The organism is Flexivirga sp. (genome assembly GCF_051955415.1).
Classification (GTDB): Bacteria; Actinomycetota; Actinomycetes; order Actinomycetales; family Dermatophilaceae; genus Flexivirga.
On record NZ_JBQCGS010000014.1, the window covers coordinates 1 to 52476 of the forward strand.

Annotated in this window: 57 protein-coding genes and 1 riboswitch; of the genes, 48 read left to right on the forward strand and 9 right to left on the reverse strand. The window is 70.0% G+C overall.

Going from position 1 to position 52476, the window contains the following annotated elements; genetic code table 11:
- From ACTHL4_RS02270 to aroB, 10 genes are all read left to right on the forward strand, one after another.
- On the forward strand, nt 1–827 hold an 827-nt coding region (locus ACTHL4_RS02270), incomplete at its 5' end, for an ABC transporter ATP-binding protein (RefSeq protein WP_440281111.1).
- Between the two features lie 169 nt (nt 828–996).
- The gene (locus ACTHL4_RS02275; RefSeq protein ID WP_440281167.1) at nt 997–1377 is read left to right on the forward strand and encodes a DUF948 domain-containing protein; all 381 of its coding nucleotides are present in this window, start codon (nt 997–999) and stop codon (nt 1375–1377) included.
- Nucleotides 1374–1586, forward strand: coding sequence for a hypothetical protein (locus ACTHL4_RS02280; RefSeq protein WP_440281112.1), 213 nt, complete (start codon nt 1374–1376; stop codon nt 1584–1586). Before ACTHL4_RS02275 ends, ACTHL4_RS02280 begins: the two co-directional genes overlap by 4 nt.
- 168 nt (nt 1587–1754) lie before the next feature.
- Nucleotides 1755–4472: an alanine--tRNA ligase gene (alaS, locus tag ACTHL4_RS02285; RefSeq protein WP_440281113.1), complete on the forward strand. Its 2718-nt coding sequence runs from the start codon at nt 1755–1757 to the stop codon at nt 4470–4472.
- Nucleotides 4469–4975, forward strand: coding sequence for a Holliday junction resolvase RuvX (gene ruvX, locus ACTHL4_RS02290; protein ID WP_440281114.1), 507 nt, complete (start codon nt 4469–4471; stop codon nt 4973–4975). Before alaS ends, ruvX begins: the two co-directional genes overlap by 4 nt.
- The gene (mltG, locus tag ACTHL4_RS02295; RefSeq protein WP_440281115.1) at nt 4972–6306 is read left to right on the forward strand and encodes an endolytic transglycosylase MltG; all 1335 of its coding nucleotides are present in this window, start codon (nt 4972–4974) and stop codon (nt 6304–6306) included. The genes ruvX and mltG overlap by 4 nt, the downstream gene beginning before the upstream one ends.
- Nucleotides 6276–7163 carry a shikimate dehydrogenase gene (locus ACTHL4_RS02300; RefSeq protein WP_440281116.1) on the forward strand — a complete coding sequence of 296 codons (888 nt, stop codon included), beginning with the start codon at nt 6276–6278 and terminating at the stop codon, nt 7161–7163. Before mltG ends, ACTHL4_RS02300 begins: the two co-directional genes overlap by 31 nt.
- Nucleotides 7164–7224: 61 nt before the next feature.
- Nucleotides 7225–8439: a chorismate synthase gene (gene aroC / locus ACTHL4_RS02305; protein ID WP_440281117.1), complete on the forward strand. Its 1215-nt coding sequence runs from the start codon at nt 7225–7227 to the stop codon at nt 8437–8439.
- The gene (locus ACTHL4_RS02310; RefSeq protein WP_440281118.1) at nt 8436–8951 is read left to right on the forward strand and encodes a shikimate kinase; all 516 of its coding nucleotides are present in this window, start codon (nt 8436–8438) and stop codon (nt 8949–8951) included. The genes aroC and ACTHL4_RS02310 overlap by 4 nt, the downstream gene beginning before the upstream one ends.
- A complete protein-coding gene (gene aroB, locus ACTHL4_RS02315) occupies nt 8944–10041 on the forward strand; it encodes a 3-dehydroquinate synthase (protein WP_440281119.1) in 1098 nt (365 codons plus the stop codon). The genes ACTHL4_RS02310 and aroB overlap by 8 nt, the downstream gene beginning before the upstream one ends.
- 9 nt (nt 10042–10050) lie before the next feature.
- On the opposite strand, the gene ACTHL4_RS02320 is transcribed toward aroB, so the two are convergent.
- Together ACTHL4_RS02320 and ACTHL4_RS02325 are read right to left on the reverse strand one after the other, a co-directional pair.
- A complete protein-coding gene (locus ACTHL4_RS02320) occupies nt 10051–10596 on the reverse strand; it encodes a DUF418 domain-containing protein (protein WP_440281120.1) in 546 nt (181 codons plus the stop codon).
- The gene (locus ACTHL4_RS02325) at nt 10580–10702 is read right to left on the reverse strand and encodes a hypothetical protein (RefSeq protein ID WP_440281121.1); all 123 of its coding nucleotides are present in this window, start codon (nt 10700–10702) and stop codon (nt 10580–10582) included. The genes ACTHL4_RS02320 and ACTHL4_RS02325 overlap by 17 nt, the downstream gene beginning before the upstream one ends.
- Nucleotides 10703–10773: 71 nt before the next feature.
- Here ACTHL4_RS02325 and ACTHL4_RS02330 point away from each other — a divergent pair, with 71 nt between their 5' ends.
- From ACTHL4_RS02330 to pyrF, 9 genes are all read left to right on the forward strand, one after another.
- The gene (locus ACTHL4_RS02330; protein ID WP_440281122.1) at nt 10774–11286 is read left to right on the forward strand and encodes an O-acetyl-ADP-ribose deacetylase; all 513 of its coding nucleotides are present in this window, start codon (nt 10774–10776) and stop codon (nt 11284–11286) included.
- A gap of 147 nt (nt 11287–11433) precedes the next feature.
- The gene (gene efp / locus ACTHL4_RS02335; protein ID WP_440281123.1) at nt 11434–11994 is read left to right on the forward strand and encodes an elongation factor P; all 561 of its coding nucleotides are present in this window, start codon (nt 11434–11436) and stop codon (nt 11992–11994) included.
- A 2-nt stretch (nt 11995–11996) separates the two neighbouring features.
- Nucleotides 11997–12443 (forward strand): transcription antitermination factor NusB, encoded by a 447-nt coding sequence (nusB, locus tag ACTHL4_RS02340; RefSeq protein ID WP_440281124.1) that lies wholly within the window; start codon nt 11997–11999, stop codon nt 12441–12443.
- Between the two features lie 315 nt (nt 12444–12758).
- Nucleotides 12759–13340 carry a bifunctional pyr operon transcriptional regulator/uracil phosphoribosyltransferase PyrR gene (gene pyrR / locus ACTHL4_RS02345; RefSeq protein ID WP_440281125.1) on the forward strand — a complete coding sequence of 194 codons (582 nt, stop codon included), beginning with the start codon at nt 12759–12761 and terminating at the stop codon, nt 13338–13340.
- Nucleotides 13337–14260, forward strand: coding sequence for an aspartate carbamoyltransferase catalytic subunit (locus ACTHL4_RS02350; protein WP_440281126.1), 924 nt, complete (start codon nt 13337–13339; stop codon nt 14258–14260). The genes pyrR and ACTHL4_RS02350 overlap by 4 nt, the downstream gene beginning before the upstream one ends.
- Complete coding sequence (locus ACTHL4_RS02355) at nt 14257–15597, forward strand: dihydroorotase (RefSeq protein ID WP_440281127.1); 1341 nt, start codon at nt 14257–14259, stop codon at nt 15595–15597. The genes ACTHL4_RS02350 and ACTHL4_RS02355 overlap by 4 nt, the downstream gene beginning before the upstream one ends.
- A gap of 2 nt (nt 15598–15599) precedes the next feature.
- Nucleotides 15600–16781, forward strand: coding sequence for a glutamine-hydrolyzing carbamoyl-phosphate synthase small subunit (gene carA, locus ACTHL4_RS02360; protein WP_440281128.1), 1182 nt, complete (start codon nt 15600–15602; stop codon nt 16779–16781).
- Nucleotides 16781–20086, forward strand: a complete 3306-nt coding sequence (gene carB, locus ACTHL4_RS02365; RefSeq protein WP_440281129.1) for a carbamoyl-phosphate synthase large subunit — start codon at nt 16781–16783, stop codon at nt 20084–20086. Before carA ends, carB begins: the two co-directional genes overlap by 1 nt.
- Nucleotides 20087–20094: 8 nt before the next feature.
- Nucleotides 20095–20994 (forward strand): orotidine-5'-phosphate decarboxylase, encoded by a 900-nt coding sequence (pyrF, locus tag ACTHL4_RS02370; RefSeq protein ID WP_440281130.1) that lies wholly within the window; start codon nt 20095–20097, stop codon nt 20992–20994.
- A gap of 49 nt (nt 20995–21043) precedes the next feature.
- Here pyrF and ACTHL4_RS02375 read toward each other — a convergent pair whose 3' ends face one another.
- A complete protein-coding gene (locus ACTHL4_RS02375) occupies nt 21044–22378 on the reverse strand; it encodes an MFS transporter (RefSeq protein ID WP_440281131.1) in 1335 nt (444 codons plus the stop codon).
- Nucleotides 22379–22679: 301 nt separating this feature from the next.
- Between ACTHL4_RS02375 and mihF the strand changes: the two genes are divergently transcribed.
- The 19 genes from mihF to ACTHL4_RS02470 all read left to right on the forward strand — a co-directional run bounded on the left by mihF (nt 22680) and on the right by ACTHL4_RS02470 (nt 39373).
- On the forward strand, nt 22680–23006 hold the full coding sequence (gene mihF, locus ACTHL4_RS02380; protein WP_440281132.1) for an integration host factor, actinobacterial type: 327 nt from the start codon (nt 22680–22682) through the stop codon (nt 23004–23006).
- Nucleotides 23003–23608, forward strand: coding sequence for a guanylate kinase (gene gmk / locus ACTHL4_RS02385; RefSeq protein ID WP_440281133.1), 606 nt, complete (start codon nt 23003–23005; stop codon nt 23606–23608). Before mihF ends, gmk begins: the two co-directional genes overlap by 4 nt.
- A 50-nt stretch (nt 23609–23658) precedes the next feature.
- Nucleotides 23659–23922: a DNA-directed RNA polymerase subunit omega gene (gene rpoZ, locus ACTHL4_RS02390; protein ID WP_440281134.1), complete on the forward strand. Its 264-nt coding sequence runs from the start codon at nt 23659–23661 to the stop codon at nt 23920–23922.
- Between the two features lie 92 nt (nt 23923–24014).
- Nucleotides 24015–25232 (forward strand): bifunctional phosphopantothenoylcysteine decarboxylase/phosphopantothenate--cysteine ligase CoaBC, encoded by a 1218-nt coding sequence (coaBC, locus tag ACTHL4_RS02395; protein ID WP_440281135.1) that lies wholly within the window; start codon nt 24015–24017, stop codon nt 25230–25232.
- A 65-nt stretch (nt 25233–25297) separates the two neighbouring features.
- The gene (gene metK, locus ACTHL4_RS02400) at nt 25298–26512 is read left to right on the forward strand and encodes a methionine adenosyltransferase (protein WP_440281136.1); all 1215 of its coding nucleotides are present in this window, start codon (nt 25298–25300) and stop codon (nt 26510–26512) included.
- A gap of 57 nt (nt 26513–26569) precedes the next feature.
- Nucleotides 26570–28711 carry a primosomal protein N' gene (locus ACTHL4_RS02405; protein WP_440281137.1) on the forward strand — a complete coding sequence of 714 codons (2142 nt, stop codon included), beginning with the start codon at nt 26570–26572 and terminating at the stop codon, nt 28709–28711.
- A 21-nt stretch (nt 28712–28732) separates the two neighbouring features.
- Complete coding sequence (locus ACTHL4_RS02410) at nt 28733–29404, forward strand: HAD family hydrolase (RefSeq protein WP_440281138.1); 672 nt, start codon at nt 28733–28735, stop codon at nt 29402–29404.
- 5 nt (nt 29405–29409) lie between these two features.
- Nucleotides 29410–29955, forward strand: a complete 546-nt coding sequence (def, locus tag ACTHL4_RS02415) for a peptide deformylase (protein WP_440281139.1) — start codon at nt 29410–29412, stop codon at nt 29953–29955.
- 1 nt (nt 29956) lies between these two features.
- Nucleotides 29957–30886, forward strand: coding sequence for a methionyl-tRNA formyltransferase (gene fmt / locus ACTHL4_RS02420; RefSeq protein ID WP_440281140.1), 930 nt, complete (start codon nt 29957–29959; stop codon nt 30884–30886).
- Nucleotides 30883–32403, forward strand: coding sequence for an RsmB/NOP family class I SAM-dependent RNA methyltransferase (locus ACTHL4_RS02425; protein WP_440281141.1), 1521 nt, complete (start codon nt 30883–30885; stop codon nt 32401–32403). Before fmt ends, ACTHL4_RS02425 begins: the two co-directional genes overlap by 4 nt.
- A gap of 39 nt (nt 32404–32442) precedes the next feature.
- Nucleotides 32443–33102, forward strand: coding sequence for a ribulose-phosphate 3-epimerase (rpe, locus tag ACTHL4_RS02430; RefSeq protein WP_440281142.1), 660 nt, complete (start codon nt 32443–32445; stop codon nt 33100–33102).
- Nucleotides 33103–33242: 140 nt separating this feature from the next.
- A riboswitch (FMN riboswitch) is annotated at nt 33243–33370 on the forward strand.
- Between the two features lie 120 nt (nt 33371–33490).
- Nucleotides 33491–34549, forward strand: a complete 1059-nt coding sequence (gene ribD / locus ACTHL4_RS02435; RefSeq protein ID WP_440281143.1) for a bifunctional diaminohydroxyphosphoribosylaminopyrimidine deaminase/5-amino-6-(5-phosphoribosylamino)uracil reductase RibD — start codon at nt 33491–33493, stop codon at nt 34547–34549.
- A 1-nt stretch (nt 34550) separates the two neighbouring features.
- Entirely contained in the window at nt 34551–35165 is a 615-nt protein-coding gene (locus ACTHL4_RS02440) for a riboflavin synthase (protein ID WP_440281144.1), read from the forward strand.
- Nucleotides 35162–35866 carry a nicotinamide mononucleotide transporter family protein gene (locus tag ACTHL4_RS02445; RefSeq protein ID WP_440281145.1) on the forward strand — a complete coding sequence of 235 codons (705 nt, stop codon included), beginning with the start codon at nt 35162–35164 and terminating at the stop codon, nt 35864–35866. Before ACTHL4_RS02440 ends, ACTHL4_RS02445 begins: the two co-directional genes overlap by 4 nt.
- Nucleotides 35863–37098 (forward strand): 3,4-dihydroxy-2-butanone-4-phosphate synthase, encoded by a 1236-nt coding sequence (ribB, locus tag ACTHL4_RS02450; RefSeq protein ID WP_440281146.1) that lies wholly within the window; start codon nt 35863–35865, stop codon nt 37096–37098. The genes ACTHL4_RS02445 and ribB overlap by 4 nt, the downstream gene beginning before the upstream one ends.
- Nucleotides 37099–37249: 151 nt before the next feature.
- Nucleotides 37250–37723, forward strand: a complete 474-nt coding sequence (gene ribH, locus ACTHL4_RS02455; protein ID WP_440281147.1) for a 6,7-dimethyl-8-ribityllumazine synthase — start codon at nt 37250–37252, stop codon at nt 37721–37723.
- A 75-nt stretch (nt 37724–37798) separates the two neighbouring features.
- Nucleotides 37799–38062: a phosphoribosyl-ATP diphosphatase gene (locus tag ACTHL4_RS02460; protein ID WP_440281148.1), complete on the forward strand. Its 264-nt coding sequence runs from the start codon at nt 37799–37801 to the stop codon at nt 38060–38062.
- A complete protein-coding gene (gene hisG, locus ACTHL4_RS02465) occupies nt 38049–38915 on the forward strand; it encodes an ATP phosphoribosyltransferase (protein ID WP_440281149.1) in 867 nt (288 codons plus the stop codon). Before ACTHL4_RS02460 ends, hisG begins: the two co-directional genes overlap by 14 nt.
- Nucleotides 38912–39373, forward strand: coding sequence for a PH domain-containing protein (locus tag ACTHL4_RS02470; protein WP_440281150.1), 462 nt, complete (start codon nt 38912–38914; stop codon nt 39371–39373). Before hisG ends, ACTHL4_RS02470 begins: the two co-directional genes overlap by 4 nt.
- Before the next feature lie 117 nt (nt 39374–39490).
- On the opposite strand, the gene ACTHL4_RS02475 is transcribed toward ACTHL4_RS02470, so the two are convergent.
- From ACTHL4_RS02475 to ectA, 5 genes are all read right to left on the reverse strand, one after another.
- Entirely contained in the window at nt 39491–40057 is a 567-nt protein-coding gene (locus tag ACTHL4_RS02475) for a hypothetical protein (RefSeq protein WP_440281151.1), read from the reverse strand.
- Between the two features lie 20 nt (nt 40058–40077).
- Entirely contained in the window at nt 40078–40968 is an 891-nt protein-coding gene (gene thpD, locus ACTHL4_RS02480; RefSeq protein ID WP_440281152.1) for an ectoine hydroxylase, read from the reverse strand.
- 70 nt (nt 40969–41038) lie between these two features.
- On the reverse strand, nt 41039–41431 hold the full coding sequence (locus tag ACTHL4_RS02485; RefSeq protein ID WP_440281153.1) for an ectoine synthase: 393 nt from the start codon (nt 41429–41431) through the stop codon (nt 41039–41041).
- Between the two features lie 46 nt (nt 41432–41477).
- The gene (gene ectB, locus ACTHL4_RS02490) at nt 41478–42737 is read right to left on the reverse strand and encodes a diaminobutyrate--2-oxoglutarate transaminase (RefSeq protein WP_440281154.1); all 1260 of its coding nucleotides are present in this window, start codon (nt 42735–42737) and stop codon (nt 41478–41480) included.
- A 103-nt stretch (nt 42738–42840) separates the two neighbouring features.
- The gene (gene ectA / locus ACTHL4_RS02495) at nt 42841–43266 is read right to left on the reverse strand and encodes a diaminobutyrate acetyltransferase (RefSeq protein ID WP_440281155.1); all 426 of its coding nucleotides are present in this window, start codon (nt 43264–43266) and stop codon (nt 42841–42843) included.
- A gap of 424 nt (nt 43267–43690) precedes the next feature.
- On the opposite strand from ectA, the gene hisF reads away from it, so the two are divergent.
- On the forward strand, nt 43691–44446 hold the full coding sequence (hisF, locus tag ACTHL4_RS02500; protein ID WP_440281156.1) for an imidazole glycerol phosphate synthase subunit HisF: 756 nt from the start codon (nt 43691–43693) through the stop codon (nt 44444–44446).
- A gap of 64 nt (nt 44447–44510) precedes the next feature.
- The gene (locus ACTHL4_RS02505) at nt 44511–45011 is read left to right on the forward strand and encodes a GNAT family N-acetyltransferase (protein ID WP_440281157.1); all 501 of its coding nucleotides are present in this window, start codon (nt 44511–44513) and stop codon (nt 45009–45011) included.
- A 63-nt stretch (nt 45012–45074) separates the two neighbouring features.
- On the opposite strand, the gene ACTHL4_RS02510 is transcribed toward ACTHL4_RS02505, so the two are convergent.
- Nucleotides 45075–45743 carry a TIGR03085 family metal-binding protein gene (locus ACTHL4_RS02510; RefSeq protein WP_440281158.1) on the reverse strand — a complete coding sequence of 223 codons (669 nt, stop codon included), beginning with the start codon at nt 45741–45743 and terminating at the stop codon, nt 45075–45077.
- Nucleotides 45744–45808: 65 nt separating this feature from the next.
- Here ACTHL4_RS02510 and hisI point away from each other — a divergent pair, with 65 nt between their 5' ends.
- The 8 genes from hisI to lgt form a co-directional block, all read left to right on the forward strand.
- Nucleotides 45809–46171 carry a phosphoribosyl-AMP cyclohydrolase gene (gene hisI, locus ACTHL4_RS02515; RefSeq protein ID WP_440281159.1) on the forward strand — a complete coding sequence of 121 codons (363 nt, stop codon included), beginning with the start codon at nt 45809–45811 and terminating at the stop codon, nt 46169–46171.
- Complete coding sequence (locus ACTHL4_RS02520) at nt 46168–47739, forward strand: anthranilate synthase component I (RefSeq protein WP_440281160.1); 1572 nt, start codon at nt 46168–46170, stop codon at nt 47737–47739. The genes hisI and ACTHL4_RS02520 overlap by 4 nt, the downstream gene beginning before the upstream one ends.
- Nucleotides 47740–47749: 10 nt before the next feature.
- On the forward strand, nt 47750–48334 hold the full coding sequence (locus ACTHL4_RS02525; RefSeq protein WP_440281161.1) for a Trp biosynthesis-associated membrane protein: 585 nt from the start codon (nt 47750–47752) through the stop codon (nt 48332–48334).
- Nucleotides 48335–48337: 3 nt separating this feature from the next.
- A complete protein-coding gene (locus ACTHL4_RS02530) occupies nt 48338–48652 on the forward strand; it encodes an HGxxPAAW family protein (protein WP_440281162.1) in 315 nt (104 codons plus the stop codon).
- A complete protein-coding gene (gene trpC / locus ACTHL4_RS02535) occupies nt 48653–49441 on the forward strand; it encodes an indole-3-glycerol phosphate synthase TrpC (RefSeq protein WP_440281163.1) in 789 nt (262 codons plus the stop codon).
- Nucleotides 49438–50655, forward strand: a complete 1218-nt coding sequence (gene trpB / locus ACTHL4_RS02540; protein WP_440281164.1) for a tryptophan synthase subunit beta — start codon at nt 49438–49440, stop codon at nt 50653–50655. Before trpC ends, trpB begins: the two co-directional genes overlap by 4 nt.
- Nucleotides 50652–51464 (forward strand): tryptophan synthase subunit alpha, encoded by an 813-nt coding sequence (gene trpA / locus ACTHL4_RS02545; protein ID WP_440281165.1) that lies wholly within the window; start codon nt 50652–50654, stop codon nt 51462–51464. The genes trpB and trpA overlap by 4 nt, the downstream gene beginning before the upstream one ends.
- Before the next feature lie 67 nt (nt 51465–51531).
- Nucleotides 51532–52476 (forward strand): prolipoprotein diacylglyceryl transferase (gene lgt, locus ACTHL4_RS02550; RefSeq protein ID WP_440281166.1); only part of this gene is annotated, 945 nt, incomplete at its 3' end.

Genomic DNA, 52476 nt, shown 5'->3' on the forward strand with positions numbered 1-52476 from the left:
TGCTGGAACCCACCTCCGGCTCGATCGAGTTCGAGGGACGTGAGATTGCCGACCTCAAGGAGAAGGCGCTCCGGCCGATGCGCCGGGACATCCAGATGATCTTCCAGGACCCCTACGGGTCGCTGAACCCGCGGTTCACCGTGCTGAAGATCATCGGTGCGCCGCTGGAGATCCATGGCATCGTGCCGAAGAACAAGATCAAGGCCCGGGTGCAGGAGCTGCTGGAGACCGTCGGGCTGAACCCCGAGCACGTCAATCGTTATCCGAACGAGTTCTCCGGCGGACAGCGCCAGCGCATCGGCATCGCCCGCGCACTGGCGGTGGAACCGAAGGTCGTCGTGGCCGACGAGCCGGTGTCCGCGCTCGACGTGTCGATCCAGGCGCAGGTCCTGAACCTCATGAGCCAGCTGCGCCGTGACCTGGGCATCGCCTTCGTCTTCATCGCGCACGACCTCGGCATCGTCCGCCACTTCTGCGACCGCATCGCCGTCATGTATCTCGGCAAGGTCGTCGAACTCGGCGACCGCGAGGACATCTACGAGAAGCCGCAACACCCCTACACCCAGGCGCTGCTGTCGGCGGCTCCTGACCTCAACGTGGTCCGGGGCGCGGTGCCGAACGAACGCATCCGGCTGATCGGCGACGTGCCCAGCCCGATCGACCCGCCGAGCGGCTGCCGGTTCCGGACCCGTTGCTGGAAGGCGCAGGAGATCTGCGCCGCCGAGGAGCCGCTGCTCGAGCCGGAGGAAGGCAAACCCGCGCACACGATCGCCTGCCACTTCCCCGAGGTGAAGCCGGACCTGGTCGTGGAGGCGGACGCTTCCTGACCGGCCGGCCCCACCGTGAGCCGGAAGTGATCGTCTGACGGCCCCGTCCCACCACCGGGTGGGACGGGGCCGTCGTCGTGTGCCGGATGCCGCCGGCCCGGCAGGTATGCCGGAGAGGGCGGTCCGGTTCGGTACGCTGGACAGCAATCATGGAAGAGCACTCATGAACGTGTCCCTGGGGGACCTGGCCGGGATGATCGCCGCACTGGCGTTCGTCGTGCTCGTGCTGCGCATGGGCGCGGTGATCGGCAAGGCCGGCAAGGTGCTGGACGAGACGCGCGCGGGGGTCCGCGAGATCACCGACGAGACCGTGCCGTTGTTGCGCGAAGTGACCGACACCGTTGCCGCGACCGGTCAGCAGGTGGCCCGGCTGGACACGATCTCCTCCAACGTCGCGACCATGACCACCAATGTGAGCGCGTTGACCTCGGTCGCGACGGCGACCGTGGGGCGTCCGCTGATCAAGCTTGCGGCCTTCTCCTACGGGGTGCGGTCCGCGGTCGAGTCGCGGCGGGTGAAGCCGTCGAACACCATGGGTGACCGCAGATGAAGTGGTGGGTCCCCGCCGTTCTGGTGGCCGCCGGCGTGGCGTTCGCCGGTCGCCGCGCGGGTCGTGAAGAGGCGACGCGGTTCCGGGCCGACGTCCGCCGCGGTATGGCGCTGCGCGAGGCGCAACTGCGCGAGGTGCTGGCAGCCGACACCCGGCTGACACTGCCGGGCGAGCGGATCGACGGCGCGCGAGCTATCGAGGGCCGGTAAGGCCCCGCCTTCGACCAGTTTGCCCAGTCCACGCTGATCGAGCAGCGACGACCGAGCGTGTCGAGGTCAAGTCCATCGGACACATGATCTCGACACGGGCTCGCCCTACTCGACCGACGTGACCCAGTCGCTCCTCGACCGACGATGTGAGACGTAAAGGAATTGATGATGGAAACCGCGGAGATCCGCCGACGCTGGCTGGACTACTTCGAACGGAACAAGCACACCGTGGTGCCTTCCGCCCCCTTGATCTACGACGACCCCAACCTGCTGTTCGTCAACGCCGGCATGGTGCCGTTCAAGCCCTACTTCCTGGGCCAGCAGACGCCGCCGTGGGACCGCGCCACCAGCGTGCAGAAGTGCGTCCGCACCGGCGACATCGAAGAGGTCGGCAAGACGTCCCGGCACGGCACGTTCTTCCAGATGAACGGCAACTTCAGCTTCGGCGACTACTTCAAGGAAGGCGCCATCCGACTGGCCTGGGGCCTGATCACCGCCTCCGTCGACGAGGGCGGTTACGGCCTGGACCCGGAGCGGATCTGGCCGACGGTCTACATCGACGACGACGAGGCGTTCGCGATCTGGCACGAGCAGATCGGCATACCCACCGACCGCATCACCCGCCGGGACGCCAACGACAACTACTGGCACATGGGTGTGCCCGGTCCCGGCGGCCCGAGCTCCGAACTGTTCTACGACCGCGGGTCCGAATACGGCCAGGACGGTGGGCCGGCGGTCGACGAGGACCGTTACATGGAGTTCTGGAACCTCGTGTTCATGCAGGAGGAGCTCTCGGCGGTCCGCAGCAAGCCGGACTTCGACGTCGCCGGTCCGTTGCCCAAGCGCAACATCGACACCGGCATGGGCCTGGAACGTATGGCGACCCTGCTGCAGGGCAAGGACAACCTCTACGAGATCGACGAGGTCTACCCGGTGCTGGCCAAGGCCGCCCAGATGACCGGCAAGGTCTACGGCGCGCACTCCGGCCACGCGGCCACCTCCAGTCACCCGGACGACGTGCACCTGCGGGTCGTCGCTGACCACGTGCGGTCCTCGCTGATGCTGATCGGCGACGGCGTCACGCCGGGCAACGAGGGGCGCGGCTACGTGCTGCGGCGCATGCTGCGCCGTGCGGTGCGTGCCATGCGGTTGCTCGGCTACGGCGACAAGGTGCTGCCGCAGTTGCTGCCCGTCAGCCTGGACCGGATGAAGGCCTCCTACCCGGAGCTGGAAACCGATTTCGGCCGGATCAGCCAGATCGCGTACGGCGAGGAGGACGCCTTCCGGCGCACGCTCGACCAGGGCACCACGATCCTGGACACCGCGGTGACCAAGGCGAAGCAGTCCTCGGCGGCGCTGGGCGGCAGCAGCACGCCGACCCTGCCCGGGTCGGAGGCGTTCGCGCTGCACGACACCTACGGCTTCCCGATCGACCTGACCCTCGAGATGGCCGCCGAGCAAGGCGTCGCCGTCGACCGTGAGGGCTTCGTCCGGTTGATGACCGAGCAGCGCGAGCGAGCCAAGGCGGACGCCAAGGCGAAGAAGAGCGGGCACGCGCACACCGAGATCTGGAAGGAACTGCGCGAGCTCGGAGCGACCGATTGGCAGGCCTATCAGGCCCTCTCGACCGAAGGCACGGTCGTCGGCCTCGTCTCGGACGGGCAACGGGTCGACGGGCTCGAGCAGGGCGCGACCGGCCAGGTCGTGCTGGACCGGACCACGTTCTACGCCGAGTCCGGCGGTCAGATCGCCGACGAGGGCTTCATCACCACCCCGACCGGCCGGTTGCGCGTGCTCGATGTCCAGCGGCCGGTCAAGGGCTTGGTCGTGCACACCGTCGAGGTGGCGACCGGTGAGGTCAAGGTCGGTGAACAGGTGGAGGCGCAGGTCGACCCCGACTGGCGCATCTCGGCCTGCCAGGCGCACTCGGGCACCCACGTGGTGCACGCGGCGCTGCGGCAGGTGCTCGGCCCGTCGGCGCTGCAGAGCGGCTCGTACAACAAGCCGGGCTACCTGCGGCTCGACTTCGCCTGGAACAGCGCGCTGTCGGCGGAGACCCGCTCGGAGATCGAGGAGGTCGCCAACCTCGCGGTGCGCCAGGACCTGCCGGTCTCCTCGCAGTACATGACATTGCCCGAAGCCCGCGAGTGGGGCGCGCTGGCACTGTTCGGCGAGACGTATGACGAGCAGGTCCGGGTCATCGAGATCGGCGGACCCTGGTCCCGCGAGCTCTGCGGTGGCACGCACGTCGCACACTCCTCGCAGGTCGGCGCCCTGACCCTCACGGGCGAGTCGTCCGTCGGCTCCGGCGTGTGCCGCGTCGAAGCGTTCGTCGGCATGGAGGCGCTGCGCTACCTGGCCAAGGAACGCGCGATCGTCGCGGAGCTCGGGCGACTGGTCAAGGCACAGCCGGGCGAGTTGCGCGAACGGGTCGAGGAACTCCTCACCCGGGTCAAGACGGCCGAGCGGGAGATCGCGACGCTGCGGCAGCAGCAGTTGCAGGCGCAGGCCGGGGAACTGCTCGCCGGCGCCTCCGACATCGGCGGTGTGCGGGTGCTGACCCACGACGGTGGCGACCTGGGTGCGGACGAGGTCCGGTCCCTGGTCACCGGGCTGCGCAGCCGTCTCGGTGACGAGCACCCCTCCGTCGTCGCGGTGACCGGAGCGGCCAAGGGCCGGCCGCTGATCGTCGTCGCTACCAATGCCGCCGCCCGGGACCGCGGCATCAGGGCCGGCGACCTGGTGCGCACGGCGGCCGGGGTGCTCGGTGGTGGCGGGGGTGGCAAGCCGGACATCGCCCAGGGCGGCGGCACCGACGCGTCGGCCGTCGGCGCGGCGCTCGAAGCGGTCGAGGGACAACTGCACAACCTCACTGGAGTCCGGTGAGGCACGGGGTCCGGATCGGCGTCGACGTGGGCAGTGTCCGCGTCGGCGTCGCCGCGTGCGACCCGGACGGCGTGCTCGCGACGCCGGTCCGGACCCTGCGGCGAGCGGGCGACGAGTCCGACATACAGGAAGTGGCCGAGTTGTCCGCCGACCGTGCCGCGATCGAGGTGGTGGTGGGTCTGCCGTTGTCCCTGGACGGGCGCGAGCACGCTGCTGCCGATGCCGCCCGCGGGTGGGCGAAGGCGTTGCGGCGTCGGGCGCCCGGGCTCGCGGTGCGGCTCGTCGACGAGCGGATGACCACCGTCGACGCGCACCGCGCCATGCAGGCCAGTGGGCTGCGGTCGAGGCAGCGGCGCGAGGTGGTCGACCAGCAGGCCGCCGTGCTGATCCTGCAGGCCGCGCTTGACGCGGAGCGCGTTTCCGGCCAACCTGCCGGAGAACTCGTCGGCGGACGCAAGCCACGGCACTCGCGCTCCCGAACCGACACGGAAAGGTCACGGTGAACACTTCTCCCGACGGGACGTCCGCGGACGATCCCGCTCCGCGCACGCGCCGTGAAGCACGCGACCGGGCCCGGCAGGCCGCCGCGGGCCAAAGCAGCGGTCCGGCGGCGCCGACCCGGTCCGCCCGCCGGCAACCGGACCCCTCCCAGGACGAGACGACCGAGTTCGTCGCGGTGTCCGTGGCGGACGACGGGTGGACCGGCTTCCACGACTGGGCCAGCGAGGACGACCACGGCGGGCCCGACCGGCACACGTCGTACGAGGAACAGCAGCGTCACCGCAGGCGCCGCGCGGGCCGCTCGTGCCTGCTGCTGGTGCTCCTCATGGTGCTGGTGCTGGCCGGCGCGGGTTACGCGGCCAGCAAGGTCGGCCGGATCAGCCTGCCGGGGATGAGCAAGGGCGTTCCGGACTACACCGGCACGGGCAGCGGTTCGGTGACCATCGTGGTCAAGGAAGGGGACACCGGGACGGCGATCGCCCAGACCTTGCTCAAGGCCGGCGTGGTCAAGTCCTCGGCGGCGTTCGTGCAGGCGGCGTCGACCAGCCGCGACTTCGGGCGGATCCAGCCGGGCCGCTACACGCTGCACGAGAAGATGAGCGCGCAGTCCGCGCTGGCCATGATGCTGGACCCCAAGAGCTTCCAAAGCACCGGCATCACGGTCCCCGAGGGCCTGTGGGCGCGTCAGATCTTCCAGTTGCTGTCCAAGCAGACCGGTGTCCCGGTCGCCGACTACCAGAAGGTCACCGCGCAGTCGATCGGCCTGCCGGCCGCCGCCACAGGACACCTCGAGGGTTACCTCTTCCCGTCGACCTACAACTTCGCCAAGGGATCCACCGCGCAGCAACAGCTGCAGACGATGGCCGACGAATGGCGCAAGAAGATCGCACCCCTGCACATCCCGCAGAACCGACTCCACGAGGTGATGGTGGTCGCGTCGCTGGTCGAGGCCGAGTCCCGGCTGGCCGAGGACGGACCGAAGGTCGCCCGGGTCATCCAGAACCGCGTGACCAAGGGCATGCCGTTGCAGCTGGACTCGACGATCCATTACGCCGAGAAGAAGCGCGGCACCATCACCACGACGGACCAGGAACGCGCCAGGAAAGGGCCGTACAACTCCTATCTCAACACCGGGCTGCCGCCCACGCCGATCAACAACCCGGGTCTGGCCGCGATCAAGGCCGCGCTGCACCCGGCGAACGGCAACTGGCTCTACTTCGTGACGGTGAACCCGGAGACGGGCAAGACCCTCTTCGCCGACACCTATGCCGAACAACAGCAGAACGAGCAGGTGTTCCACGCGTGGTGTCAGAAACATCCGGGCAAGTGCTGACCCGGCATCGCGCCGCAGTCCTGGGCAAGCCGATCGCCCACTCGATGTCACCGGTGCTGCACCGCGCCGCCTACGCAGCGCTCGGTATGACGGACTGGTCCTACGACATACGAGAGTGCGACACCGCCTCCTTGCGGGAACTCGTCTCCGGACTGGGGCCGACCTGGCGCGGCCTGTCGCTGACAATGCCGCTGAAGGAGGAGGCACTGCTGATCGCCGACAGCTCCAGCGACGTGGCGCGGCGCACCGGCGCGGTCAACACGCTGTTGCGGGACGGGCGCGGCTGGCACGGCGAGAACACCGATGTGGCCGGCATCCGTGAGGCGCTGCGGGACGCCGGCGTCCGGGCCGGCACGGTGCCGCAGGCCGTGGTCGTCGGATCCGGCGCCACCGCGCGGTCGGCGCTGGCGGCACTGGCCGAACTCGGCGTGCCGGAGGTCGTCTTCGTCGTACGCCGTGACGTGCGCGCGTCCACCCTGGCGCAGGCACGCGACCACGGGTTCCGGATCGTGACAGTAGGGGAGTCGGGCGGCCCCCGGGACGGTGCCGCGGCGGTGCTGCAGGCGCCGCTGGTGGTCAGCACGGTGCCGGCGGGTGCCGCCGACGCGCTCGCCGACGCGGTGGCGGCAGCAGCCTCCGCCGGGGCCACGATCGCCCCCGGCCAGGTCCTGCTCGACGTCGTGTATGCCGGGTGGCCCACCGCGCTCGCGGCGACGACCGCGGCATACGGTGCTCGCATCGTGCCCGGGATCGAGATGCTGATCCATCAGGGTGCGGCACAGTTCGAGTTGATGACCGGCACGCCGGCGCCGCTGGACGTCATGCAACGCGCGGGCCGCTCGGCTGCACTCAGCTGAGCCCTTCTCGCCATACGGCGCGGCATACCGGCCGTTCCGACCACATGAAAAGATCAGCGACATGCTTCGTTGGTTGACTGCAGGCGAATCGCACGGGCCGCAACTCACCGCCGTGATCGACGGCCTGCCCGCCGGGATCACCATCGGTGCCGCCGACCTCGCCGACGCGCTGGCGCGGCGCCGGCTCGGGTACGGCCGCGGCGCGCGGATGAAGTTCGAGCAGGACGAGGTCTCGTTCACCGGCGGCGTCCGGCACGGCTGCACGCTCGGCTCGCCGGTCGCGATCACCATCGCCAACACCGAATGGCCCAAGTGGCAGGCCGTCATGAGCACGGAGGCGATCCACCCGGAGGCGCTCGCGGCCGCCGCGGATGTCGGCGCATCCGGCGAGCTGGCTCGCAACCGTCCGCTCACCCGGCCGCGGCCGGGTCACGCGGATCTGGTCGGCATGCAGAAGTACGGCTTCGACGAGGCGCGTCCGGTGCTGGAACGGGCCTCCGCCCGGGAGACCGCGGCCCGCGTCGCCCTCGGCCGGGTGGCCGCGGCCTTCCTGGAGCAGGCCCTCGGCGTCCGGCTGGTGTCGCACACCGTCGCCATCGGTGGCGAAGAGGTGTCCGACGAGGCTCCGCTGCCGGGCCCGGACGACGTGGCTGCGCTGGACGCGGATCCGGTGCGCTCCCTCGACACGGACGCGTCTCGCCGGATGGTCGAGGTCATCGACGTGGCCAAGAAGGACGGTGACACCCTCGGCGGGATCGTGGAGATGCTGGCGTATGGCGTGCCGCCGGGTCTCGGGTCGCACGTGCACGGCGACCGGCGGCTGGACGCACAGCTGGCCGGCGCACTGATGGGCATCCAGGCGATCAAGGGAGTCGAGGTCGGCGACGGTTTCCGCACCGCTGCGCGCCGCGGGTCCGCCGCGCACGACGAGATCGTGCGGGAGGACGGCCGGATCCGTCGGGAGACCAACCGGGCCGGCGGCACCGAGGGCGGCATGTCGACCGGTGAGGTGCTGCGGGTCCGTGCGGCGATGAAACCGATCTCGACGGTGCCGCGGGCGCTGAAGACGGTGGACGTCGCGACCGGCGAGGAGGCCACCGCCATACATCAGCGTTCGGACGTGTGTGCCGTGCCGGCTGCCGGGGTGGTCGCCGAGGCGATGGTCGCCCTGGTGCTGGCCAAGGAGGCGCTGGAGAAGTTCGGCGGCGACAGCGTCGCCGAAGTGGCACGCAACCATGCGGCATACCTCGCTGCCATCCCGGAGTTGCAGCGATGAACGCGCCGGCAGTCGTCATCATCGGGCCGCCCGGCGCCGGCAAGAGCACCGTCGGACGACTGGTCGCCCAACAGATGGGCGCCGACTTCACCGACACCGACGAGTTGGTGGAGACCGAGCAGGGCCAAGCGATCTCGGACATCTTCGTCGAACACGGCGAGGCGCACTTCCGCGAGCTGGAGGCCGACGCGGTGGCGCGGGCGGTGACCGGCAGCGGCGTCGTCGCCGTCGGCGGGGGAGCGCCGATGACTCCGGCCACCGCCACGCTGCTGGAATCGCTGCCGGTGGTCTTCCTCGACGTCACGATCGCCGACGCTGCAGGCCGGGTCGGGTTCTCGACGGCACGCCCCCTGCTCGCGGTGAACCCACGGGCCGCCTGGACGCGGATGATGGCCCAGCGCCGGCCGACCTACGAGCGATTGGCGACCTGGGTGGTCGACACCGACGGGCGGTCGGCGCAGGAGGTCGCCGCCGAGGTGGTGGCCCTGGTGGCCGGGTCCGGTCATGAGTGAGCCCGAGGTGATCCGGGTCGCCGACGACCAGCACGGTGACTACGAGGTGATCATCGGCCACGGCGTGCTCGACCAGGTGAGCGCGCGGGTGCCCGAGGCCGCCGAGCGCGTGCTGATCGTGCACGCCCCGGTGCTGGCCGGTGCGGCCGACCGCATCGCAGCCGCCGCGACGGCCGCGGGCCGGCGACCGGTCGTGCAGGCGTTGCCGGATGCGGAGGCCGCCAAGACCGCCGACGTCGCGGTCCGTCTCTGGTCCGTGCTGGCCGAATCCGGGTTCACCCGCTCGGACGCCGTCATCGCGCTCGGTGGCGGCGCGACCACCGACCTCGGCGGCTTCGTCGCCGCGACCTGGCTGCGCGGCGTGCCGGTGGTACAGGTGCCGTCCACGGTGCTCGGCATGGTGGACGCGGCCGTCGGCGGCAAGACCGGCATCAACATCCCCGAGGGCAAGAACCTCGTCGGCTCGTTCCACCCGCCCGCCGCGGTGATCTGCGACCTCGACCTGCTGCGCACCCTGCCCGGCGAGGACCTGGTCGCCGGGCTCGCCGAGGTGATCAAGTGCGGGTTCATCGCGGACGAGCACATCCTGCGGCTCGCGGCCGACCCGGTCGCGGCCACGGACGTGTCCGGCGCCGTGCTGCCCGAGCTGATCGCCCGGGCCGTCCGGGTCAAGGCCGACGTCGTCGGCGCCGACCTGCGCGAGGCCGGGCTGCGGGAGATCCTCAACTACGGGCACACCTTCGCGCACGCCGTGGAGCAGGTCTCCGGCTTCCGCTGGCGGCACGGGGACGCCGTCGCCGTCGGCATGATGTATGTCGCCGAGCTCTCCCGCCGGGCCGGCCTGATCGACGACGCGCTGGTCGAACGGCATCGGGCCGCACTGGACCGAGTGGGACTGCCCACGTCATACGCCGTCACCGGTGACGTGGACGCACGCTGGAGGGCACTGCGTGCCGCGATGGGACGGGACAAGAAGACCCGCGGTTCGACGCTGCGCTTCGTGGCCCTCACCGCCGTCGGTGCCCCGACGCGGCTCGTCGGGCCGGACGAGAGAATGCTGCGGGAGGCGTTCGACGCCATACGGCGATGACCGCAGCGGTCAGCCGCGTGCCGGCTGCCGCTGCAGCAGCGCACGACCGCTGAGCGCCCCGAGTGCCCACTCCAGCGGCCCCGTGCCGACCAGCCGCGCCCACCACCAGCTGACCAGCAGGCACGCCGCGACGAACACGGCGGCCGGTCGCCACCCGAACGGCAACCAGGCCGGCCCGTGCCGGACCAGCAGCACGAGCAGCACGAACTGCAGTGCGTAGGTCGACAACGCGACGGTGCCGATCACGGCGACGGGGCGCAGCACGGCGCGCGACACAACGCCCAGCAGCGCGGGTGCGCCCGCCGCGGCGCACACAGCGGCGAAGACCAGCGCGCTCAGGGCGACGTCGTGGGTATTGTCCACCCATCGGCCCGGATCGGTGCTCCAGTGCAGCGCCTTGCCGACCAGCCAGCCGCACCCGGCGAGCAGGCCGAGGGCGGCGGTTGCCCGCTGGGTTCGCGCCGTGGTGTGCCCGACCCGGCCGAGGACGGCGCCCAGGAGGAAGAGCGGCAGCAATCCGGTCAGCCGGTAGTGCGAGTCACTCAGGACGTACACGCGCAACCAGTGGGCCGGCGTGCGCGATGACCATGGCCGCGATGGCGACGCCGCGGGCCGCGTCCAGACCCAGGTCACGCTGCGCCGGGCGGCTGACGGTACTCACGATGAGCGAGTATGCCGGAGGAGCCACCCGGTCGGGCCCGATGACGCCCGGTGCGGCGTAGCGTGGCGCGTGTGGAAGTCAGCGCCGTCCGAGCCGATATCACCACGGTGACCGTGGATGCCATTGTCAACGCGGCGAACTCCTCACTGATGGGTGGCGGCGGAGTCGACGGTGCGATTCACCGGGCAGGAGGCCGGGCGATCCTGGACGCCTGCCGGCAGCTGCGGGAGACGCGGTTGCCCGACGGATTGCCCACCGGGCAGGCGATCGCCACGACGGCAGGCACGCTGCCCGCGCGGTGGGTCATCCACACGGTCGGCCCGGTGTTCAGCACCCGGCAGGACCGCTCGGCGCTGCTGGCCAGTTGTTACCGGGAGTCGTTGCGGGTTGCCGACGAGTTGGGCGCCGCGACCATCGCCTTCCCGGCGGTGTCCGCGGGCATCTACGGCTGGCCGATGGATGACGCCGCGCGGATCGCGACCAGCACGGTCCGGCGGACTCGGACGAACGTGCGCGAGGTCACCTTCGCGCTGTTCTCGCCGAACGCCCTGGCGGCCTTCCGGCGGGCGCTGGAGGACGCGTGACGCGGCACACCGCCCGAAACCGTTAGACTGGGCCACTCCCGCCGCTTCGAGCGGCTGCCGCACGCCCTGATGCCGGCAGCTCGTGGCGCGGCGCGTCATACGTCCCGAGCGCCCTGAGCGCTGGTCACCGAAAGAGAAGAGCGAAACGTGGCATCCACCAACGACCTGAAGAACGGTCTGGTCCTCAAGATCGACAACCAGCTCTGGTCAGTGGTCGAGTTCCAGCACGTCAAGCCCGGCAAGGGCCCGGCGTTCGTGCGCACCAAGCTGAAGAACGTCCTGTCCGGCAAGACCGTGGACAAGACGTTCAACGCGGGCGTGAAGGTGGAGACCGCCAACGTGGACCGGTCGGACATGCAGTACCTCTACAACGACGGCACCGACTACATCTTCATGGACACCAAGACCTACGACCAGCTGCCGATCCCCGCGGACACCGTCGGCAAGGCCGCCGACTACCTGCTGGAGAACCAGGAAGCGATCGTCGCGCAGCACGACGGCACCGTCCTGTATGTCGAGCTGCCCGCATCGGTGGTGCTCGAGATCAGTCACACCGAGCCGGGCCTGCAGGGTGACCGCTCCTCCGGCGGCACCAAGCCGGCCACGCTGGAGACCGGCGCCGAGATCCAGGTGCCGCTCTTCCTGGAGCAGGGCACCAAGGTCAAGGTCGACACCCGGGACGGCTCCTACCTGGGTCGCGTCAGCTGACAATGTCTCCGACGCCGGACACCACCGCACGCCGCGGCGCACGCAGCAAGGCGCGCAAGAAGGCGCTCGACCTGCTCTTCGAGGCCGAGCAACGCGGCGTCAACGCCCGTGAGCTGGTCGATCAGCGCGTCGACGTGCCGACCACCCAGACGCCACTGCCGGTCTACACCGTGCAGATCGTGCGCGGCGTGGTCGAGCACTGGGCCGCGATCAACGACGCGCTGACGACATACAGCCCCAGCGACTGGCCGCCGGACCGGATGCCGGCCGTCGACCGGTCATTGTTGCGTGCGGCGACCTGGGAGCTGGTGTGGAGCGACGGCGTCGACGCGCCGGTCGTGATCTCCGAGGCGGTCAAGCTCGCCCAGGAGCTGTCCACCGACAGCTCACCGAAGTTCGTCAACGGCCTGCTCGACAAGATCGCCGCCGTGCGCCAGTCACTGGTCTGACCGCGCCGGCGGCGGGTCGGGGCCGACCGCCGTCCCCCTGGTTCGGCGAGGAAGTCGCGACAGTAGCGAGACATTTGCCGGTTCCTGCTTGGTTCGACGAGGAAGTCGCGACAGTAGCGAGACATTTGCCGGTTCCTGCTTGGTTCGGCGAGGAAGTCGCGACAGTAGCGGTTTCGGTGCGGCGGCGGGTCGGGGCCGACCGGAGGGCCGAAGCGCGGACGTGATGCAGGCCACATCAGGGGCAGCGGTACCCTTGCCCCGTTCGACATCCTTTAACGATTCCGTCCCGTGAGGCGGCGAAGGAGGTCCCGACGCATGGAGCGTCCTGACTCTGGTTCATCCCTGGCCGAGGCCGGTCCGCCCGGCCGCATCGTGCTCACCGCACCCGACATCTCCCGCGCACTGCGGCGCATCGCGCACGAGATCGTGGAGCACAACAAGGGCGTGCACGATCTGGTGGTCCTCGGCATCCCGACCCGCGGTGAGGCGTTGGCAGCTCGGATCGTCGCCCTGTTGCGCGAGATCGAGGGCGCGGAGGTGCCCGTCGGCTCACTCGACGTGACGATGTACCGCGACGACCTGCGCAGCCAGCCGACCCGCGCGGTCGGCGCCACGACCGTGCCCGACGGCGGGGTTGACGGCAAGGTCGTCGTCCTGGTCGACGACGTGCTCTACTCCGGCCGCACGGTGCGCGCCGCGCTGGACGCGCTCGGCGACCTCGGCCGGCCGCAGGCGGTGCGGCTGGCGGTCCTGGTGGACCGAGGCCACCGGGAGCTGCCGATCCGAGCCGATCACGTCGGCAAGAATCTCCCGACTGCGCGGTCCGAGCGGGTCAGTGTCCGGCTGGCCGACCCGGACGGTGTCGAGGAAGTACGCATCGCAGAGGGGCCGGCATGAAGCACCTGCTGTCCGCGGCGGACCTCACCCGCGAGGACGCCGCCCAGATCCTGACGACCGCCGCCCAGATGCACGACGTGCAGCAACGCGAAGTCAAGAAGCTGCCGGTGCTGCGCGGCCGCACCGTGGTCAACCTGTTCTTCGAGGACTCCACCCGCACGCGCTCGTCGTTCGAGATCGCCGGGAAGTGGCTGTCCGCCGACGTCATCAACGTGTCCGCCAAGGGCTCCTCGGTGAGCAAGGGCGAATCGTTGCGCGACACCGTCATGACGGTCGCCGCCATGGGTGTCGACGCTCTCGTCATACGCCACCACGCGAGTGGGGCGCCGCAGCAGGTGACCGACTGGGTCGACGCCGCGGTCGTCAACGCCGGCGACGGCACGCACGAGCACCCGACGCAGGCGCTGCTGGACGCCTACACCATGCAGACCCGGCTCGGTGATCTCGCCGGCAAGCGGATCGGCATCATCGGCGACCTCACGCACTCCCGGGTCGTGCGCAGCAACCTGATCCTGTTGCGCACCCTGGGCGCCGAGGTCACCCTGGTCGCCCCGCCGACGCTGATGCCCAGCGGCATCGCGGAGTGGGCTGCTGCCGAAGGGTTCTCGTACACCTACGACTTCGATGAGGTGCTGCCGAAACTGGACGCGGCGATGATGCTGCGGGTCCAGAAAGAACGTATGACGGGCGGGTTCTTCCCGACGCCGCGCGAATACACGGTCGGCTACGGGCTGACCCGCGACCGACTGCGCGCCCTGCCGGACCATGCCGTGATCTGTCACCCCGGCCCGATGAACCGCGGCCTCGAGATCACTGCGGATGCCGCCGACGAAGCCCGCTCGCTCATCCTCGACCAGGTCTCGGCCGGTGTCGCGGTGCGGATGAGCGTGCTCTACCACTTGCTAGGAGGGGCGGAATGACGACATACCTGATCAAGGGCGCCGATCTGCTGGGTACCGGCCGCCAGGACCTGCTGGTGCGCGACGGCGTGATCGCCGAGGTCGGCACCGTCGACGCGGGCGACGCCACGGTCCTCGACGCGGACGGACTGATCGCCCTGCCGGGCCTGGTCGACATGCACACCCACCTGCGCGAGCCCGGCCGCGAAGATGCCGAAACGGTGGCCAGCGGGTCGGCAGCTGCCGCCGCGGCCGGTTTCACCGCCGTGCTGGCGATGGCCAACACCACTCCGGTGACGGACACCGCCGAGGCGGCGGAGCGAGTGCTCGACCTGGGCCGCTCGTGCGGGCTGGTCGACGTGCAACCCATCGGCGCGGTGTCCAAAGGCCTTGCGGGACAAGAGCTCGCCGAGCTCGGCCTGATGGCGCGCAGCCGCGCAGCCGTGCGGGTCTTCTCCGACGACGGCAAGTGTGTGCACGACGCGCGGCTGATGCGCCGGGCGCTGGAATACGTCAAGGCGTTCGGCGGCGTGGTCTCACAGCACGCCCAGGAGCCGCGCCTGGCCGATGCGAACGCGTGTTGCCACGAGGGCGAACTCTCCGGGCGCCTCGGCCTGCCGGGCTGGCCCGGTGTCGCCGAGGAGGTCATCGTCGCTCGCGACGTGATGCTCGCCCGCCATACCGGCTCGCGGGTGCACATCGCACACGTCTCGACCGCCGGCTCGGTGGAGGTGATCCGCTGGGCCAAGGCCCAGGGCATCGCGGTGACCGCGGAGGTCACGCCGCACCACCTGATGCTGGACACGACGCGGCTCAGCGACTACGACCCGACCTTCAAGGTCAATCCGCCGCTGCGGCCGACCGAGGACATCGCCGAACTCCGTAAAGCGTTGGCCGACGGCACGATCGATGCGGTCGCCACCGACCACGCACCCCATGCCCGGCACGACAAGGAGCACGCGTTCGCCGAGGCGGCATTCGGGATGCTGGGCCTGGAGCAGGCACTGCAGGTCGTCAACACGGTGATGGTGCAGCCCGGGCTGATGAGCTGGCAGCAGGTCGGCACCGTGATGTCCACCGCGCCCGCACACATCGCCGGACTCGACGGCCACGGCCGGCCGCTCGCCGCGGGCGAACCGGCCAACATCACCCTCATCGACCCCACTCCCGCTGTGGAGATCGACCGCGCCGACTCCCGCTCGCTGTCGCGCAACAACCCGTGGCACCAGATGACGCTCACCGGCCGGGTGCAGGCCACCTTCCTGCGTGGCCGACCGACCCTACTCGACCAGGAGGAAGCCCCACAAAGTTTTCCGCTCCTTCGTCGCTCCAATACTTTGAGGGGACCCCAGAAGTGACCATGAACCAGACTCATCCAATCGATCCGCTGACCGGGCGTGGCCGCGCGATCCTCGTGCTCGAGGACGGCACTTCGTTCGACGGCCTGGCCTACGGCGCGATCGGCGAGACCTTCGGCGAGGCCGTGTTCTCGACCGGCATGACCGGCTACCAGGAGACCCTCACCGACCCCAGCTACCACCGTCAGGTGGTCGTGATGACGGCACCGCACGTGGGCAACACCGGTGTCAACGACGAGGACTCGGAGTCCAAGCGCATCTGGGTCAGCGGCTACGTCGTCCGTGACCCCGCACTGCGCCCCTCCAACTGGCGAGCACAACGCACCCTCGAGGACGAGCTGTCCGAGCAGGGCGTGGTCGGCATCTGCGACATCGACACGCGCGCCCTGACCCGCCACCTGCGCGAGGCCGGCGCCATGCGGGTCGGCATCTTCTCCCGCACCGACGAGCCGGCCGAGATCCTCGCCCAGCGGGTCCGCGAGCAGCCGCAGATGAGCGGCGCCGAGCTGGCCTCTGAGGTCAGCACGGCCGAGCCGTATGTCGTGCCGGCACAGGGGGAGCAGCGCTTCACCGTCGCCGCCGTCGACCTGGGGATCAAGGCGATGACGCCGCAGCGGCTCGCCGAGCGCGGCATCGAGGTCCACGTTCTGCCCGCGGACAGCACCTTCGAGCAGATCCGGGCCGTCCAGCCCGACGGTGTGTTCTTCTCCAACGGACCGGGTGATCCGGCGACCGCACCGCAGGTCGACGTCCTGCGGCAAGTCCTCGCGGCGCGGATCCCCTTCTTCGGCATCTGTTTCGGCAACCAGCTGCTCGGCCGGGCGCTCGGCTTCGGCACCTACAAGCTGAAGTACGGCCACCGCGGCATCAACCAGCCGGTGCTCGACCGCACGACCGACAAGGTGGAGGTCACCGCACACAACCACGGGTTCGCGGTCGACGCGCCGCGCGACGGTGAGCCGGTCCAGGCACCCGCCGGTGAGCAGTACGGCCGGGTGCGCGTGTCGCACATCTGCCTGAACGACGACGTGGTCGAAGGGCTGGAGTGCCTTGATATTCCCGCCTTCTCGGTCCAATACCACCCCGAGGCGGCCGCGGGGCCGCACGACGCGGCATACCTCTTCGACCGGTTCGTCGAGCAGCTCGCACAGCACACGACCGACGCTACGAAGGAGAACAACTGATGCCGAAGCGGGACGACATCAAGAGCGTGCTGGTCATCGGGTCCGGGCCGATCGTGATCGGCCAGGCCTGCGAGTTCGACTACTCAGGCACCCAGGCCTGCCGGGTGCTGCGCGAGGAGGGCCTGCGGGTCATCCTGGTCAACTCCAACCCGGCCACGATCATGACCGACCCCGAGTTCGCCGACGCCACCTACGTGGAGCCGATCACGCCGGAGGTCGTGGAGACGATCATCGCCAAGGAGCGCCCGGACGCCGTGCTGGCCACGCTGGGCGGCCAGACCGCGCTGAACACCGCCATCGCACTGCACGACGCGGGAGTGCTCGAGAAGTACGACTGCCCGCTGATCGGCGCGAGCGTCGAAGCGATCCAGCTGGGGGAGGACCGCGAGCGGTTCAAGGGAGTCGTCGAACGCTGCGGTGCCGAGTCCGCCAAGTCCATCATCTGCCACACGATGGACGAATGCCTCGCTGCCGCAGACGAACTCGGCTACCCGATGGTCGTGCGACCGTCGTTCACCATGGGCGGTCTCGGCTCCGGCTTCGCGTACGATGAGACCGACCTGCGCCGCATCGCCGGCGCCGGTCTGCACGCCAGCCCCACCACCGAGGTGCTCCTGGAGGAGTCGATCCTGGGCTGGAAGGAGTACGAGCTGGAGGTCATGCGGGACCGCGCGGACAACGTGGTGGTCGTGTGCTCGATCGAGAACGTCGATCCGGTCGGCGTGCACACCGGCGACTCGATCACGGTGGCGCCGGCGCTGACCCTCACCGACCGCGAATACCAGAAGATGCGGGACGTCGGCATCGCGGTCATCCGCGAGGTCGGCGTGGAGACCGGCGGCTGCAACATCCAGTTCGCGATCGACCCGACGGACGGTCGGATGATCGTCATCGAGATGAACCCGCGCGTGTCGCGCTCCTCCGCCCTGGCCTCCAAAGCGACCGGATTCCCGATCGCGAAGATCGCCGCAAAGATGGCGATCGGCTACACGCTCGACGAGGTGCCCAACGACATCACCCGCGAGACCCCGGCCAGCTTCGAGCCCACGCTGGACTACGTCGTGGTCAAGGTGCCGCGGTTCGCCTTCGAGAAGTTCCCGGCCGCCGACCCGACGCTGACCACGACCATGAAGTCGGTCGGCGAGGCGATGGCGATCGGTCGCAACTTCACCGAGGCGCTGCAGAAGGCGTTGCGGTCGCTCGAGCGCAGCGGCGCGACGTTCCACTGGGACCCGGACAACGCACCGAGCCGCGAGATGGGCCGGGCGCTGCTGGAGCAGGCCGGCACCCCGACCGACGGACGGATCGTGCTGGTGCAGCAGGCTCTTCGCGCCGGACTCAGTGTCGAGGAGGTCTTCGAGGGCACCAAGATCGACCCGTGGTTCCTCGACCAGATCGAGCTGATCAACCGGGTGGCCGGCATCATCGCCGATGCCGACCAGTTGACGCCCGAACTGCTCAAGCTGGCCAAGCGGCACGGCTTCTCCGACGCGCAGATCGCGCAGCTGACCCGGATGCCGGAGGCCGTGGTCCGCGGCCTGCGCTACGCCCTCGGCGTGCGCCCGGTCTACAAGACGGTCGACACCTGCGCGGCCGAATTCGCCGCGCAGACGCCGTACTACTACTCCAGTTACGACCAGGAGACGGAGGTGGAGCCGCGCGAGCGGCCCGCCGTGATCATCCTGGGGTCGGGCCCCAACCGCATAGGTCAGGGTGTGGAGTTCGACTACTCCTGTGTGCACGCGTCGTTCGCGTTGCAGGACAAGGGGTTCGACACGATCATGGTCAACTGCAACCCGGAGACCGTGTCGACCGACTACGACACCTCCACGCGGCTCTACTTCGAACCGCTGACGCTGGAGGACGTGCTCGAGGTCTACCACGCCGAGCAGCAGGCCGGTCCGGTCGCCGGTGTCATCGTGCAGCTGGGCGGACAGACCCCGCTCGGCCTGGCTCAGTCCCTCAAGGACGCCGGCGTGCCCATCGTCGGAACCTCGCCGGAGGCGATCGACCTGGCGGAGGACCGCGGCGCGTTCGGTCGCGTGCTGGCGGAGGCGGGACTGCCGTCGCCGAAGCACGGCACGGCATACAGCGTGGACGAGGCGCTCGCGGTCGCCCGCGAGATCGGCTATCCGGTGCTCGTCCGTCCGTCGTACGTCCTGGGCGGTCGCGGCATGGAGATCGTGTATGACGACGAGACCCTCACCGACTACGTGACCCGCGCGACGACCGCGTCCCACGAGCACCCGGTGCTGGTCGACCGCTTCCTCGACGACGCGGTCGAGATCGACGTCGACGCCCTCTTCGACGGCAGCGACATGTACCTCGGCGGCATCATGGAGCACATCGAGGAGGCCGGCATCCACTCCGGCGACTCCGCGTGCACGCTGCCGCCGGTGACCCTCGGTGCCGAGGAGATCGAGCGGGTCCGCACCTCCACCCGGGCGCTGGCCGAGGGCGTCGGCGTACGCGGCCTGATCAATGTGCAGTTCGCCCTGGCACACGACACGCTCTATGTGCTGGAGGCCAATCCGCGCGCCAGCCGCACGGTTCCGTTCGTGGCCAAGTCGACCGGCGTGCCGTTGTCGAAAGCGGCCGCTCGCGTCATGCTGGGCGAGTCGATCCAGCAGTTGCGCGACGACGGTCTGCTGCCGCCGCACGGGGACGGCGGGATGTTGCCGGCCGACTCCGCCATCGCCGTCAAGGAGGCGGTCCTGCCGTTCAAGCGGTTCCGCACCCGCGAGGGCGACGTCGTCGACAGCCTGCTCGGCCCGGAGATGCGCTCCACCGGCGAGGTCATGGGCTTCGACGACGACTTCGGCGCGGCTTTCGCCAAGAGCCAGTTGAGCTCGATCACCGGGCTGCCGCGCGAGGGTTCGGTCTTCGTCTCGGTTGCCAACCGTGACAAGCGGGCGATGATCTTCCCGGTGAAGCGGCTGGCCGACCTCGGGTTCCACATCCTGGCCACCACCGGCACGGCAGATGTGCTGCGGCGCAACGGAATCACCGCCGAGGTGGTGCGCAAGCACAGCGACGGCACCGGCGAGCACGGGGAGCCCACGATCGTCGACCGGATCCTGGACGGTGACGTGGCGATGGTGGTCAACACACCGTCCGGGCAGGGTGCTCGCGAGGACGGCTACGCGATCCGCGCGGCGACCACCAGCATGGACCGGCCGATCATCACCACGGTGCAGCAGTTGGCCGCGGCGGTGCAGGGCATCGAGGCGCAACTCGCCGGACCGTTCAAGGTCAAGCCGTTGCAGGATCACGCACGCGACCTCGACCTCTACGGGCGGGTCTGAGGAGCGTCATGGGCACCAGTGCAGGCCAGCAGCCGAAAGCGTTGGACCCGTTCGGCATCCGGCTCGGCGAGGCGGTGGACCGGTTCGGATCCGTATGTGTCGGAATCGACCCGCACGCCGCCCTGCTGGAGGCGTGGCAGCTGCCCGACACCGTCCAGGGACTGCGGCAGTTCTGTGAGATCGCCGTCGAGGCGTTCGGCGGGCAGGCAGCGCTGGTCAAACCGCAGAGCGCCTTCTTCGAGCGGTTCGGCGCAGCCGGCGTCGAGATGCTCGAGGACGTGCTGGCCGGCCTGCGCGAGATGGGCACGCTGAGCCTGCTGGACGTCAAACGCGGCGACATCGGTTCGACGATGGCGGCCTATGCGCAGGCCTACCTGTCCGACGCCTCGCCGCTGCGGGCCGACGCGATCACGGTCAGCCCGTTCCTCGGGTTCGGTTCGCTGGCACCGGCGTTCGATCTGGCGCGACGGACCGGACGTGGCGTCTTCGTGCTGGCGATGACCTCCAACCCGGAGGCCGGGCACGTCCAGCACGCGATGTGGGGCGAGGAGACCGTCAGCGGCACGATCGTGGACGAGGTCGCCGAGGCCAATGCGCTGGCCCGTGCCGACAGCTACGGAGACGTCGGCATGGTGGTCGGCGCGACGGTCGGCAAGGACATCGCCGACCTGGGTCTGGCCGAACGCCTCGCCCAATCACGCGCACCGTTGCTGGCTCCCGGCCTGGGCGCCCAGGGCGCGACGATCGGTGACATCGGACGCGGGTTCGGGCCGGCCGCCCGGCTGGTGCTTCCCGCGACCTCCCGCGCGGTCCTGTCGGCCGGTCCCGACGTCGCGGCGCTGCGGCAGGCGTTGCGCGAGGTGAAGCAACAGGCGGCCGCACTGCGGCCGCCGGCCGCACTGGACTGAAGCGCGACCGGCCACCGGCGCCCCAGGTGTCGGAGCGCGCTTCGCTGGCTCACCGCTCCAGGCTGGGTGCCGGCGCCGGCGTGGAGTCCTGCGCTGCCCGCGCTTCCTCCTCGGCGGCCTCGGTGCCGGGGATCTCCTTGCCGCGCAAGGAGACTCCCTTCGTCTCGATGACGAACCACAGGGCCACCAGCCCAAGGACGCAGGCGCCCGCCATGTAGTAGGCCGGCCACAGGTCGTCGCCGGTCCAACTGATCAGGCGGTCGTTGACCACCGGGGCGGTGCCGCCGAACAGCGACGTGGCGACGTTGTAGCTGAGTGCTAGTCCGGCGAACCGCACGTGCGCCGGGAAGAACGCCGGGAACGTCGCCGAGATGGTCGACAACTGCGGCGCGTAGAGCAGTGCGAGCACGGCGAAGGCGATCAGGGCACCGACCGTGCCCGTGGACATCAGCGCGAACATCGGCACCGACAGGATCGCCAGCGAGATCAGCGAGGTGGCCCACAGCGGCTTGCGCCCCACCCGGTCGGAGAGCGCACCGAGGAACGGCAGCACGGCCATCATCAGGAATTGCCCGATCACCGGCACGATCAGCGCACCGTTGTCGGACAGCCCGATCGCGTCCTGCAGGTAGGTCGGCATGTACGAGATGAGGGTGTAGTTGACGACGTTCAGCGCCAGCACCAGCCCGAACAGCTGGAAGATCTGCGGGGAGTACTGCGCCACGAGGTCGCGCAGGTTGCGGCCCGGGTTGTCCTGGACCTCTTCCTTCTTCTCCAGATCGCGGTAGACCGGCGTGTCCTGCATCTTGGAGCGCAGGTAGCTGCCGATGAGGCCGAGCGGGCCGGCGACCAGGAACGGCAGGCGCCAGCCCCAGCTGTCCATCTGGCTGGAGCTGAGCACGTTGGTCAGCAACAGCATCAGCAGGGCACCGAGGTTGAAGCCGGCGAGCGTGCCGAACTCCAGGAAGCTGCCCCAGAAGCCGCGGCGGCGATCGGGCGCGTATTCGGCCATGAAGGTGGCCGCCCCGCCGTACTCACCGCCGGTCGAGAAGCCCTGCAGCATCCGCAGCAGGTAGAGCAGGATCGGCGCCCAGATGCCGATCGCGGCGTATGACGGGATGACGCCGACCAGGACGGTCGAACCGGCCATCAGCAGGATCGTCGCGGCCAGCACCTTCCTGCGGCCGATGCGGTCGCCCAGCGGCCCCCAGAAGAATCCGCCGATGGGGCGGATCAGGAAGCTGAGGGCGAAGCCGAGCAGGGTGAACGCGACGGCGCTGTCGGAGCCGGCGGGAAAGAGTGCATTGGATATGTGGGCGACGCCGTACGCGTAGATGCCATAGTCGAACCATTCGACGGCGTTGCCGAGTGCGGAGGCACCCACGGCACGGCGGAGGACAGAATTCGGGACGGGTTGGTTGGACGGGTGAGTGACACTCACCGAATCATCTCCAGGTCCTGGTAGGGGTCCGTCGGACACAAACGGCGCACGACGTTACCCGCTGGTCGGTGCAGGTCCAAGTCGGTCCGTGGGCGCGGCGTTCCCCCGCGGGAGGGGCGGCTGACCCGGGGGTGACCCCTCGTTGCCGAACTGCTGGGACACTCGCTAGGTTCGCTGGGTGCGGGTGAACGAACACCCTCGCAGCGACACACCTCGCATCGGACGCACGCCAGGAGAAAGACACGTGGCCCTACCGCAATTGACGCCGGAGCAGCGCGCTGAGGCACTCGCCAAGGCGGCGGCCGCGCGACGAGAACGGGCGGAGGTCAAGAATCGGCTGAAGTACGCGCAGGGTTCGCTGCGCGACGTCATCGAGGCCGGTAGGGACAACGAGGTCATCGGCAAGATGAAGGTGTCCGCGCTGCTGGAGTCGCTGCCCGGCGTCGGGCGGGTGCGGGCCCGCCAGATCATGGCCGACATCGGCATCGCCGAGACGCGCCGGGTCCGTGGCCTGGGCGCGAACCAGGTGCAGCGGCTGTTGGAGCACTTCGAGCAGTCGGGGGAGGCGTGACGTCCGACATCCCCAGCACCACCGACCAGCGGAAATGCGCCCCGCTGGTCGTGCTGGCCGGGCCGACCGCCGTCGGCAAGGGCACCGTGTCGGCATACATCCGCCAGCACTATCCCGAGGTCTGGCTGTCGGTGTCGGCCACCACCCGCCCGGCACGGCCGGGGGAGGTCGACGGCAAGCACTACCACTTCATCAGCCAGGAGCGCTTCGACCGGATGGTCGCCGGCGGTGAGTTCCTCGAGCACGCGGTAGTACACGGCCGGGCCAGCTACGGCACACCCCGCGGCCCGGTGACCGAGGCGGCGGCCGACGGCAAGCTGCCGCTGCTCGAGATCGACCTGCAGGGCGCCCGGCAGGTGCGCGAGCAACTGCCCGAGGCCTACTTCGTCTTCCTCGCGCCGCCCAGCTGGGAGGAGCTGGTGCGCCGGCTGGTCGGCCGTGGGACCGAGAGCGAGGCCGAACGCGAGGTGCGGCTGGCCACGGCGCGCCGGGAACTCGCCGCGCAGGCCGAGTTCGACACCACCATCGTCAACGACGATGTGCAGCGCGCCGCCGAGGAACTCGTACACTTGATGCAGCAGCACATCTGCGCCACCTCATGAGGCGCAGCCGCTGACCGGTTACACCCCCAACGAGAAGTGAGATTTTCTTCGTGTCTGGCACCAAGGCCGCCCCCGAGGGCATCACCAACCCGCCGATCGACGACCTGCTGCAGGTGGCCGACTCCAAGTACGCGCTGGTCATCTACTCCGCCAAGCGCGCCCGGCAGATCAACGCCTACTACTCGCAGCTGTCCGAAGGCCTGCTGGAGTATGTCGGCCCGCTGGTCGACAGCCAGGTCAACGACAAGCCGCTGTCGGTGTCGCTGCGCGAGATCAACGAGGGTCTGCTGTCGATCGAGAAGATCGAAGCCTGATGCGCACCCCGCGAAGTTTCTGCCTCGCTCCACTCCTCCCCATACTTCGCGGGGACCACGCACCACGCCCGGTTGCGCTGTAACCACCAGCTATGCAGATCGTTCTCGGCGTGAGCGGGGGCATCGCCGCCTACAAGGCGTGCCTGCTGCTGCGCCGATTCACCGAAGCCGGTCACGACGTCACCGTGATCCCGACGGCGGCCGCCCTGCGATTCGTCGGCGCGCCCACCTGGGCCGCGCTGTCCGGCAAGCCCGTTGCCGATGACGTGTGGACCCGGGTCGAAGAGGTGCCACACGTCCGGCTCGGCAAGGGGGCCGACCTCGTGGTGGTCGCTCCGGCCACCACTGACCTGCTGGCCAAGGCCGCACACGGACTCGCCGACGATCTGCTCACCAACACGCTGCTGACGGCACGCTGTCCGGTCGTCCTCGCGCCGGCGATGCACACCGAGATGTGGCAGCACCCGGCGACCGTCGCCAATGTGGCGACCCTGCGGGAGCGTGGCGTGCACGTCATGGACCCGGACTCGGGCCGGCTGACCGGAGCCGACACCGGCCCCGGCCGGCTGCGTGCACCCGAGGAGATCGCCGACTACGCGCTGGCCCTGGTGCACCGCCCGGACGGGCCGTTGTCCAACCGGCACGTGGTGGTCTCGGCCGGCGGGACCCGGGAACCGATCGACCCGGTGCGCTTCCTCGGCAACCGCTCCAGCGGCAAGCAGGGCTACGCGCTCGCCGCCGTCGCCGCCGAGCGGGGCGCACGGGTGACCCTCGTCAGCGCCAACGCCGACCTGCCGATCCCGCCCGGGGTGAGGGTCGTGCGCGTCGAGACGACCGTGGAGCTGCAGCGGGCAGTCACCGCCGCGGCAAGCGACGCCGACGCGATCGTGATGGCCGCGGCACCGGCCGACTACCGGTCGGCGACATACAGCGATCACAAGATCAAGAAGTCCGGCGACGACGACCTCACCTTGCGGCTGGTCCAGAACCCCGACATCGTCCAGGGCCTGGTCGCCGATCGTGGGGCTTGCCCTACTCCCGTCATCGTCAGTTTCGCGGCCGAGACCGGTGATGCCGAGGCATCCGTCATGGAGCACGCACGTGCCAAGTTCGCCCGCAAGGGCAGTGACATCCAGGTCGTCAACGAGGTCGGTCCGGGCGTGACGTTCGGCCAGGACCAGGCCGTCATACACATCCTCACCCGCGACGGCGACGGCATCGGGACGGCGGCGGACGTCGGCCCGGCCGACAAGGCGACGCTGGCACGCGCTGTGTGGGATGTCGTCCAGCAACACCTGCACACCGTTTAGACTCCGGGTGGCTCCGCCGGACGGTGGCGCCAGCCAGCAGCCGCTGCACATCGAAGGAGCAACCTGTGGCCCGTCTCTTCACCTCGGAATCCGTGACCGAGGGGCACCCCGACAAGATCTGCGACCAGATCAGCGATTCGATCCTGGACGCTATGCTCGCCGACGACCCCAAGTCACGGGTCGCCGTCGAGACGATGGTCACGACCGGACTGGTCCACGTGGCCGGTGAAGTGACCACCGACAGCTACGTGCCGATCGCGAAGCTGGTCCGCGACACCATCAAGGAGATCGGCTACGACTCCTCGCTCAAGGGTTTCGACGGCAACTCCTGCGGTGTGTCCATCTCCATCGGCGAACAATCGCAGGACATCGCCCAGGGCGTCGACACCGCGCACGAGCACCGCGCCGAGGGCGGCACCGACGCGCGCGACAGCCAGGGCGCGGGCGACCAGGGGCTGATGTTCGGCTACGCCTGCTCCGACACCGCCGAGCTGATGCCGCTGCCCATCTTCCTCGCGCACCGGCTCTCCGAGCGACTGACCGGTGTCCGCAAGAGCGGCGAGCTCGCCTACCTGCGCCCGGACGGCAAGACGCAGGTCACCATCGAGTACGACGGTGAGAAGGCCGTCCGTCTCGACACGGTGGTGCTGTCCACCCAGCACGCCGAGAACATCTCCCTGGAAGGCATGCTCGAGCCGGACATCGACACGCTCGTCATCAAGCCGGTCCTGGAAGAACTCGCCGCAACCGGCAACACCCTGGACACCTCGTCCTACCGCAGGCTGATCAACCCGACGGGCAAGTTCGTCATCGGCGGCCCGATGGGCGACGCCGGTCTCACCGGCCGCAAGATCATCGTCGACACCTACGGCGGCAGGGCCCGCCACGGCGGCGGCGCCTTCTCCGGGAAGGACCCGTCGAAGGTGGACCGTTCGGCGGCCTACGCCATGCGCTGGGTGGCCAAGAACGTCGTCGCCGCCGGTCTCGCCGAGCGCTGCGAGGTGCAGGTCGCCTACGCCATCGGCAAGGCGCAGCCGGTCGGCCTGTATGTCGAGACCTTCGGCACCGAGAAGCAGCCGCTGGAGAAGATCCAGAACGCCATCAACACGGTCTTCGACCTGCGCCCGGCCGCCATCGTCGAGGAGCTGGACCTGCTGCGGCCGATCTACCAGCCGACCGCGGCATACGGGCACTTCGGCCGGACCCGGGCCGACGGCGTCGACAACGCCTTCACCTGGGAACGCACCGACAAGGTCGAAGCGCTGCAGCGGGCCATCTGAGCCTGCTGATCACGACTGCCGGCCGGCGATGTCCGGGGCGTCACGTATAACAAGGGCATGCACTCGTCCGGCCGACCCAGCACTCCGCCGGCAGCAGCGCGCGAGGCCGACGACCACCGACCCGGACCCGCCACACCGGAGCAGCTGCACCTGCTGCACGCCGCCGCCGCGCCCCGGGCGAAGGCGGAGCGCGTCCGGGCCGAGCCCGACGACGCGAGCATCCCGCTGCCGGTGGCCCGCGTGGTGTTGGATGTCGGGCTGGCGCATCTGGACCGGCCGTTCGAATACGCGGTCCCCGAGCAGCTCGCCGAGCAGGCTCGTCCCGGGGTGCGGATCAAGGCCAGGTTCGCCGGCAAGGACGTGTCCGGATATGTGATCGAGCGCGTGCAGGAGCCCGAGCACACCGGGCGCCTGACGCCGCTGCGACGGGTCGTCAGCCCCGAGCCCGTGCTGACACCGGCCGTCCTCGACGCCTGCCGCGCGGTCGCCGACCACTATGCCGGTCCGCTGGCCGATGTGCTCCGGCTCGCCGTGCCACCGCGCCACGCCGGCGCCGAGAAGGCGCTCGATGCCCGGACGGCGCCGGTGCCGGAGCGGCCGACCGCGCCGGCAAACACCGCCTGGCAACGCTATCCGGCAGGCGAGGCGTTCCTGAGGCGTCTGTCCGGCGGTGACGCTCCCGCCGCGAGCTGGCTCGCGGCGCCCACCGTGGAGGCGGCCCAGGACTGGCCGGCCGCTCTGGCACAGGCCGCCCGGGCGACGCTGCACGGCGGACGCGGCGTCCTGCTGGTGGTGCCCGACCACCGGGATCTGGACCGGTTGGACGCGGCGCTGGTCGGGGAGCTGGGTGAGGGCCGGCATGTGCGCCTCACCGCCGAACAAGGCCCCCAGGCCCGCTACACCGCGTGGTTGAAGGTCCTGCGCGGTCATGTCCGCTGCGTCATCGGCACCCGGGCCGCTGCGTGGGCGCCGGTGCGCGATCTCGGCCTGCTCGCGTGCTGGGACGACGGTGACGACCTGCTCGCGGAGCCGCGGGCGCCATACCCGCAGACCCGGGAGGTGCTCCGGCTGCGGGCCGAGCGCGAGTGTGCGGCGTTGCTGCTGGGTGGGTTCGTGCGCTCGGTGCCGGTGCAACGGTGGTTGGCGGACGGGCTGGTGCGCGCGGTGGAGGCCCGCACGCCACCGGGTTCGGTGCCCCGTGTGGTGGTCGCGGCCGACGAACGCGAGGTCGAACGCGCCGGCGCCGCTGCGCACGCGCACCTGCCGCCCGTCGCCTGGTCCACCGCGCACACCGCACTGGCCGACGGCCCCGTGCTGGTGCAGGTGCCCCGACGCGGCTACCTGCCCGCGCTGCGTTGCGGGCAGTGCCGCCAGATCGCGCGCTGCGAGCAGTGCCACGGACCCCTCGCGCTGACCGCGCCCAGCGCGCCGCCCGTATGTCGCTGGTGCGGCCGCGCCGCCCGGCCATGGCGCTGTCCGGAGTGTGACGGCACCCGGCTGCACGCCGCGGTCGTCGGCGCACGGCGCACGGCCGAGGAACTCGGTCGGGCCTTTCCCGGGGTGCCCGTGCTGCGCTCGGGCGCAGGCGAGGTGCGCAACGAGGTGGGCGCCGAACCACAGCTCGTCATCGCGACGCCCGGTGCCGAGCCGGTCGCCGCATCCGGTTACGCCGCAACGCTGCTGCTCGACGGATGGGCGTTGCTCGACCGGTCCACCCTCGACGCGGGAGAAGAAACATTGCGTCGCTGGGTCGCCGCCGCCGCGCTCACCCGGCCGGCCTCCCGCGGCGGCGCCGTCGTGGTCTGTGGAGTCACGTCCGGGGTGACGCTGCCGCCGGTGGAAGCGCTGAGCCGATGGGCTCCTGGCACGTTCGCCGAGCGCGAGCTGGCGGCCCGGCGCGAGCTCGCCCTTCCGCCGACGTCCTGGATGACCATGCTGACGGGTGCACCGGCCGACGTCGATGCCTTCGCCACCGCCACCCGGCACGCTCTGGACGACGCCGTACCCCTGGAACGCATCGGCCCGATGCCGTCGCCGGACGGCGGCGACGGCGACGGCGCCCGGATGCTGCTGCGCACCGACCGCCGGCACGCCGGCGCGGCTGCGAGGGCGGTCGTCGCTGCCCGAGCCGGACGCAGTGCCCGCAAAATGCCGGGCACCGTGACCGTGCACGTCGACCCGAGCGGCGCGTTGCTGTGAGTCGTCAGTAGTCTCTGGGTGGTGAGCCAGCAGCAGACCGCGCCCGTCGAGGACCCCGATCTCACGCCGTCCCCGGTCGACGCCGTCGTGTTCGACCTGGGCAATGTGCTGATCGACTGGGACCCGCAACCGGCCATCGCAGCGGGGGTGGGTGAGCAGCGCGCGCGGGACTTCCTCGCCGCGCGCGACTTCGACTTCGGCGCCTGGAACCACCAACAGGACGCGGGGCGCACCTTCGCCGACGGTGAGGCCGCGGCAGCGGCGGCATACCCGCACTTCGCCGACGAGATCCGTTCCTACCGCGAGCATTTCGCCGAGTCGCTGCGTGGCCCGATCGACGGCACCGTCGACATCCTCAAGCAACTGCACGCCGCCGGCATACCGCTGATCGCGCTGACCAACTGGTCCGCCGAGACCTTCCCGGTCGCGCTGGACACGTTCGACTTCCTGGACCTCTTCGAGGACATCATCGTGTCGGGGGAGGAAGGCGTGGCCAAGCCGGACCCCGAGATCTTCGAGGAACTGGCCGACCGCGTACGCCACCTCGGCAGCCTCGACGACTGCGTCTTCATCGACGACAAGCTGGCCAACGTGCAGGCCGCCACGGACGCCGGCATGGACGCGATCGCGTTCACCACGCCGGAGGAACTGCGCGCCGACCTGCTGGTGCGCGGGCTCCCGGTGGAGCGGTAGGCACCATGTCGATCACCCCCATCCGGCTGTACGGCGACCCGGTGCTGCGGACCCCGGCCGCGCCGGTCACGACGTTCGACAAGGAACTGCGGACGTTGGTGCAGGACCTCACCGACACGATGATGGACGCGCCGGGTGCAGGCCTCGCGGCGCCGCAGCTCGGCGTCGGCCTGCGTGTGTTCACCTACTACGTGGACGGCCAGCTCGGCCACCTCGTCAACCCCGACCTGGACCTGTCCGGCGACGTCGACATCGACGACGAGGGCTGCCTGTCCATCCCGGACTTCTCGTGGCCGACGCCGCGCTCGCTGTCGGTCGTCGCGCGTGGAGTCGACATGTACGGCGAGCCGATCGAGGTCGAGGGCACCCATCTGCTGGCGCGCTGTATCCAGCACGAGACGGACCACCTGGACGGCATCCTGTTCATCGATCGGCTGGACCGGGAGCAGCGCAAGCTGGCCCTGAAGGAGATCCGGGCGGCCGAATGGGCGGGTCTTCCCGGCCCGATCATCCGGGACAGCCCGCACGCGAACCCGACGAGGCGGGACTGAGATGCGCGTGGTGTTCGCCGGCACCCCCGAGGTGGCGCTGCCGAGTCTGCGGGCCGTTGCCGCCTCCTCCCATCAACTCGTCGGTGTGGTGACCCGCCCCGACGCGCCGGCCGGACGCGGCCGAACGTTGCGCCCGTCGCCGGTCGGAGTGTTCGGCGACGAACTCGGGGTGCCGGTGCTGAAGCCGCGGTCCGCCAAGCAGCCGGGGTTCGCGCAGCAGCTTGCCGCACTCGCGCCCGACGTGTGCCCCGTCGTCGCCTACGGCTCGCTGGTGCCGCGCCCGGTGCTGGACGTCCCGCAGCACGGCTGGGTCAACCTGCACTTCTCGTTGCTGCCCGCGTGGCGTGGGGCGGCACCCGTGCAGCATGCGATCCTGCACGGTGACGAGGTGACGGGGGCGACCGCGTTCGTGCTCGAGGAGGGCATGGACACCGGCCCGGTGCTCGGCACGATGACCGAGACCATCCGGCCGCGGGACACCAGCGGCGACCTGCTCGGCCGACTCTCCGAGGCGGGGGCCGGACTGCTCGTCGCGGCACTGGACGGTCTGGCCGATGGCTCGCTCTCGCCGGTCCCGCAACCGCCGGAGGGAGTGTCGCTGGCACCCAAGATCACCGTGGCTGATGCCGAGATCCGTTGGCACGAACCATCGTTCGCCATCGATCGACGCGTTCGTGCGTGCACCCCCGCACCCGGTGCGTGGACGACCTTCCGGGACGACCGGTTGAAGGTGCTGGCGTTCGCGGCGGACGCTCCGGCCGACATACAGCTGAGACCCGGGGAGTTGCTGGCGACCAAACGAGCCCTGTATGCCGGCACCGGCACCACCCCGCTGCGGGTGGCTACCGTGCAGCCCCACGGCAAGAAGCCGATGGCGGCGGCAGATTGGGCACGCGGCGTACGCGTCGCAGAAGAAGAGAGGCTCGGATGAGCGGGCAACAGACCGGCGGTTTCCGCGACGACCGCGGCAGGCAGCGCCCGGCATCACGCCGTGCCGGCGGCAAGAACCGCACCGCCACCCGTCCCGCGGACCGGCGGCGGGGCGGCGACCCCACCCGGAAGGTGGCCTGGGAGGTGAGCCGGGCCGTCGCGGACGGCGCCTACGCCAACCTGGAACTGCCCACGGCACTGCGCGCGGCCGGCCTGCACGGCCGCGACGCCGCCTTCGCCACCGAACTGACGTATGGCGCCATCCGGATGCGCGGCCTCTACGACGCCGTCATCGAGTTCGCGGCGGGCCGACCCGTCGGGCAGATCGACCCACCGGTGCTGGACACCCTCCGGCTCGGCGCACACCAGATCCTCGGCATGCGCGTGCCGTCCCACGCCGCCGCCTCCGAGACGGTCGCCCTGGCCCGCGAGGTCAACGGCACCGGCGCCTCCGGGTTCGTCAACGCGGTGCTGCGCCGGATCACCGAGCGCAGCCGCGACGAGTGGGTGCGCGAGGTCACCGCCGGTCGGTCGCGGGACGAGGCGCTCGCGGTCGAACACTCGCACCCGGTGTGGGTGGTGCGGGCACTGCGCGGTGCGCTGCGCTCGGACGGCATCACCGACGACGGTGAACTCGACGCATCCCTGGTGTCCCTGCTGGAGGCCGACAATGCCGCACCGACCGTCACGCTGGTGGCACGGCCGGGCCTGGCGACCGTGGACGAGCTCGTCGAGGCGGGCGCCGAGCGGACGTCACTGTCACCGATCGCGGCCACCCTGCCCGGTGGTGACCCCGCGGACATCGCCGCGGTCCGGGAGACCCGAGCGGCCGTGCAGGACGAGGGATCGCAACTTGTCGCGCTGGCGCTGGCCGCCGCGCCGCGTCGGATCGACGGGCCGGCCGACTGGCTCGACCTGTGCGCCGGCCCCGGCGGCAAGGCGGCGCTGCTCGCGGCGCTGGCCGGGCAACGCCGCGACACCACGCTGTTCGTCAACGAGATCAGCGAGCACCGCACCGAACTCGTCCGGCGCACGCTGCGTGCGGCACTCGACGCGGGGATCGAGGTCATGATCGGGACCGGCGACGGTCGCGAGCTGGGCGCGGAGGAGCCGGGCACCTACGAGCGGGTGCTGGTCGACGCGCCGTGCACCGGCCTGGGCGCCCTGCGCCGCCGGCCCGAGGCCCGCTGGCGGCGCAATCCCGGCGACGTGACGGACCTGACCGCCATACAGGCCGACCTGCTCCACTCGGCGCTGGACGCGACGGTCGAGGGCGGTGTGGTGGCCTACGTGACCTGCAGCCCGCACGTTGCGGAGACGACCGAGGTCGTGCGGTCGGTGACCGCGTCACGCGCCGATGTGACGGTGGAGGACGCGCGTCCCCTCTTCCGCGATACGGCGGGGGAGCAGGTGCCGCAGTTCGGAGATCACCCCACCGTGCAGCTGTGGCCGCACGTGCACGGCACCGACGCGATGTTCTTCGCCCTGTTGCGCAAGCACGCCCCGACCGAGCACTGAGCATTCCGAGCCTGTTTCGACCATTCATCTGGAGGACGCGTGCAGATCGCACCCAGCATCCTGTCGGCCGACTTCGCCAACCTGGAGCGCGAGTTGCAACGCATCGCGGATGCCGACTCGGCGCACGTCGATGTCATGGACTATCACTTCGTGCCCAACCTCACCCTCGGCCTCCCGATCGTCGAGGCGTTGCAGCGAGTCACGCCGATCCCGCTGGACTGCCACCTGATGATCGACGACCCGGACCGCTGGGCACCGGCCTACGCGGAGGCGGGCGCGGCCAGCGTCACCTTCCACATCGAGGCGGCCGCCGATCCGCGCTCCCTCGCCCGTGACATCCACGCCGCCGGCGCGCAGGCCTGTATGGCGCTCAAGCCCGGCACCGCATTCGCGCCCTACGAGGAACTGCTCGAGGTCATCGACATGGTGCTGGTGATGACCGTCGAGCCGGGCTTCGGCGGCCAGAGCTTCATGGCCGACCAGATGCCGAAGGTCCGCGAGGTGCGCGAGGCGATCGACCGGCGCGGCGGCCGGATCCGCATCCAGGTCGACGGCGGCGTCTCGGCCTCGACGATCGAGCAGTGCGCCGACGCCGGCGCGGACGTGTTCGTCGCCGGTTCGGCGGTCTACGGCGCCGACGACGCCGCAGCAGCCATCGGCGAGCTCCGCCGGCTCGCGACGGCCTGTGTGCATCACTGAACGTGCGTAACCGGCGACGGTCGCTGGTTGGCTGCGTGGATCTGCCCGGGATGCGTGCGTAACCGGCAACGGTTGCTGGTTGGGCGGGGGAGATCATGGGGTGTCGGCGCATATTGACGCCTGTGCCATACTCGAGAACGAACGTGCTCCGGGGTCGGTGAAATTCCGAGCCGGCGGTGATAGTCCGCGACCCGGCTGCCATGGCAGCCGGTTGACCTGGTGAAACTCCAGGACCGACGGTTAAAGTCCGGATGGGAGGCAGCACGAGCGGGTGTGCCGTCCCACGGCGCACCCGGCGACAACGCACCGTCGGCGCTGCCGACGGATCGCGCGACCGCCCGTCATCCCCGGAGCCGGTGAAACCGGACCGGGAAGGAGTGACGAGGCAGTGTCCGACCATCTGCCCCACCCGCTGGCCGACCATCCGGCCCCGGGCACCGCCGATGAAGCGGCCGGTGCGCAGCCGATGCGCGCTGCCCTGGAACTCGCCGGCCGTGGGCCGGTGGCCGATCCGAACCCGCGCGTCGGCTGCGTCCTGGTCCGCGACGGCGACGTCGTCGGACGTGGCTGGCACGACGGCGCCGGCACCCCCCACGCGGAGGTCGCCGCGCTCACCGACGCAGGCGACCTGGCCCGCGGCGCGACGGCATACGTGACCCTCGAGCCCTGCGCGCACACCGGCCGCACCGGACCGTGCATCGACGCCCTCACGGCGGCAGGGGTGGCCCGCGTGGTCTACGGCCAGCACGACCCCAACCCCATCGCCCGTGGCGGGGCCGACATCCTGCGATCTCGCGGGATCGACGTCGTCGGTGGAGTGCTGGCGGCCGAGGCGGAGGCGTTGAACCAGGCGTGGACCTACTCCGTCACCCACGAGAAGCCCTGGGTGATCTGGAAGTTCGCGACGACACTCGACGGCCGGTCGGCGGCGGCCGACGGCACCCGCCGGTGGATCAGCAACGACCGATCGCGCGCCGACGTACACGAACTGCGCGCCCGGGTCGGCGCGATCATCGTCGGCACCGGCACCGCGCTGGCCGACGACCCGCGCCTGACGGCCCGGCCCGCAGCGGCGACGGCGGCGGCGCGGCAGCCGCTGCGGGTGGTCGTCGGCGAGCGTGACCTGCCGCCCGGCGCCCACCTACGCGATGAGCACGCGCCGGCGCTACACCTGCGCACCCACGACCTCGGCGCCGTGATGAAGGAGCTGCACGCGCGCGGCGTGCGCAGCGCGTTGCTCGAGGGCGGGCCGACGCTCGGCGCCGCAGCCTGCACGGCCGGGCTGGTCGACGAGATCATCGGCTACGTCGCCCCTCTCCTGCTCGGGGCCGGACGCCCGGCGATCGGACCGCTCGGCGTCCGGACGTTGTCCGACGCCACCTGCTGGACCCTGCACGACGTCACCCGGTTCGCGGATGACGTGCGACTCACCTATCGGAGGAAGTGACGTGTTCACCGGCATTGTCGAAGAGCTTGGTACGGCCAAAACCATTGAGCGCCAGGGCGACTCGGCTCGGCTGAGTCTGCGGGCACACAAGGTGCTGGAGCAGGTCCAGCACGGTGCCTCCATCGCCGTCAACGGCGTCTGCCTGACGGTCGTCGCGCACACTGCGGACGAGTTCACCGTGGACGTGATGGCCGAAAGCCTGGACCGCAGCAGCCTCGGGGCCCTCGCTCCGGGCGGCCGGGTCAATCTGGAACGCGCCGTCCGTGCCGACGGGCGGTTGGACGGACACATCGTCCAGGGCCACGTCGACGGTGTCGTCGAGGTGCTGCGCCGTGACGAGCACGACCGGTGGACCGAGGTGCGCCTGTCCCTGCCGGCGCACCTGGCGCCATACGTCGCGGAGAAGGGGTCGGTGGCACTCGACGGTGTGTCGCTGACCGTCGCGTCGGTGCGCGACTCCGACTTCACGGTATGCCTCATCCCGACCACGCTGGAACTCACCACCTTCGGTGAGCGTGCGGTGGGGGACCCGGTCAACATCGAGGTCGACGTGCTGGCCAAGTATGTCGAGCGCATGGTCACGCTGCGCGCGACCGGGACGGCGGTGCCGGCATGAACTTCTTCGAGCACCTCTACAACGCCTCCATCACCATCGGCGGCCACGGCATCACCTGGCGCGAGATCGTCGGCAACCTCTTCGGACTGGCCTCCGCGATCGGTGGCATGCGCCGCCGTGTCTGGGCCTGGCCGGTCGGCATCATCGGCAACGCGCTGCTGTTCACCGTCTTCTTCGCCCTCGGCTTCACCGCGCACGGCGGACAGGTGATGTTCGGCCAGGCCGGGCGGCAGATCTTCTTCATCCTCACCTCCATCTACGGATGGTGGATCTGGCAGCGCAACAAGGCCGGCCGACGCGCGGACGCACCGGCGGTGCAACCCCGTTGGGCGACCATGACCGAACGGCTGGCGCTGCTCGGCTTCTGGGTGGTGGCAGTGATCTTCGTGCAATGGATCACCCGCATGATCGGCGTCGGCTGGACGCCGCCGAGTTGGTACTACTGGGCCGACGCGTGGATCTTCGTCGGCTCGATCGTCGCCACGTTCGCGATGGCTCGGGGCTGGAACGAGTTCTGGCTGGCCTGGATCGCGGTGGACCTGGTCGGCGTGCCCGAACTGCTGCACTTCCAGTACTACCCGTCCGCCGTGCTCTACGCGATCTACGCCGCCTTCGTCATCTGGGGGTTCGTCGTCTGGCTGCGGGTCACGCACAAGTCCGACCGGGCGGCGCACCGCGACGAGGAGTTGGTGACGTCATGAGCGACGACCGAGCCGGGGGACGAGGAGCAGCGTACGGCGTGCTCGGCAGCATCGAGGCCGCCCTCGCCGAGATCGCCGCCGGCCGGCCGGTGCTGGTCGCCGACGACGCCGACCGGGAGAACGAGGTCGACCTGGTCATGGCAGCGCAGCACGCGGACGAGCACTGGATCGGCTGGGCCGTGCGCCACGGGTCCGGCGTCATCTGCGCGCCGATGACCCACGCGATCGCCGACCGGCTGGGCTTGCCGCCGATGGTGCAGGACAACCAGGACCCGAAGGGCACGGCATACACCGTCTCGGTCGACGCCGCCGGCTTGACGACCGGGATCAGCGCCGCCGAGCGGGCGCGGACCCTCGGCGCATTGGCCGACCCGGAGTCCGAGGCCGAGGACTTCACCCGGCCCGGGCACGTCTTCCCGCTGCGGGCACGGGACGGCGGTGTGCTGGTGCGCACCGGACACACCGAGGCGGCCGTCGACCTGGCCCGCCTCGCCGGGTGCGCGCCCGTCGGCGCCATCGTCGAACTCGTCCACGACGACGGTTCGATGATGAGGCTGGACGACGCCGAGGAACTGGCCGCACGCCACGGCCTGGTCGTCATCACCATCGCTGACCTGGTCGCCTGGCGCGTCCGCCACGACCGGGTCCTGTGCCGGGCGCGCACTACGCTGCCGACCACGCACGGCACCTTCACGATGCTCGGGTATGTCGATCTGCTCACCGGGGACGAGCACGTCGCGCTGGTGTCACCGCACGGCATACCGGACGGGAAGCCGCTGGTGCGCGTGCATTCGGAGTGCCTGACCGGGGATGCCTTCGGATCCACCCGCTGCGACTGCGGTCCGCAGCTGGCCGAGGCCATGCGTCGCGTCGGCACCGAGGGCGGCGCCGTCGTCTACCTGCGCGGTCACGAAGGGCGCGGTGTCGGGTTACTGGACAAATTGCGCGCCTACGAGTTGCAGGACGGCGGACTCGACACGGTCGACGCGCAGACCGAACTCGGCCTGCCCGTCGACGACCGCGAATTCGGTGCTGCCGCTGCGATCCTGCGTGAGCTGGGCGTCACCGAGATGCGGTTGCTCACCAACAATCCGGAGAAGGAGAAGCAGTTGCAGGCACTGGACCTGACCGTCGACCGAGAGCCGCTGGTGACCGGCCGCACGATCAACAACAGCCGTTACCTGGACACCAAACGGGACCGCCTCGGCCACCACATCGGCGAGACCGCATGATCACCCCACGACGTTTCGCCCCCGCTCCGGCACCCCAGGAAGTTTCTCCCCCGCTCCGCTCCTCCGAATACTTCCTGGGGACCCCGCCACCGCTCCTTCGAATACCTCGCGGGCAGCCCGGTCTCATGGCGCAGTACTGCGGGCGGCCGCGATGAGCGGCCACGGAGCGCCCGCGACCGTCGCCGATGGAGCCGGTCTGCGGGTGGCGATCGTCGCCGCATCCTGGCACGAGCAGGTGATGGGCGGCCTGCTCGCCGGCGCGCACCGCGGTCTGGCGGCGTGCGGAGTCACCGACGTGACGGAGGTCCGGGTGCCCGGCACCTTCGAGCTGTCCGTGGCGTGCGCCCGGCTCGCGCCGGCATACGACGCCCTCGTGGCGCTCGGCGTCGTCATACGCGGCGGCACCCCGCACTTCGACTACGTGTGTTCGGCCGCGACCACCGGTATCACCGAGGTCACGGTGCGGACCGGTGTGCCGGTCGGCTTCGGCGTGCTCACCTGCGACGACGAGCGGCAGGCCCTGGACCGTGCCGGCCTGCCGGGATCGGTGGAGGACAAGGGCAGCGAAGCCGCGACGGCTGCCGTCGCGACGGCGGCCACGCTGCGTTCGGTCCAGCGGGGATGAGGCGTCCGGGGCGCCGGCGACCAGACTGTGGCCGGGTGCGTCGCCGGCCGGGACGGGCAATTAGCCTTGGCTGACGTGAAGACGTTCGATCAGCTGCATGCGGAGCTGACTGCCAAAGCCCAGGACCGACCGGCCGACTCCGGCACCGTGCGCGAGCTCGACGCCGGCGTGCATTTCATCGGCAAGAAGATCGTCGAGGAGGCCGCCGAGGTCTGGATGGCCGCCGAACACGAGGGCGTGCAGCGCACCGCCGAAGAGATCAGTCAGCTGCTCTACCACCTGCAGGTGCTGATGGTCGCCCAGGACATCTCGCTGGAGGACGTCTATGCCCACCTCTGAGACCCTGCGGGTCGCCATGCCCAACAAGGGCGCGCTGGCCGAGGCGAGCACCCGGCTGATGCGCGAAGCCGGCTATCGCGTCCGCCGCGAGTCCAAGGAACTCGTGGTGGTCGACGCCGACCAGCACATCGAGCTGTTCTACCTGCGGCCGCGGGACATCGCCGTGTATGTCGGCCGTGGCCACCTGCAGGTCGGCATCACCGGCCGGGACCTGCTGCTGGACTCGGAGGCTCCCGCCGTCGAGGTCATGCAGCTGGGATTCGGTTCCTCGACCTTCCGGTATGCCGCCCGCCCCGGCCAGGCGTCGTCCGTGAGCGACCTGGCAGGGACGCGGATCGCGACCAGCTTCCCGGGCCTGGTGCGCAAGAACCTCGCGGACCACGGTGTCGACGCCGGGGTGGTCCGGCTGGACGGCGCCGTCGAGACTGCGGTCACCCTGGGGGTGGCCGACGTGATCGCCGATGTGGTCGAGACCGGGACCACCCTGCGCAATGCCGGGCTGGAGGTCTTCGGCGAACCCATCCTGCACAGCGAGGCCGTGCTGATCCGGCCGCAGGAGCGGGCGGCGGAGTCCTCGCCGGCCGTCGACGTGCTGGTCCGACGGCTGCAGGGAGTGCTCACCGCGAGCCGCTACGTGATGATGGACTACGACATCCGGGTGGAGCTGGTCGAACGGGCCTGTGCGCTCACCCCCGGACTCGAGTCGCCCACCGTGTCCCCGCTGCACCGCGAGGGGTATGTCGCCGTCCGCTCCATGGTGCCGCGTACGGCGACCAACTCGGTGATGGACAGCCTCTACGATCTGGGTGCCCGCGCGATCCTGGTCACCGAGATCGCGGCCTGCCGGTTGTGAGTCCCGTGCAGTCGTCGGCATACGCGACGTTCCGCCCGCGCCGCTCGCGGTTCGTCAGCATCGGCGTCGCGGTCGCGCTCGTGGTGATGTTCGTGGTCGTGGCGGTGCGGATCCCGCAAGGGGGAGTGACCGGTTGGAGCACCCCCGACTCGGTCGCGATGATCGTCTTCGCGGTCGCTGTCGCCGCATTCCTGCTGCGCTATGCGCTCGTCCACGCCAAGCCGACACCGGGCGGCCTGCACGTCCAGAACCTCATCCTCTCCCGTGACATCGCGTGGGCCGAGATCGTCAACGTGCAGTTCGGCGGGGGCGCGCCCTGGCTGGTGCTGGAGCTGAGTGATACCGAGACGATGGCGGTGATGGCGGTGCAGCGTTCCGACGGCGACTTCGCCAACGCGGAGGCACGTCGGCTGGCGGCCCTGGTGGAGGCGAACAACCGCATCGACCGGGACGACTGATCCATTGCCGAGCGGACACGAAAGGTATGGAGCGGACACGAAATACCGGCATCATGTCGTGTCCGCTCGATGCGTTTGTTGTCCGCTCGGTGCAGGGCGGTGGCGTGCCAGGGACGGTCAGTCGGTGCGGAAGACCAGATGCGCGTGGTCGCGGGTGCGGTCGGCGCCGAACACCGCGTCCTCCTGATCGGCCCAGCGTTGCCAGTGCGGCGCGTAGGCTTCGCCATCACGGTCCAGCCCGCGCCGTCTGCGGACCGGAGTCGCGGCTTCCAGCCAGACCCGCACGTCGGCATACCGGCGGGCGATGCCGACGCTGCTGCCGGCGCCTTCGACGACGACGAACCGGGTGCGCGGCACGGTGAGCGCATCGGCGAAGGTGCCCTGCTCCCAGTCGAATCGGCGGTATGTCGCCGGCTCCCCGCGACGCAGGGCGACGAGCACTTGCGCCACGAGGAGCGGCGGTGTCGCGGCCAGGCCGTCCCAGCCGGGATAGATGTCGTCGAGGTGGATGACGCACGCGTCCCCCAATGCCGCGCACACGGCGGCCGCGAGCGTCGTCTTGCCGGATCCGCTGCGCCCGTCGATGGCGAGGACGACCGGCCGGCCGGCGATGGACCGCACCCGTGCCAGCACCTGGTCGAGCTGGTGCTCGGGCAGGCGATGGCCGGTCGTCTCGTCCCTCACACGGGGCAATGTAGCGGCTGTCAGCGCAACGGCGTGACGTCCCGTGCGGCGATGTGCTCTGGGCGCGGGGCGGCCGCGGCGAAAGGGGAAACGGGCGCGTTCTCGACACTGTTGAAGACCATGAACACGTTCGAGCGCGGGTACGGCGTGATGTTGTTCGACGACGCATGCATGATGTTGGAGTCGAACCACAGCGCCGAGCCGGCCGGGCCGGTGAACTGGTCGATCCCGCACTGCTGCGCCAGGTCCGCGATCGCGTCCTCGGTGGGGACGCCGACGGTCTGCTCCTGCAACGAGGACTCGTGGTTGTTCTGCGGGGTTTCGCCGACACCCGGCACGAAGGTCTCGTGGGAGCCCGGCATCACCATCAGCCCACCGTTGAACGGGTGGTTCGGGGTGAGCGCAATGGAGCAACTGACCGCCCGCGGAGCAGGCAGGCCGTCCTCGGCATGCCAGGTCTCGAAGTCCGAATGCCAATAGAAGCCGGTGCCCTTGAACCCCGGCATGTAGTTGACCCGGGTCTGGTGCAGGTAGACGTCGGAGCCGAGCAACTGCCGGGCCCGGTCCAGCACGCGTAGGTCTCGGGTGAGCGCATCCAGCTGCGCACTGAGCCGCTCGACCTGGAACACCGAACGCACCTCGCCCGAGCTCTTCTCGATGACGACCCGCTCGTCGTTCCGCAACGCCGGATCGGACACCAGACGGTCCAGCTCGGCACTGAACGAGGTCACCTCCTCGGAGCTGATGAAGTCCGGCAGGATGGTGAAACCGCGCCGTTCGTGTGCCTGCAGGGCCGCATCGTCGAACGGTCCGTCCGCAGCTGCTCCCCAGACGGTCGGGTGCGTGCGGGGCGTCGGCTGCTCACTGTGCTGTCGCGTCGGATACAGATCCGAGCTAGCGGTCGTCGTCATACGTTCTCCTCTCGGTCGGGAAATGATCGACACCCCTGCGCGGATCGCGCAGGGGTGTCGCAGGTTTCGGTCAAGCGTTCTCGAGGACGAGGGGGTAGACGCCGTTCTCGTCGTGCACTTCCCGGCCGGTGACCGGCGGGTTGAAGACGCACACGGTCCGCATCTCGGTCCGGGGGAGCACCTGGTGCTTGTCGTGGTCGTTGAGCAGGTAGAGCGAGCCGGGACGCAGCTCGTGGCGCTCACCTGTCGCCTTGTTCACGACCTCGCCCTCGCCTTCCACGATGAAGACGGCTTCGATGTGGTTGGCGTACCAGAAATCGTTGACGGTGCCGGCGTACAGCGTGGTCTCGTGCACCGAGAAGCCGACGCCCTCACGTGCCAGGATGATGCGCTTACTGCGCCAGTTCTCGGTCTTGATGTCGTCGTCGGTGTCGGTGACGTCGTCGATGGATCGAACGAGCATGCTGGTTTCCTCTCGAATGTATGGCGATGAAGCGGGCGTGCGCAGATCAGTCCAGAGCGTCGGTGGCAGCGTTCCGCAGTAGCGACAGGCCGCGCGTCAGCTCGTCCTCGCTAATGGTCAGCGGCGGCAGCAGCTTGATGACCTCGTCGCGCGGGCCCGACGTCTCCACCAGGAGGCCGGCGTCGAACGCGTTCCGGCAGGTCTGCGCCGCCTTGTCGGGGTCGGCGAACTCCAGGCCGCGGATGAGCCCGCGACCCTTGGCGGTCAGTTCGCCCTCCGGGTGCTTGGCCACGATGCTGTTGAGCGTCGCCTCGACGAACGCACCCTTGGTCAGGGTGGACTGCTCCAGCGCGTTGTCCGACCAGTAGGTGCGGATCGCCTCGGCAGCCGTCACGAAGGCCGGCGCGAATCCGCGGAACGTGCCGTTGTGCTCGCCCGGGTCCCACACATCGAGCTCGGGACGCAGCAACGTGAGCGCCAGCGGCAGGCCGTAGCCGCTGATCGCCTTGGACAGGCAGATGATGTCCGGCACGATGCCGGCTTCCTCGAAGCTGAAGAAGCCTCCGGTGCGACCACAACCGACCTGGATGTCGTCGACGATCAGCAGGATCTCGTGCTTGTGGCACACCTCGGAGAGCTGACGCAGCCACTCCAGTCGCGCGGTGTTGACGCCGCCCTCACCCTGCACCGTCTCGACGATGACGGCGGCCGGTTTGTTCAGCCCGGAGCCGCTGTCGGAGAGCATGCGCTCGAAATAGACGAAGTCGGGGACGTCTCCGTCGAAGTAGTCGTCGTACGGCATGGGCGTGGCGTGCACCAACGGTATGCCGGCGCCGCCGCGCTTCATCGAGTTGCCGGTGACCGCGAGAGCCCCGAGCGTCATACCGTGGAAAGCGTTGGTGAAGTTGACGATCGACTCGCGACCGGTGATCTTGCGAGCAAGCTTCAGAGCCGCCTCCACCGCGTTCGCTCCACCCGGCCCGGGGAACATGACGGTGTGGTCCAGTCCGCGAGGGCGCAGGATCTGGTCGGTGAAGGTGGTGAGGAAGTCTTCGCGCGCCGTGGTGAGCATGTCCAGCGAGTGCACGATGTTGTCCTCGGTCAGGTAGCGCAGCAGCGCTTCCTTCAGGATCGTGTTGTTGTGCCCGTAGTTCATCACGCCGGCGCCGGTGAAGAAGTCGAGGTACTCCTCGCCCTCGGGCGTGTAGAGGAAGCTGCCCTTCGCGCGCTCGAACGTCGCGGGCCACGTGCGGGAGTAGCTGCGGACGCCGGACTCCAGCGTCGTCGTGTCGGCGGTCACGGTCATGGAGAATCCTTCGGTCGAATCGACTACGTGCCAGGCGTTTTCCCGGCACGGACGTCGCGATCGCGGTCGCGGCGATGTGGCATGTGGTGAACTGCGTGGACGCTCAGCGCAGCGGATGGATACGCAGCAGCGGCTCGCCGGCGTGACCGTCGGGGAAGTGCGCTGCCGGGATGCCCTCGGACCAGGTCAGCTCGGCGTCATGCTTGCGGGCGATGCTGGCGAAGAGCGCGCGTGAGGCGTCGTTGGTCTCCTCGACCGTCGCCTCGAGCGCATCGATGTCGGCGGTCGCGACGAGGTGCTCGATCATGTGCGCGGCGACGCCGCGGCCACGCTGATCGCCGCGCACGGCGACCTGCCAGACGAACAGGTGCTTCGGCCGCTCCGGGGGCGCGTAGCCCAAGACGTAGCCGACGATTTCGTTGTCGGACAACGCAACTCGGCAGGTGGAGGCGAAGTCGCGCGCCATCATCAGATAGGCGTACGAGGAGTTGAGGTCGAGTTCGCCACCATCTCGGGCGACGGTCCACATGTGGGCGCCCTCGCTCGGCTTCGGCGCTCGGATGGTCAGCGAATGGGTGTCGCCGGATCGTGTGGGGTGCGCTCGCGCAGAGCGAGCAGCGTGCTGTGGGGAGGAGTGTGGTCTGGTCGGTACTTCTATTGGTATCGGCATGACTGGCCTCGACGTTATGTCCTGACCGAGCGAAGTCAACCTGAGTCCGCCGCAAGATGCCGTGAACGAATCGTGTTGCGAGCACGCATTTTCCGCGGGCTGCCGTGGATAGATCGGTTTCTGCGGGGACCGTTTCGACCCCGCTGAAGTCCGTCTCAAAATATGAGACGAAAGACATGCATGTGATTCCAGGGCCGTCGTCGGCCGGGTGGTTCGACGGCAGTGCGGAGTCCCTGCCCGCGACCTGACTCAACCGCGGTGGCGCCCCGGCTACGCTTCCGGCATGACGGTTGCGGTGCGTGTTATCCCCTGCCTGGACGTCGATGCCGGCCGGGTGGTGAAGGGTGTCAATTTCACTCAGCTGCGGGACGCGGGTGACCCGGTCGAGCTGGCCGAGCGGTACGACGCGCAAGGCGCGGACGAACTCACCTTCCTCGACGTGACCGCGAGCTCGGCGGGCCGGGAGACGACATACGACGTGGTCGGCCGCACCGCGGAGCAGGTCTTCATCCCGCTCACGGTGGGTGGCGGCGTGCGGACGGTCCAGGACGTCGACCGGCTGTTGCGTGCCGGCGCCGACAAGGTGGGCATCAACACCGGAGCCATCGCGCGACCGGCAGTGATCGCGGAGATCGCCGAGCGGTTCGGATCCCAGGTGCTCGTGCTGTCCGCGGATGTGCGCCGGTCCCAGCACGGCAATTTCGAGGTCACCACGCACGGGGGGTTGAAGTCCACCGACCTGGACGCGCTCGAATGGTGTTCTCGTGCCGCGGAACTCGGTGTCGGTGAGATCCTGCTCAACTCGATGGATGCGGACGGCACCAAGGACGGCTTCGACCTCGAGTTGATCCGTGCGGTCCGGGCCGAGGTCGACGTGCCCATCATCGCCAGCGGTGGAGCCGGCCACCCGGAGCACTTCGTGCAAGCGGTCGAAGCCGGTGCCGACGCGGTCCTGGCAGCGTCGGTGTTCCACTTCGGCGAGCTGACCATCGGCGAGGTGAAGGACGCGCTGCGCGCGGCCGGTCACGAGGTCCGCTGATGGCAACGGGTCCGTGTCGGTGGACCAGACCTTGTGCGCGAGCCGCCTCGGCGGGCCTGCGCCGGTGACGACGCACCCGAGCACACCGGAGACGGTCGCCCCGTGTTCGCTCGTGCGGGTCGAGCCGTCGCTCTGGCGGCGTTACCGCCGCGTTCGGCTGGCCGCTCTGCAGGAGTCGCCACGGATGTTCGGTTCGTCGTACCAGCGCGAGATCGCGTTCGAGGAGTCCGAATGGCGCCGGCGCGCCGCGCGCGTCGCGACGTTCCTGGTGGAGCGCGGCGGCCAGGACGTCGGAATGGCCGGGGTCTACCGGTTCGACACCGGATGGTGCGTCATGGGGATGTGGGTGCACCCGGGTGCGCGCGGCTGCGGTGCCGTCGACGCGCTGCTTCGTGCGTGCGTGCAGGTCGTGCGAGAACACGGTGGGACCGAGATCTCGCTCCTGGTGATGGCGGACAACCCGCGCGGCATACGTGCCTATCAACGCAACGGGTTCACGCTGACCGGCAGGCGGGAGGTCGCACCGGACGGACGGGCCGAACTCGTCATGGCCCGGGGTGTCTGAGGTTCGGTGTGGCGCGCTGGGGCGGTTCGGTGTGCATCGCTCGCGACTTTCGCGGTCTGAGTTTCAGAAGCCCAGGGGCGCGGCGCGGAACGCCGCGACATCGGTGTCGGACCCGTCCAGCTGCACGTCGGCGACGGCTGCTCGCCCGAAGATGTGCAACAGCACCTCGCCGGGGGCGCCGGTGAGTACGACGCTGCCGTGGTCGTCCCGCGGGCTGCGCAGGCTGCGTCGTCCGTGGCCGGGGCAGTCCGCGACGACACCGACACGCACGTTGCGCAATGTCAGCCGACCGATCCGCGGTAGGACCTCCCACAGCGCCGCCTGCTCGTCCTGGGACACGTCCCGGCGGATCCCAGGATGGTCACCGGCACGGAGCACGTCCTCATGGTGGATGAAGAACTCCGACAGGTTGGCCTTTGCGTCGACGCCCGGCAGCCCGAACGGTCCGAGTCGCGGCGGTCCGGAGCGCACCTTGTCGACCAGCTCCTCCCACGGCAACGCGGCGACCTTGCGCTGCACGGACTCCAGGTGCGCGGACAACAACGGCAGGAACATCCCGGCCGCCGCGTCGGGGCGTCCCTCGCGCACCACGAGGTGCGCGGCGAGATCGCGGGTGGTCCAGTCCCCGCACAGCGTGGCCGCGTCCGGACCGGTCTCCAGGAAGGCGTCACACAACGAGGCCCGCTCGAGTTGGGCGAAGTTCGGCGTACGGCGGTCCGTGCGATGCTCCATGGGTAGATCATCGCCTACCGCGCGACGCCACACGGCATACGGATCCGGAAAACCGGTGCGGCAGAATGGCGGCCGTGAGTTCCTCCGCTCTCGACCCCGACATCGCCGCCAGGCTCAAGCGCGACCCGGCGGGTCTGGTGCCCGCCGTCATCCAGCAGCACGACACCGGCGAGGTGTTGATGGTGGGCTGGATGGACGACGAGGCGTTGCATCGCACGCTCACCTCCGGTCGGGTGACCTTCTGGTCCCGCAGTCGCGGTGAATACTGGCGCAAGGGCGACACGTCCGGTCACGTGCAGCACGTGAGGTCGGTGGCCCTCGACTGTGACGGTGACACCCTGCTGGTGCGCGTCGACCAGGTCGGGCCGGCCTGCCACACCGGTGCTCGCACCTGCTTCTTCACCGACCTGGCCGCGGTGACGGCATGACTTCCGACGCGGCCGGTATGCCGTACGCGTCCGCTCCGCACGCCGATCTGCAGTGGGGTGCGACCTGGCCGACGCTGCCGCAATTCCTGCATCTGGCCGGTGACGGCCGCCGCGTCATACCCGTCGTGCGCCGGCTGCTGGCCGACGGGGAGACCCCGCTGGGCATCTACCGCAAACTCGCCGGCGATCGGCCGGGCACCTTCCTGCTGGAGTCGGCCGAACACGGCGGAGTGTGGTCGCGGTACTCCATCATCGGCGCGCAGAGTCGCGCCACGCTCACCGAGCAGGACGGCCGGGCGCTGTGGCTGGGTTCGCCTCCGCTCGGTGTGCCGACCGACGGCACACCGACCGACGTGCTGCGCGACACCCTGCGGATCCTCGCGACGCCGCTCATCCCGGGGCTGCCGCCGCTGACCGGTGGCCTCGTCGGCGCCGTCACGTATGACGCCGTCCGGCACTGGGAGCGGCTCACGGACTCGGGGGCCGATCGGTTGCACACCCCGGAGCTTGGGATGGTGCTGGCCACCGACCTGGCCGTCATGGACCACTCCGACGGCAGCGTGCTGCTCATCGCCAACGCGATCAATCACGACGACACCGACGAGCGCGCGGAGCAGGCGTGGTCGGATGCCGTCGACCGGCTGGACACCATGCAGGAGGCGCTGGCCGTGGACGCGCCGAGCACCGTCTCGGTGCCCGAACCGATCGAGCTGACACCGACCAGCACGCACACCCGCGAGCAGTACCACGACATGGTCGAGCAGGCCAAGGAGGACATTCGCTCCGGCGAAGCATTCCAGATCGTGGTGTCCCAACGGTTCTCCGTGCCCTGCAGCGCCGACGCCCTGGATGTCTACCGCGCGCTGCGGGTGGGCAACCCGAGCCCCTACATGTACCTCCTGCGGCTGCCGCACCCGAGCGGCTCGACCTACGACATCGTCGGCTCGAGTCCCGAGGCGTTGGTCAAGGTCACCGGTGACCGAGTGATCACCCACCCGATCGCCGGTTCCCGGCCGCGCGGCAAGAGCCCCGAGCAGGACGAGGACCTCGCTGCCGAGCTGGTCGCCGACCCGAAGGAGCGCGCCGAGCACCTGATGCTGGTCGATCTGGCGCGCAACGATCTGCAGAAGGTGTGCGACGCCGGCACCGTGGACACGGTGGAGTTCATGCAGACCCGCCGTTACAGCCACATCATGCATCTGGAGTCCACCGTCGTCGGTCGGCTCGCGCAGGGCCGTTCGGCATACGACGTGCTCGTGGCGACCTTCCCGGCCGGCACCCTCAGCGGCGCACCGAAGCCGCGCGCGATGCAGATCATCGAACGCCTGGAGGGTGTCCGCCGGGGTGTGTACGGCGGCGTGGTGGGCTACTTCGACTTCGCCGGCGACCTGGACATGGCCATCGCGATCCGGACCGCCGTGCTGCAGGACAACGTCGCCCACGTGCAGGCCGGCGCCGGCATCGTGGCCGACTCGGTCCCGGAGTCCGAATACCAGGAGACCCGCACCAAGGCCGCCGCGGCGCTGCGCGCGGTGGCGGTGGCCTGCGGGATGCGGAGCATCGGATGAGGAGGCGTCGATGATCGGCAAGCGATCGGTCCTGCTCACCGGGGCCCTGGCCGTGATCCTGCTGGTCGCGGCCAACACCCGCACCTGGGTCAACGGGTCGGTGACCGACGCCGTGCTGCAGGGTGCGCACACGGCGGCCTCCGGCAGCAAGGCGTCGCCCGCCCTCCTCGCCGCGGCGTTGGTCGGCGCCGCGGCCGTGCTGGCGACACTGACCACCGGCCGCGTCGCCCGCTGGATCGCTGCGGTGATCACCCTGATCGCCGGGGTGGTGGCGGTCGTGGCGGTCGTCGTCGTGGTGCGCGATCCGGTCAAGGCGATCAGTGACGTCGCCACCACGATGACCGGCCACACCGGAGACCGCCAGGTCACCGCCGATCTGACCGTCTGGCCCTGGATCGCCCTGCTGGGCGGCGTGCTGCTGGTGCTGACCGGGGCCCTGGCGATCATCGGCGCCCGCAGCTGGGCGGGCCTGTCCAGTCGGTATGACGCCCCGACCGCGGCCAAGGCGACCCGGCGTTCAGACTGGGACATGCTCAGCGAGGGCGAGGACCCGACGGACCGCCCGGCACGGTCTGACACAATCGACGACGAATAAGCAGTGCGCAACGACATCGCGATCACGACACCGAAGGAGCAGCGGCTGATGGCCGAAGAAATCCACGAGGACCACGGACACAGCGTCGCCGCCTGGACCACCGTGGGGTTCCTGCTCGCGGCCGCGGTCTGCGTGGGCATCGGGGTGGCCTGGGGTCTGCACCCGCTCTACTACACCGGCGGTGCCTTGGCGATCGTCGGCGTCCTGCTCGGCAAGGTCCTTGCCAAGATGGGCTTCGGCAACCACCACAAGCTGTCTGCTCCGCCGCTGACCCCGCAGGAGCAGCAGGCCGAGGCTCAGTCGCAGCGGGCGTCCTAGGTGTCCACGGTCCTCGACGACATCATCCTCGGGGTTCGCGAGGACCTCGAGGGTCGGCGGCGGCACATCCCGGCGCAGGAGATCGCCCGGGGGGCGCAGGCCGCGGCGGCGCCGCTCGACGCACTGGCGGCCTTCCGCGCCCACGGCCCGGTCAAGGTGATCTCGGAGGTCAAGCGTCGCAGCCCCAGCAAGGGCGATCTGGCGGCGATCCCGGACCCGGCCGAACTGGCTGCGGCATACGAGGTGGGCGGTGCCACCGCGATCTCGGTGCTGACCGAACACCGCCGCTTCGGTGGTTCACTGGCCGACCTGGATGCCGTGCGGGCTCGAGTGCGAATCCCGGTGCTGCGCAAGGACTTCATGGTCGATCACTACCAGGTCGACGAAGCTCGAGCGCACGGAGCGGACATCATCCTGCTGATCGTCGCGGCGCTGGACGACCCGCAGCTGGGTGACTTGTTCCAGCACGCGACCGAGCTGGGGATGACCTCACTGGTGGAGACCCATGACGAGGACGAGATCGACCGGGCGCTTGCGCTGGGTGGTCAACTGATCGGGGTCAACGCCCGCAACCTGAAGACCCTCGAGGTCGACCGGAGCGTCTTCGCCCGGCTCGCGCCGAGGGTGCCCGACGACCGGGTCCGGGTCGCCGAGTCCGGCATCCGCGGGCCGCAGGACGTCACCGACTACGTGGCCGCCGGCGCCGACGCCGTGCTGGTCGGCGAAGCCCTGGTCACCGGCGGCGACCCGCAGACCGCAGTCAGCACGATGAGGGGGATCACCCGATGACTCACAGCAATCCGCCACTGGGTCGTTTCGGCGCGTATGGCGGGCGCTACGTCCCCGAGGCACTGGTCGCGGCACTGGAGGAACTGGACGAGCACCGTCGCAAGGCGATGGCCGATCCGTCGTTCGTCGGCGAGCTGACCGAGTTGCAGCGCAGCTACACGGGTCGGCCCAGCATCATCACCCCGGTGCGGCGCTTCGGTGACGAGCACTGCGGTGGCGCGCAGGTGGTGCTCAAGCGTGAGGACCTCAACCACACCGGTTCGCACAAGATCAACAACGTGCTCGGTCAGGCGCTGCTGACCAAGCGGATGGGCAAGACCCGCGTCATCGCCGAGACCGGCGCCGGTCAGCACGGGGTGGCCACCGCGACCGCCGCGGCGCTGATGGGATTGGACTGCACCGTCTACATGGGCCGGGTCGACACCGAACGACAGGCACTCAACGTCGCCCGGATGCGGCTCCTGGGAGCCGAGGTGGTCCCGGTCGACCACGGCTCACGCACCCTCAAGGACGCCGTCAACGAGGCGTTCCGCGACTGGGTGGCCAACGTGGCACACACCCACTACGTGCTGGGCACGGTGACCGGCCCCTATCCCTTCCCCGAGATGGTGCGCGACTTCCACCGGATCATCGGCGTCGAGGCGCGCGCGCAGCTGCTGGACGCCTACGGCCGGCTGCCCGACGCGGTGCTGGCATGTGTCGGCGGCGGCTCCAACGCCATGGGGATCTTCCACCGGTTCATCGATGACGAGGACGTCCGGTTGATCGGTCTCGAGGGCGGCGGCGACGGACCGGAGTCGGGTCGGCACGCGTCCCGGTTCAGCGGGCAGGCGATCCCCGGCGTGCTGCACGGCGCGTTCACCTACGTGCTGCAGGACGAGGAGGGCCAGACCATCGAATCCCATTCGGTGTCAGCCGGACTCGACTACCCGAGCATCGGCCCGGAGCACTCCTACCTGCGCGACACCGGCCGCGCCGAATACCGGCCGGTCACCGACACCGAGGCCATGGACGCGTTCGAGGCGCTGTCCCGCAGCGAGGGCATCCTGCCGGCGATCGAGAGCGCGCACGCGCTCGCCGGAGCGATGCAGCTCGGCCGCGAGCTCGGCCCGGAGGCCCTACTGCTGGTCAACCTGTCCGGTCGCGGTGACAAGGACGTGCACACCGCGGCCCGATGGTTCGGATTGCTCGAGGACGGAGACACGCAGGTATGACGAGCACATCGGCCGCCAGCGGCGTCTCCGCGGCCCTCGACCGCGCCAAGACGGAGGGACGCGCCGCGCTGATCGGGTATCTCCCGGTCGGCTATCCCGACGTCGACACCTCCATCGAGGCGATGCTGACGATGGTGCGTGCCGGGGTCGACATCGTCGAGATCGGCCTGCCCTACACCGACCCGCTGATGGACGGGCCGGTCATCCAGACCGCTGCGACCGGCGCGCTGGCCGCGGGCGTGCATGTCCGTGACGTGTTCCGCGCGGCCGAAGCCGTCGCCGGTGCGGGTGCGTCGTGCGAGGTGATGACCTACTGGAACCCCGTGCTGCGCTATGGCGTCGACGCGTTCGCCCGCGATCTCGCCGCCGCCGGTGGGTCCGGACTGATCACCCCCGACCTCGTGCCGGACGAGGGCGAGGACTGGATCGCCGCCAGCGAGGCCCACGGCCTGGACCGGGTCTTCCTGATCGCGCCGAGCTCGACTCCCGAGCGCCTGATCACCACGACGGCCGCCTGCCGTGGCTTCGTCTATGCCGCGTCCCTCATGGGCGTCACCGGAGCCCGGGACGCGGTTGGCGGAGAGGCCGCGGACCTCGTCGGTCGAGCGCGCGCGGTCACCACCACTCCGATCTGTGTGGGTCTCGGGGTGTCGACCGGCGCACAAGCACGTGAGGTGGCCGCATTCGCCGACGGTGTGATCGTCGGCTCCGCACTCGTCGGTACGTTGGTCGACGCCGCAGATCGGCAGACCGGCCTCGATGCGTTGGCCGAGAAGGCCGCGTCGTTGGCCGAGGGAGTGCGCGGGTGAGCGAGCGCAGCGAGCGACCGATCGAGCACCGCACGCATCGCGAAACCCGACGCAGGAGCGGTCCGCGATGACCGCCGAGGCGTCATACTTCCCGAGCCCGACCGTCGGCGTCTTCTGGTTGGGTCCGTTCCCGATCCGCATGTACGCCTTGTGCATCCTGGCCGGCATCGTCCTCGCCGTGTGGGTCACCGGGCGCCGCCTCGGCGACCGGGGTTACCGGCGTGACGTGATCTACGACATCGCCTGGTGGGCGGTGCCCTTCGGCATCATCGGCGGACGGCTCTACAACGTCATCACCTCGCCGCAGCCCTACTTCGGTGAGCACGGCAACCCGTGGGACGCCTTCGCGATCTGGCACGGCGGTCTGGGCATCTGGGGTGCCATCGCGCTGGGAGCGCTGGGCGGCTACCTCGGCTGCCGACGCAACGGTGTTCGCTTCCTCGACTTCGCCGACGCCGCCGCGCCCGGCGTCATCATGGCCCAGGCGCTGGGCCGCTGGGGAAACTACTTCAACAACGAGTTGCACGGCCGGGCCACGAGTCTGCCCTGGCGGTTGAAGGTCTACGAGTGGGACGAGAGCGCCGGGCACGCCGTCAAGGACGCCGCCGGCCACCCGATCGTCGCCGGCTATTTCCAGCCCACCTTCCTCTACGAGTCGTTCTTCTGCCTGGTGATCGCGCTGATCATCGTGGTGCTCGACCGTCGCTATCGGCTGGGACGCGGGAAGTCCTTCTTCCTCTACGTCACGCTCTACCCGGTCGGTCGGATCTGGATGGAGTGGATGCGTGACGACCCGGCGAACCACATCCTCGGCCAGCGCGTCAACGTCTGGGTCTGTCTGCTGGTCTTCCTCGGTGGACTGATCGGTCTGATCGTGTGCTCGCGCCGCCACCCGGCCGGCGTCGGGCAGCCGTCGCCGGCCACCGGTGCCACGGAATGGGCGCACGTACAGGAGTCCGACGGGACCGCGCAGGACGCGTCCGGCGACGCCGGTCCGTCCGCGCGGAGCGCC

Coding starts and splice junctions, on each gene's coding strand:
- ectB (WP_440281154.1), bottom strand. CDS start 42,737: ATGACCGTGACCGCCGACACGACGACGCTGGAGTCCGGCGTCCGCAGC.
- coaBC (WP_440281135.1), top strand. CDS start 24,015: ATGCAGATCGTTCTCGGCGTGAGCGGGGGCATCGCCGCCTACAAGGCG.
- ribH (WP_440281147.1), top strand. CDS start 37,250: ATGAGCGGCCACGGAGCGCCCGCGACCGTCGCCGATGGAGCCGGTCTG.
- ACTHL4_RS02310 (WP_440281118.1), top strand. CDS start 8,436: ATGAACGCGCCGGCAGTCGTCATCATCGGGCCGCCCGGCGCCGGCAAG.
- nusB (WP_440281124.1), top strand. CDS start 11,997: ATGTCTCCGACGCCGGACACCACCGCACGCCGCGGCGCACGCAGCAAG.
- trpB (WP_440281164.1), top strand. CDS start 49,438: ATGACTCACAGCAATCCGCCACTGGGTCGTTTCGGCGCGTATGGCGGG.
- trpA (WP_440281165.1), top strand. CDS start 50,652: ATGACGAGCACATCGGCCGCCAGCGGCGTCTCCGCGGCCCTCGACCGC.
- ribB (WP_440281146.1), top strand. CDS start 35,863: ATGAGCGACGACCGAGCCGGGGGACGAGGAGCAGCGTACGGCGTGCTC.
- ACTHL4_RS02350 (WP_440281126.1), top strand. CDS start 13,337: ATGAAGCACCTGCTGTCCGCGGCGGACCTCACCCGCGAGGACGCCGCC.
- hisI (WP_440281159.1), top strand. CDS start 45,809: ATGGCGGCCGTGAGTTCCTCCGCTCTCGACCCCGACATCGCCGCCAGG.
- ACTHL4_RS02355 (WP_440281127.1), top strand. CDS start 14,257: ATGACGACATACCTGATCAAGGGCGCCGATCTGCTGGGTACCGGCCGC.
- ectA (WP_440281155.1), bottom strand. CDS start 43,266: ATGTGGACCGTCGCCCGAGATGGTGGCGAACTCGACCTCAACTCCTCG.
- def (WP_440281139.1), top strand. CDS start 29,410: ATGTCGATCACCCCCATCCGGCTGTACGGCGACCCGGTGCTGCGGACC.
- ACTHL4_RS02445 (WP_440281145.1), top strand. CDS start 35,162: ATGAACTTCTTCGAGCACCTCTACAACGCCTCCATCACCATCGGCGGC.
- ACTHL4_RS02510 (WP_440281158.1), bottom strand. CDS start 45,743: ATGGAGCATCGCACGGACCGCCGTACGCCGAACTTCGCCCAACTCGAG.
- ACTHL4_RS02485 (WP_440281153.1), bottom strand. CDS start 41,431: ATGCTCGTTCGATCCATCGACGACGTCACCGACACCGACGACGACATC.
- thpD (WP_440281152.1), bottom strand. CDS start 40,968: ATGACGACGACCGCTAGCTCGGATCTGTATCCGACGCGACAGCACAGT.
- pyrF (WP_440281130.1), top strand. CDS start 20,095: ATGGGCACCAGTGCAGGCCAGCAGCCGAAAGCGTTGGACCCGTTCGGC.
- ACTHL4_RS02405 (WP_440281137.1), top strand. CDS start 26,570: ATGCACTCGTCCGGCCGACCCAGCACTCCGCCGGCAGCAGCGCGCGAG.
- aroC (WP_440281117.1), top strand. CDS start 7,225: ATGCTTCGTTGGTTGACTGCAGGCGAATCGCACGGGCCGCAACTCACC.
- ACTHL4_RS02425 (WP_440281141.1), top strand. CDS start 30,883: ATGAGCGGGCAACAGACCGGCGGTTTCCGCGACGACCGCGGCAGGCAG.
- hisG (WP_440281149.1), top strand. CDS start 38,049: ATGCCCACCTCTGAGACCCTGCGGGTCGCCATGCCCAACAAGGGCGCG.
- pyrR (WP_440281125.1), top strand. CDS start 12,759: ATGGAGCGTCCTGACTCTGGTTCATCCCTGGCCGAGGCCGGTCCGCCC.
- alaS (WP_440281113.1), top strand. CDS start 1,755: ATGGAAACCGCGGAGATCCGCCGACGCTGGCTGGACTACTTCGAACGG.
- ACTHL4_RS02280 (WP_440281112.1), top strand. CDS start 1,374: ATGAAGTGGTGGGTCCCCGCCGTTCTGGTGGCCGCCGGCGTGGCGTTC.
- ACTHL4_RS02520 (WP_440281160.1), top strand. CDS start 46,168: ATGACTTCCGACGCGGCCGGTATGCCGTACGCGTCCGCTCCGCACGCC.
- carA (WP_440281128.1), top strand. CDS start 15,600: ATGAACCAGACTCATCCAATCGATCCGCTGACCGGGCGTGGCCGCGCG.
- fmt (WP_440281140.1), top strand. CDS start 29,957: ATGCGCGTGGTGTTCGCCGGCACCCCCGAGGTGGCGCTGCCGAGTCTG.
- hisF (WP_440281156.1), top strand. CDS start 43,691: ATGACGGTTGCGGTGCGTGTTATCCCCTGCCTGGACGTCGATGCCGGC.
- aroB (WP_440281119.1), top strand. CDS start 8,944: ATGAGTGAGCCCGAGGTGATCCGGGTCGCCGACGACCAGCACGGTGAC.
- ACTHL4_RS02525 (WP_440281161.1), top strand. CDS start 47,750: ATGATCGGCAAGCGATCGGTCCTGCTCACCGGGGCCCTGGCCGTGATC.
- carB (WP_440281129.1), top strand. CDS start 16,781: ATGCCGAAGCGGGACGACATCAAGAGCGTGCTGGTCATCGGGTCCGGG.